This window comes from Aminobacterium sp. UBA4834 (assembly GCF_002400205.1).
In the GTDB taxonomy this organism is placed as follows: Bacteria; Synergistota; Synergistia; order Synergistales; family Aminobacteriaceae; genus Aminobacterium; species Aminobacterium mobile.
Window position 1 is genome coordinate 98,182 of sequence record NZ_DHFC01000003.1, and the last position, 57,671, is coordinate 155,852.

Below are 57,671 nucleotides of genomic sequence, written 5' to 3' on the forward strand. Positions count from 1 at the left end.
ATGGCTTGAAGCTATGAATCTCGGCGGAATTCCTCTCCTCGTCATGTATATATTGCTCTGTACATTCCTCAATCTCTTTATCATGAGCGGTTCTGCAAAGTGGCTTATATTAGCTCCCATATTTGTACCCATGTTCTCCATGGTAGGTTTTTCTCCAGCCCTCACTCAACTTGCCTACAGAATTGGAGACTCATCTTCAAATATTATTACCCCTCTTTCCTACTACCTCCCAGTAGTTATCGGTCTAATGGAGCAATATAAACCAGAGGGACACACAGAACCTGTAGGAATGGGCACCGTCATCTCTCTGGCCATGCCCTATACTATTGCTTACCTCATATTCTTCACTCTTCAGCTTATTGTGTGGTACATCTTTAACCTTCCAATGGGACCAGGAGCTGGGTTGTTTCTATAAAATAAGAACTACTCTATAGGGGGGAATACCAAAGAGGCTGCTATTAAGGCAGCCTCTTTGGTTATTGGTTATTGGTTATTGGTTATTCGTTACTCTTAACATCTTTTAACACTGGCAATAATGCTCCAACATAATGTTCCAAAGATCTAGTCTCTCCAAAACTGGTCGAGGTACTAACATGGAAATCTGTACAACCCCAGGAAGTCTGCCAATATCTACCTGGCCGGTAAGGGTACATCGATTTCTAATCTCTGGCAGCATCATTCCTGTTAGGGAAACCATACGCATAAGTCCATTATCAACAGCTTCGTTAAGATTTTTCCCCGTTCCTACTACTTGAAGGGGTAAAACCTCCTGTTCGAGATCAAAACCCCACGAAGCAGCAATATTTAAAGCTTTTTCCATTATTTCTGGGGAACGAAGTTTTACAATATCCGGGAGGTCATTATGAGTAGGGAGAATAATTGGTCCATCAAGAGTCAGCCCTTTAATGATATGAACTTCAATAATTACTTCTGCTGATACATCAGTTGTGTGGCCAGCGATCTCTCCATCTCCCATCATGGCATGGACATCTCCAACATAAATACCGCCGCCAAAAACCTTCACAGGAACAATGACGAGAGAACCTTCCACAACCTCATTCACGTCCATGTGGCCGTCGGTACGATCCTTCAATGCCTCTTCAGTTAAGGCATACTTATGAGAAGCGCCTACAAGGAAACTTCCAAAATCACCTGCATTATGAGATGCTGGCATAGCCGCTGCTGGGCAACTCCCCATATTCCCTACCATAGGACGCAACGGAGCAATAATACCCGACAGATCTCCACGAGCAATAATATTTGCCGAGTACTGTCTGGATTCTGGGGGAAGAGCACTAAAATGTGCCGCATCACAAGCTATCTCTGCTGCTACATCAGGAGGAACCGTTACCGCTACATTTCTATTGTCATCCATCACTATCGTATAAGTACTTTCAAGTTTAAAGGGATGTACAGGAACACCACACTGTTTACAACGTATGGCATCTTCTCCTATTCCTTCTATATATGTTTCAGGATTTATGACTCCACAGGCAGGACATCGTTTCGCTACAAAAGGATCCCCTTGAAAATGCCCTTCCTGGGGCTTATCGGTACCAGATGTAGTGGCTAATGAAAGGACATGTATTTTTCGTACTTTTAACGCAATGGCATCTCCAACTTCTGCCCCTTCTACAGCTATAGGCCGGGTCACCTCATGACCACTCGGGAAATCTGGAGTAATCATCGCTCCCCAGCACCCCGGACTTACACGAGCAACAATAACACCTCCATCTCTCACAGGACCATCAAAAGTTTCAGAAGGATCTAAGACCCACACCATATCTCTCGTATTTACAATACTCCGAGTCATGATATACCTCCTTCTTTAGTCAATAGAGATCAAATTCTTAATACCCTTTTATAAGGGTCACAGCTATCCAAAAATTCTCAAAGGAAGTCAGGGCTTCCAATAAAATTTTTCCAGAAAGAGGTTTCTCTACGAATCGAACCATATAATCAGCCGTTTCGAAAGGAATCATTTCACCAGGAGTGGAAATAAAAATAATGGGGAGATAAAAAAAGGCTGGCTCACTTCGTATTTCCGACAAAAGCTCCTCACAGCCATGATTAGGCAACGCACAATCTGTAATCACCACATCAGGCTCGGAACGATCCCAATATTTACCTACTTGGCGAATATAATCGAGAGCCTCATATTGATTACAAACAATGTGTAAAGAGTTAACGATCTTTTCTTCTCTCAACAGTTTTCGCATTTCTTGGGCATACTGTTGATCCCTTTCCACCAAAAGAACTTCCACTACTTTTACACGTTTACCTCCCATAAAAAATCTCCCCCTTTAAAAAACTGGGGGACGACGAAAGAATCAGGGTTTTTATATACTAGCATCCATTTTCGAATTTTGCGAATTTTAAAATAAAGAGAACCGCCAATGTCCCACCCTCCAAATGCTGGATAGAAAATCCAGCATTTGGAGGGTGCACGTCACAAAGGCGGCTCTTTTTATTTTTAATTAATTATACGCTAAACGTATCTCTTCATCGCCAATAACAGCGGAGATCAGGTCTTGCCACATTGGAGAGTTCCATGTGCCTAGAGCGGAGTGAACAGTGTAGTATTTCTCAGGAATGGGGTGAGTCCCCACTACAACGTCGAGGCCAAAAGCTTCTTTAATATATTTTTTAAAATAATCAATTCTCGGACATGGAGGATAGCCAACAACCATACCTGTAGCAAGATGCACAACATCCGCTCCATTTTTCTTCATCTCTGCCGGAGCATATTCCACATTTCCACCGGGACATCCATTACACGTCGTGTACCCCACAAGTTCTAATTCTCTGTCTTTGTAACGGGCGAATCCTCCCTCTCTGTTATGAAGGGCTCTGAGACATTTCCCTCCTGCGCAAGTTCCATATCTATTACAGATAATAATACCAACGCGTACGACGTCTTTCATTCCCAATTCCCCCTCCGTCTTTATATAGTATTGACTTCTATAGGTCATCATGACGGAAACAGCCTCGCCGACGGCCACAATACCGTCGCCTCCACCCTTTTCCTAAGAGAGTGCATGGAAGATCTTGTGTCTTTTTGCACTCTTTCACTTTAGATGCGCATTCACCACACATTCCAGCAATTTCAAGACTCTGAGGAATAGGCTGAAAACCTGCCTCTTCAAGCCATTTCTTAATAATTTTTTCTTTTTCTTCTTCATTCTTGAGATGAAGAACCTTTCCACAACAACGGCAATAAAGATGGAAATGAATAGACGAAGAAGGAAGTTCAAAGCGTTCAAAACCTTCATCAAGAGAAAAACGATAGAGCAACCCCATGTCAGAAAGAAGGCCTATTGTTCTATACACTGTAGCAATACCTATGGAGGGATCTTTTTCGTGGGCCTTTTCCCATATCAGTTGTATATTACCGTGTTCGGCCTCCCCTTCAATAAGCACATCTATAATTGTCTGGCGCTGGTTTGTTAAACGAAAACCAGCCTTTTTAAGGGCTTCAACATACTCCTCGCGTTTAACCTGATCGTTTTGATCCATAGAGTAAAAACTCCTTTTTCAACATATCTATTAATGGGTAGGAAGAAAAGCCCCTACCTCGTAACACTTTTTACCATATAGCTTGACAAATATCTTAACAGAGAATAGGATTTATATGCAAATGATAATCATTATCAATAAGGAGGAAAAATAACATGCCTGGTTTTGATAGAACAGGACCGCGTGGTATGGGACCAATGACAGGTGGTGGCAGAGGTTTATGTCACTTTGGATATGTGCGTAGACGATTCTCACGATGGGGTCGTTGCTTCTTCGGTTTAGGCCGTGGCATGGGGAGAGGTTGGGGTATTTATAATGCTCCAGTAGATTGGGATTATGCTCCTACGACTCCTACGATTGAAGAAGAACGAAATATGCTCAAGGAAGAATTATCTCTGCTTGAAAACGAGATGGAAAATATTCGTAAACGCATGGCAGAAATTGAAGAAAATAAATAAAAAGGAGCTTTCCCATGAAGATAGCAATTGCTAAAAACGGAGATAACGTATCAGAACACTTTGGACACGCAAAAGAATTTCTCGTTGTTGACGTAGAGAATCAAAAAGAAATAGCACGGGAAATTGCAACACCTCCGCAAGGAGAACATGTGCCAGGGGCTATGCCTCATTGGATCGCATCCCTAGGTGCCAATCTTGTCATCACTGGCGGTATTGGACAAAGGGCATCTCAAATGCTGAGAGATGGAGGAGTGAACGTAGCTTGCGTACCTCCTCTTTCCGTAGAAAAGACACTCAGAGCGTTTCTCGATAATTCTCTTGAGATTGTTGGCGACCAATGTAGTCACGATCATTCTTCTCTTTAGGAGGGGAATATGTTTCGATTAACCGTAGTTAGTGGCAAGGGAGGAACTGGTAAAACATGTGTTGCCTCCTCTCTTGCCTTTGCTATTCGAGGAGGAACAGTTATTGACCTTGATGTAGATGAACCTGATCTTGGTTTAGTTTTAAACATCCAAAATCCGGAAAGTGAATCTATTTACAAGGTTGTTCCCCAGATAGATGCCAAACGATGTGTAGGATGCGGCATATGTGCTGATAGTTGTGTTTTTGGCGCCCTCAATCAGTTTGGTACGAACGTGCCGACAGTCAATATGAAATTATGTCATGGATGTGGCGTATGCGAGTATGTATGCCCTCAAAAGACCATTAAAGACAGTCAAACACAAATAGGGGAATTGAATAGTAAGCGTACTGAGAATTGGTGGTTTCTTGAAGGCAGATTAGATATAGGAGAACCTAATCCAGTTCCTGTTATACATGCTGTTCTCGAAAAGGCAAATTCTTTGCCCTTTCCACAAATTGTAGACGGACCTCCTGGGACAGCGTGCCCTATGGTTGCCGCCATTGAACAATCACATTTCGTCGTGCTGGTTACAGAGCCAACACCCTTTGGACTTTCTGACCTTGTCTTGGCCGCGGAAACTGTTCACGAACTTCAGATTCCCGCAGCTGTGGTTATCAATCGGTCTGACCTCGGTAATAGTAAAGAAACAGAAGTCTTTTGCAATAAAATAAATGTACCCATACTCGCTCGCTTGCCATTTTCAAAAGAAGTTGCACATGCTTATGCAGAAGGGACAGCCCCCTTTTGTGTTGATCGAAAATGGCGAGAAGCAACATACACTATTCTTGACCATGTTAAAGAGGTGCTCTCATGAACCCAAAAGAAATTGTAATTGTCAGTGGAAAAGGAGGCACTGGTAAAACATCAATTGTGTCAGCTTTATGCGCTCTCTTCAGCAAGAAAGCCCTCTTTTGTGATGTAGATGTAGACGCGCCCAACCTCCAGATTTTGCTCCATCCTAACGATGAAGAGTCTTTTTCATTTAGTGGTAGGAAAATACCTCAAATAGACTCTGAACGTTGCAATCTTTGCGGGAAATGTGTGAGTTTCTGTCGCTTTGATGCCCTCAAAAAAGAAATGGATGGTATCTCCTCTCTATCGTGGAAATGTGAAGGATGTGGTGGCTGTGCTCTTATATGCCCTCAAAATGCCATTACTATGAATTCGTACGAACAGGGCCAATATTGGCGGGGACAAACGTCTTTGGGCCCCCTCTGGCATGCTCGTCTTCATGCAGGAGAAGAAAATTCAGGAATGCTTGTTGCCAAGCTTCGCAACAAAGCTCGAGAAGAGGCTTGTAAGAAAGGGTACCCCTTTGTGATTGTTGACGGCCCCCCAGGAATCTCCTGCCCGACAATTTCGGCTCTTACAGGATCGACATTGGCTATAGCTGTTACAGAGCCTTCTCTATCAGGTCTTCATGATCTTCTTCGTCTTGGCGATCTGTGTTCCTCTTTGGAAGTTCCTTTAGCTGTCATTCTCAATAAAGCAGATCTTTCAGAAACAAGAAATGCGGAAATACAAGATCGGGCTAAAAGCAAAAATTGGCAATTTTTGGGTTCTATTCCTTTTAGGCCTGATGTTGTAGAAGCGATATCAAATAAAGAAATTCCTTTAGACGCTTTACATCCAGAAATAGAAACTATTTATACAAACTTGCTTCAAATAATCAATAACATAAAAATGTGAGGTGTGCACATATGCGTATTGCTGCAGCTGTCAATGAACCAACTATAAAAAGCCTTATAGCTGAACGTTTTGCCCGGGCTCCTTATTTTATAATTGTTGATGAAAATGGGAATCTCCTTGAAGCCATTGAAAACACAAATGCAGAACAGGGACACGGAGCTGGGGGAGCTGCTGTTCGTCTGCTCTCAAAACATAATATAGATCTTGTAATTGTGCCCCGTTTAGGGCCAAATGCAGAAGAAGCTTTGGCACAAGCTGGAATTAAGCACTTTAAAGCAGAAGGTCTCACACTTGAAGAAGCCTTATACTCCCTTGAAGGGAAAGGGGCGTCCTTGTAAGGACGCCCCTTTTTATCATTTAAAATGTGAGTCGATCTACAATTTCGTCGATAGTTTGATATGAGATATTCAAAGCAGGAAGGAGCCGAATACTGCCACCAGCCACATTCAAGAGCACCTTTCGCTCTAACGCTTTTTGCTTCACGTCTTGAGCATTCATTGTAGAAACACCAATCATGAGACCAAGCTGGCGGATATCCATGGACCACGAAAGTTTTTCCAATTTCTTCGCAAAATAGGCTCCTTTTTCCTTCACTTCTTCTAGAAATTCTTCTGTGAGGGCCTGTAGAACTACTTTCCCAGCCGCAAGAGAAATAGGGTTAGGGGCAAAGGTAGAACCATGATCCCCCTCTTGAAAAGGAGACCACCCACAGAAAATAGTGGCTCCTAAAGGCAACCCTCCACCAATGCCTTTTCCACAGGTAATAATATCAGGCTCTAACCCCCAATGTTGAAAAGAGAAAAAGCACCCCGTCCGTCCTAACCCTGCCTGAATTTCATCAGCTACAATGTAATATTTTTTGTCTTCCTTAAGTTCCGCTACCGCTTCGACTAAAGAATGAGGCAATGGCAATACTCCAGAGTTTCCCTGCACACACTCTAAAAATACACCTGCAATATCATGAGAAGCAGCATATTCTCGAAAGACCCTAACGTCTTTAGGCAAAAAAACTACGTCGGGCAATAGCGGCTCAAAAGGTTCTCTTATACTGGGACTCCATGTAACAGAGAGGGCCCCGCATGTCCTTCCATGGAAGTTCCCAATAAATGAAACAAGCATCCCTTTTTTTCGATATTTTCGAATAGCCTTCAATGCAGCCTCTGTAGCTTCGGCTCCTGAATTGGCGAAATAAACATCCCCTTCTCTTCCCGCCATCTGGCAGAGAAGCCTCGCCACTTCGACTCCATCAGGGTCAGAGAAATAGTTTGAGATGTGAGCATAACGCTTCATTTTCTCTGTCACAGCTTCTACGACAGCCGGATAGCTGTGACCTAAAGGAAGAACACCAATCCCAGCGAAGGTATCAAGAAAAACGCCCCTATTCGTTGTGATCTCCGAGCCCGATGCCGAAAGGATAGTGAGGTCAAAGGGGTGATAGACTGGGCACAGCATTATTTCTGATGCTCCGTTAAACCAAATTCCTCTACCAAAGCTTTTACTGCGCGGTCAGCATTTTCTTTGGTAACAAGAGTGGAAATTTTTATTTCAGATGTACTCGTCCCGAGCATAGAGATTTTTTCTCGGCATAAAGCAGAAAAAAAGCGAGCCGCCACGCCCGGCGCCGACTCCATACCCACACCTACGGCAGAAATTTTTGCCACTCTATCATCTTCCGTTAATCTCCATCCAGAATAGGAGGAAAAGACTTCCTCTACAGTGGATCGCACAACTGCTCCCTTTCCTTCCACCACTGTAAATGTAAGATAAGAATGCCCGTTATCGTTTACTGTGGATATCATATCCACATTTACACTTTTTTCAGCCAATGCCGTGAATAAAACACTCATGGCCTCATTACCTCCGGGCATGGGGCTAATAGTAACCTTTCTCTGGTTCGGGTCGGCCGTCACTCCTGTAACGACCGGTTGCTCCAACCATTCAGGCAATGTACTCACTACAAGGGTCCCCCTTTCATCAGAAAAAGTAGAGGCACAGTAAAGTTCGACGTTATATTTTTTTGCTATTTCCACGGCCCTCGAGTGGAGAACTTTCGCCCCCATGGACGAAAGTTCTAACACCTCACTGTATGTGACATAATCAAGTTTTTTAGCGGAAGGACATATTTTCGGGTCGCACGTATAAATACCAGCTACATCACTGTAAATTTCACATCTGGCTTTTGCTTTAGCAGCAATAGCCACAGCTGAGGTATCAGAACCTCCTCGCCCTAAAGTCGTGACCTCTCCCTCAGGCGTAATCCCCTGAAAACCTGTTACGACCACTACATGCCGTCGTTCCAGCTCCCGTTCAAGTTTCGCCATATCAAGATCCACAATACGAGCATTGCAAAAAGCACCTGTAGTGACCATCCCCAGCTGAAAAGCATTATAAGAAACTGCGGGAACGCCAATATCGTTTAAAGACATGGCCAAAAGAGCAGCCGAAACCTGCTCGCCTGTAGCTAAAAGCATATCGAGTTCCCGAGGAAGAGGCTCTTTCGAGACCTGCCCTGCCAATTCAATAAGGTTGTTTGTGGTTTTACCCATAGCAGAAACGACAACCACTAACTTTTCTCCAGTTTCTACTCGCTTCTTTATTTTTTCTGCAATACTTCGGATCTTCTCTGGTGTCGCTACTGAAGAACCACCGTATTTCTGCACAATCACTTGTCCAGACCTCCTGGATCAGAGGTTTCTCAGGTCTTGTACGATCTGAGTTTTGTCAGCTGTTTTTTCATCCACCATTTTAATAACACGAGCAGGAGAACCTGCAACTACAGCGTTAGATGGAACATCCCTTGTTACAATGGCACCAGCAGCAACAACAGCCCCTTTCCCGATGTGCACCCCTTCGAGAATAACGGCATTAGCTCCCACCAAAACATTGTCTTCAATCATAACCGGGGTCGCGCTTGGCGGCTCAACAACTCCTGCAACTACAGCCCCTGCGCCAATATGGCAATTGGAACCAATCATAGCCCGTCCACCAACTACAACGTTCATATCGATCATTGTGCCAGGCCCAATAATAGCTCCGATATTGATAACGGCTCCCATCATAACAACCGCACCTTTACCGATGTCTACCATATCGCGGATAATGGCACCTGGTTCAATTCGAGCCTCATATTTGGTGAGATTGGCCAATGGAAGAGCAGAGTTACGGGCCTCAACCTCTATATGTACAGCATTGATTCGGCTGGCATTCGCCGACAGGGCGGACTCCACTTCTTTGTAATCTCCAATGAGAAGACCGAAATGGTCGCCCCCAATAAAAGTAAGGGCTCCCCATGCGCAACCTTCAAAATGACCAGAAATAAAGGCCTTTGTGGGGGTCCTTTTTTTAGATTCCTTAATCAACTTGATGATTTCTTCGGCGCGCATGCAATAACCTCCTCAAAAGCATAGAATCCTGGTTCAGCTGTCACAGCAAACTGAGCCGCCCGCAAGGCTCCAAGAGCAAAAACTGTCCTTGAAAGAGCCCGATGGGTCAGTTCCAGAACTTCTCCTTCATTGGAGAAAAAAACTGAGTGATCTCCAGGAACGCCTCCCATACGTAAGGAATGGGTAGGACAGTTCCGCCCTGTAGCTTCCTTCAAAAGGAGCGCCGTTCCGGAAGGGGCATCTTTTTTGCGATTATGATGAACCTCGACAATTTCAAGATCCCAGTCAGAGAGATAAGAAGAAAATTCTCTCAAGATCATTTTCAGAACATTCACTCCTACCGAAAAGTTAAAACTTTGAATAACAGGAACATCCTGTCCCAGAGAGCGAAGATGGTCTACGTCCTCTTTTGTAATGGCCGTAGTGCCAATGACCAAAGCTGCCCCATGCTCTCGACACAACTCTATGGTTCGAGGAAAAGCCGTACGACTGGAAAAATCCACAATTACTTGAGGCGTATCGTTGCACCACTCCCCATCAACATCCACTGAGAGGCAAAGTGTATGATCAGCAAAAACTTTCTGAATCTCCTGCCCCATTCGGCCCGAGGCCCCAATCAATCCGTACCGCATCACAGAATGCCACATTCCTTCATAGCGCTATCCACAACAGCCATAGCTCGTTCCGATGCTGAAACTAAGGGCAAGCGAAGTTCGTTAGCGCACAATCCCAAGCTACTGACTCCATATTTCACAGGAACTGGGTTCGTTTCGCAGAATAGCCCTTTCATTAAGGGGAAAAGACGAAGGTGAAGCTCACGGGCTTTTTCTACATTATTGGCGAGAGCATATCGAATCATGTCAGATGTCTCTCGTGGCGCTACATTGGAAAGCACCGAAATAACTCCATCGCCTCCGGCATTGACAAGGTGAAAGGCTTGGTCGTCATTTCCTGATAATACAAGGAAATCAGGACGCTGTTTTCGAACCTTTCGAATGAGAAAATCCACCTGAGCTTCATCACCTGAAGCTTCTTTAATTCCTGCAATATTGTCTATCTCAGCAAGACGAAGGACTGTTTCAGGAAGAATATTGATCCCCGTTCTCCCTGGAACATTGTAAATAATCAGAGGCGTATCTCCAATACCCGAAGCAACAGCCCTAAAGTGCTGATAAAGCCCTTCCTGAGGAGGTTTATTGTAATAAGGCGTCACCACTAACACCCCATCAGCACCTAAAGAAACTGCTTGCTTCGATAATTCCAAAGCCACTGCCGTAGAGTTAGAACCTGTTCCAATCACAACAGGTATCCGTCCAGATCCCATTTTGACGGCAAAGCGAATGATCTCTTCCCGCTCTTTCATCGTTACAGCTGGAGCTTCACCAGTCGTTCCCAGCACAACAAAAAAGTCCACGCCACCATCCATCTGAAAAGCAAGAAACCTCTCAAAACTCTCATAATCCACCTTGCCTTCTCTGAAAGGTGTAATCACTGCTGTTCCTGTTCCCCTAAAAATCATCTGGCACACCTCCTGCTATAGAGTACGGGCATTAAGTGCCCGATGTTTCTGTAGAATGCGAACGGCATTTGTCGCCGCTCCCACTCGAATATTATCAGCAACATTCCACATTAAAAATCTAAATTCATCGAAAGCACGAAGACGAGAAATATAAACGAAGTCTGTTCCTGCAGCTTCAATGGGAGAAATAATATCGTCAGTAAGCACCACATTCTCACTCTCCAACAATGCATCCCTCACTTGTTTCAAGGAAGCAGATCGACGAGTCTCGACAAGAACAGATTCAGAATGACCATAAAAGACAGGAACACGAACTGTGGTCGGCCATACAAGAATACTCTCGTCTCGAAAAATTTTTCGAGGTTCGTGAACCATTTTCATCTCTTCTTCGGAAAAACCATTCTCTAAAAGGGCGCCAATTTGAGGAATGACGTTAAGGTGAATTTGTCGAATAAACTTTTTAGGTTCAATATGACCTTCAATTTGATCTCGAAGCTCATCCATGCCTTTTTTACCAGCTCCAGAAACAGATTGATAGGTGCTGACAACTATTGATTTTATTCCAAAACGGCGATGAATTTCATAGAGCCCAAGAACCATTTGAATAGTTGAACAATTAGGGTTAGCTACAATACCCCGATATCCTTTTAATATATCTCCATTAATCTCAGGTACAACCAGGGGAACGTCTACATTCATGCGAAAAGCAGAAGAATTATCAATAACGACAGAACCTGCTTCAGCCGCCGTCGGAGCGAAAATTTTAGACACACCTGAACCTGCAGAGAAAAGTACGTAGTCATAGCCAGCCTTGAGTTTTTCATGGGTCAGCTCCTCCACTTTGTATTCCTGGCCATAAAACATAAGGGTGGAACCTGCCGACTTTGACGATGCAAAGAAATGACATTCGTCAGGGTGGATATGTTGTTCTTCAAGCACACGAACCATCATGCGCCCTACTTCGCCTGTAGCTCCTGCTATCGCAATCCTCATGGATCTATTCCTCCTTCTCATACCATTAACAATCTCCATCAACACTATATAAAAAAAGGCCCGTCCCCGAAGGGACGAGCCTTTGATATATCAATGCCCGCGGTACCACCCTGCTTAGACACTATAACGTGCCCCGCCTCGACTTCCGTCACGTGGAAGCAATTCGTGAATGTACTCCAGCCTTCTTTTCAAAAGCCTTTCCACCCCAGCTCCACAGGTTTTAGGCCTTTTTCGCCACCTTAAGGATGTCTCTCAGCCGGTGAACATCCATCTCTGGTAAGGATTCGACAAAACGAGGCGCCCTGCTTCTTCGCCTTTACTATTATTTATCATGGTAAAGTTCCAAATGGTACAGATTGGGTCGGATTATACGAAACAAATAGAAAGCTGTCAAGAGATATGATCACTTTTCGTGTATCGCTATATATCCACCACAACATTATCTATAAGCCGAGTTGAACCAAACCTCACTGCCAAAGCAATAAGGACCTTCCCTTGAAGAGGATCTACCGCTTCTAAATCCCAACAATCTACAATCTCGATATAGTCAATATTCGCTTTTTCCTTCTCATGAATCATTTTTTCTATAGTCTCATAAATCGTTGCGTGACTTCTCTCGCCCTTCTCAATCAACTGCACGGCTCTCTGTAACGAACGATAAAGAACTAGCGCTTGGTCTCGTTCTTCAGCAGTTAAATACACGTTACGAGAGCTCATGGCAAGACCGTCTTTTTCCCGTACAATAGGACATACACGAATTTGGATATCCTGATTCAAATCTTCAACCATACGCCGAACCACGATAGCCTGTTGGGCATCTTTCTGCCCAAAATATGCTCGGCCGGGCCTGACTATATTAAAAAGTTTTGTCACTACTGTTGTCACTCCACAGAAATGTCCTGGCCTAGAGCGTCCACATAATCCCCTCGTCAGTTTCTCTACATTAACACGCGTCTGGAAGCCATCTGGATACATTTCAGTAACAGAAGGGTGAAAAATAATGGTGGCACCGGCATCCTTAGCCACAGCTTCATCATGCAAAATATCCCGAGGATACGATGCATAATCTTCTTGAGGACCAAACTGGGTGGGATTTACAAAAATACTGACTACAACTATATCATTCTCTTGTGCCGCTTTTCGAATTAAAGAAATATGCCCATCATGGAGGAACCCCATAGTAGGGACTAAACCTATACTTTTACCTTCTTTACGATATTGACGTAACATACCTCTCAGCGCTGTAATACTCGTGATACTACTATCCATTACCCTTCCATCCTCCTAGCAGTTCATATGTTCTTCCAATGCTTAAAGCCATACCCTACCACTTCAGAGACATCTGAAAGCACAATAAAAGTCTGTGGGTCAATAGAAACCACAAATCTTTTTAATTCCATGGCCTGCCGCCGCGTTAAGATAACCATAATCATATTCTTGGGTTGACCCGAATAGGCTCCTCGCGCATCGATAAGAGTAGCACTTCGGTCAAGGTTCTCTATGATAAATCGTTTTATCTCTTCTGGTCGCTGCGTAATAATGAGAAGTTGTTTTCGTCGGTCAAAAGATTTTAATACACTATCGATAGTGAGGCTTTCAACATAAAGCAACACACCGCCCATGAGAAGCTGTTCTATATCCACAACAAACCAAGAGGCAATGAGTACGGCAATATTAATATAAAAAGAATACATACCTACATCAACACCGTACTTTTTTCTCGCTGCCATTACTATTACATCAGTACCTCCCGTTGAGCCTCCCCCACGAAAAACCAACCCCATCCCAAGCCCGCCTAAAACGCCTCCTAAAATAGCTGCAAGGAAAGTGTTGTGAAGGACTGGGTAGTGAAAAAGCTCAAAAAACATAATAGAAAGGGTATTAAGAACCGTAACATATAATGTCCAAAGTACAAAACGAGGGGACAGCACTCTCCAGCCCCACATAAGCAAGAGGGGGTTCCCAAGGGCAAGAACCCATGCAGGCGATATACCCCAGGCATAATGAGTGATTAACGCAATGCCTGTCAATCCGGTACTTGCAAATTTATAAGGGGCGGTCAGGGCTATAATGGCAAAACTCATAATAATCGTCCCAATCGTAGTATACGCTAGAGTCCCCCATTCCTGCCGAATCCAGTTCTTTAAAACATTTCTCTGTTCTTTCCAATTTTTAGAACTTTCTGTGCCCATTTATCATCGTCGCTCCCTATAAAGTGAGAAGTGTAAACCCCTTGCCTAGAAAATTACATATAGGTAGTTTTTTTACTTTATTAATCATTCCACGGGAAAAAAATTCTTCGATGATTCCAACGTGCAATCTCGTAAATTCCTCCCGTTTCTCGATCCCACGCATAAACCCCGTTTGCTGCGAGACGACCTACAGCGTCAAGAAAAAACATGTTACGAGAAAGAGCTTGTCCATAGCTAACAACACCTTCAAAACGCCTTACAAGAGGAAGATGTCCTCTTCCTTTTATATCAATCCAATAATCCGGTACTGGAATATGACTCTTTTGAAGGTACCGTAACGCTTCAATATACGCTTGAGGTGCTTCCTCTAAAAAAAGAAGTTTGCCTCTAGAAGATTGCCTTAAATTTTTCAAGAGAGAGAATGCCAACCAATGAGCTGATGTATCAGGCATATAGCTCAAAGACACAACTGCAGAGTAAAATCCATCCATCAAGGCTAAAGATCTAGGAATAATGTGTGGATACCAAAATCCTTCTACACTTTCCCATCTTTCGAGATGACCATCACAGAGCATCATCAATAACGAGAGACTATTCGCCGCTTTTTGGCGCAAGGAAAGAGGAGTAGAGAGGGATCTCCATAAAAGTTCGGGCTCCAAAACATGGGCTTCTCTTATAAGATCTTGCTTCAATTGTTCTGCTTCTCTAAACATGCTTTTTTCAAGAGAATAAGATTGAACAAGATCTTCCCATTCTGTAGCTCCAGCGATCTGAACCGTGCAAAACACGATAACCACACTCATAGCCCAGAGATACTTCCACTTTAACTTCCTCATCTTTGCCACCTCCAGCCCTCGTTACATTGAGGGCTTCCCACCAGAAAGTCTATTTTGGTTGTAGAACTCTCATAGCATCAAATAAAGTGCGCTTCCAATAATCAACGAAGCGCTTTGATCAAAAGAGGCCTTTATTTTTTGCCAAACCTTCGTGTCCATAAAGCCATAAGACGAGCAAGAGAAAGCGCCACATCGGGATCCCCAACCCGTTCCCTTACGCGGTCTAGATTTTTCGCTATATCATTGGGTGCCGGAGTAATAATACGCCTCTGTCTTTCAATACTCTTCTGAGTCGATTTAGAGGAAATATGCCCAACTACAACTCGAACTCCTGAAACAGGGAGATCCCATTCTTCTCTCACCTTTCGAGCAATGCAAGCTCCCATCATAGAAATACGTTGAGCTGCAGCAGGACTATCGGCACGAATACAAAGCATAGTCTCTTCAAGGGAGTAAGGTTGGCTTCGCTTTGCTATACCTTCTCCCACCACATCTCCCCAACGTTTGGCTAGATGCGCGAGCAAAATTCGTTCTTTCGCTACTCGAGAAAAAGTACCCTCCAAAAGAGATGCTATAGAATTAGCCTGATTATGCCGTCGTACTCCCACTTCCTTTTCGCCTCCTTCGCGTTTCCAAATATATCGAAAGAAGTTGAATATCTGCCGGCGTCACTCCGGAAATTCTACTCGCCTGCCCAAGAGTACGAGGTTGCACTTTTTTTAATTTCTGAAGACTTTCTGTTAATAGACCAGGAACATCTTCATAACAGAATTTTTCTGGTATATAAACCTTCTCAGACTTTTGAAGCTGCCGAACTTGCCGTTCCTGCCTCTCAATGTATCCCGCATACTTAATTTCAATCTCCACGCTTCTCCTCTCATCTTCAGTGAGAGGAGAACTCAAAGCAGGAAGGAATGTCTCAATTTCTTTATACGTAACTTCCGGCCGACATAACAAATCCCATGCCCGAAGAGCTTCTTGAACAGGAGAAGAACCTATTCGTCGTAACCATTGGTTTACTTCTTCAGAAGGGAGGACACGAAAGGAAGAAAGCCTTTCTTTCTCTTCATCCACATTTTTCCACTTTTTAAGGAGTCTTGTCCATTTTTCGTCATCAATAAGTCCTAAACGTCGTCCAATTGGGGCAAGGCGACGATCAGCATTATCAAAGCGGAGAAGAAGGCGATATTCACATCGGCTCGTTAACATTCTATAGGGTTCTTCAGTACCCTTAGTCACAAGGTCGTCAATTAAAACCCCTATATAAGCATCTGACCTCTCTAAAACCAACGGCTCTTCCTTCCTGAGAGAAAGAACCGCATTGATGCCTGCCATAAGTCCTTGAGCCCCTGCCTCTTCGTAACCTGAAGTTCCGTTAATTTGTCCAGCACAGAAAAGTCCTCTGATTTTTTTCGTTTCAAGCCACGGCATCAATTGGGTAGGTTCTACATAATCATATTCAATGGCATAACCAGCACGGGTAATTTGTGCCTTCTCGCACCCCGGTAAGGCATGAACAATCTCTACCTGAACATCATAAGGCAAACTTGTTGAAAAATTCTGAAGATACACTTCTTTATTCCGCCGAGAAACTGGTTCTAAAAACACGAGATGGCTATCTTTTTCAGGAAAACGAATAACCTTATCTTCTATTGAGGGACAATATCGCGGACCAAGCCCCTGCAAACGACCTGTCCACAAAGGGGATCGCTCAAGATTTTCACGAATGATATCGTGGAGGCGTCTATGGGTACGGGTAAGGTAACAGGAATAGCCGCTATAGATTTTCTTCTCTCCCCACAAATCAAAACAAAGAGGTTCCTCTGCACTGTTCTGTTCCAAAAGAGATGCGGTGTCAATTGTATCGAGATGAATACGGGGAGTCGTATCAGTTCTCATGCGGTACATTTCAAGGGCATGTTCTCTCATAGAACAACTAAGATCAGTAGCCGCCATCTGTCCCATAGGTCCAGATTCGTAATTTAAAAGCCCTATATGTACTCGCCCCTTAAGGTATGTCCCTGTTGTTAAGATGACAGCCCCTGCTTCGTATGTAAAACCATAACGAGTTTTTACACCGCGAATACGTCCTTCATCTACCCATAAATCTGTAACAATATCTTGGTGAACCTCAAGATTTTTCGTCACCTCAAGAGCCCATATGAAATGATCTCGATAATCGTGGAGGTCACACTGAGCTCGAAGAGCCTGAACAGCAGGTCCCTTTGATGTATTCAGCCATCGGATCAGCATCGTTGAAGCATCTGCAGCTCGCGCCTGCTCGCCTCCTAAGGCATTCCCTTCCCTTACGAGATGCCCCTTAGCTGGTCCTCCAATAGAAGGATTACACGGCATTAAAGCCGTATTATCAAGATAGAGATTTAACATGAGAGTGCGAGCACCCATACGAGCCGCAGCAAGAGCTGCCTCGCATCCTGCATGTCCACCTCCCACTACTATAACGTCAAAGGAAGTTTGTGACATATTTCATCTCACCTTTACTCATCTCTAAGATCCTATTTTGAAACTTTCCATATTTCGCCTCGATGCACTTTCCATATTGACCCAGGCCATTGATTCATAGAGCTTTCAGCTGTAGCAGCGAAAATTTGCCATGACGATGCCACGAGAGCATCTACAAGTGTTTTTCGTCCTTCTTCATCAAGTTCAGCAGCTATTTCATCAAGTATAAGTATGGGCTTACGACGCATTTTTCGCTCTACAGCCCATCCAGCTGCTAACATTAGAGCCACTGCAGTTCGGCGACGTTGACCTCGACTCATAACAACAGAAGCTAATCTTTCTTCTGACAATACAGCAATATCATCCCTTTGAGGCCCCACTTGTGGAATAGCCGTCATACGTTCTTTATCTCGCCATTTTCGCAGCGATTCCCAGTAATCGGCCATAGGATCCTCAAGACCTACTGTACCGCCTCTCAAAAAAAGAAGCTCTACTTTTGCAGGAAGGAGCACTTTAAATTCTGAAAGCCCTATATTTAATAAATCGATCGCAGCTGCACGTGTAGACCAGAGCCAAGCTACAAGGGGCGCAAGTACTTTTGAGGTCAGAGAAGGATCTCGCCTTTCTCGAAGAAGAATTGTACGATGCCGAAGCACTTTACGACAATCATTAAGTTTCCGCGCATAGAGAGGGAAAAGTAATGTACACAAACGGTCTAAAAACTGTCGCCTAACGGAAGGTGCTCCATCAACAATAGCCATATCTCCAGGCAAAAAAGCCAATGTAGGAAGATTGGACCGTATGGTGCTATAAGTCGTACGTTTTCCATCACATTGGATAATGTTCTTTTCTCCCACTGTAGCTACGACGTCAAAATCTTCTTCTCCAGAAAAAAAGCCTCGAAGAAAAGCTTGTTTATCTTCTCCATTCCAATTCACTAACACTGATTTCCGTAAAGGCCGAAACGGGCCCCAGCCAGTAAGTATATGAATAGCCTCTAGAGCATTTGTTTTTCCCGAACCATTGTCTCCTACAAGAAGATTAAGCCCCGTAGCCCATTCAAGGCGACGAGGCACTAAATTCCTGAAACTTCGCCAGGATGTTAAATGACAGTAAACCATCTATATTCAAAAAACATCTCTACGATGGATTCGTCTCACTGGCTATGTCACTCTCATTTAACTTTATAGGCATGAGCATATACAAGAAATCATTTACACCTGGTCGAAGCATGCTCATTTGCCCTTCTGGTCCATTAAAAGTCATATAAACCTGTTCTCCATACATAGCCTTCAAACCATCTAAAAGATATCCAACATTAAAAGCAATCAATAGTGGCTCGCCGTCTATTTGGGCATCCAATATTTCTTCTGCTTCGCCAATTTCAGGAGCGCGGCCAATCATCCGAAGGTCTCCATTAGGAGAAAGCTTAAGAATAACCATGCGACTATAATCTCGAACTACCACATCTACACGTTCGAGGGCATTAATGAAGTTATTACGATCTATTTTTAGTGTTGTAGTGCTTTGCGGGTTGAGTATCTTTTCGTAATTTGGGAAAGATGATTCAATTTTACGAACAGAAAACTCCATGTCCCCCATTTGAAAATAAGCTAAAGAATCATCGTAAAGAATATGTATCGGATGATCTTCTTCCAGAGAGGATAGTTGTCGGAGTAATTCTTTCAATCCAGCAAGTGGAAGAAGTATTTCCTTCCCATTGCTATCAGTTCCTTCTTTACCTGAAGAAATATTTTCTCCAACAATAGAGGATTTGGAAAGAGAGAGGCGTCGGCCGTCGGTAGAAACAACATGTAGGTCTTCAGCTTTTAGTTGAATAAGCGCAGCGCCTAAATACTTCGGAAACTCCTCTCCTAAAGTACTTGCGACTGTCCCTTCGCTTAGAATTTGGGAAAGCATTCCAGCTGTTACTGTGCAGAAGGGACGTCCGTTATCTGACGTTGGCAGGTGAGGAAATTCCTCTACTGCGAAAGTTGAAAAACGGTATGTATTTCGACCTGCAAAGATAATTCCCTTCCCGTCTTCTACAGAGACTGTAAATGTATCAGTAGGTGCTTTTTTAAAAAGTTCCCCTACGACTTTAACAGGAAGAATAGCCTCTCCTTCTTCTTCTATTTGGACTCCAGCGGCATTACATTTTATAGATGTTTTAAGATCTGTTGCCTCAAGAGTCAGAGAGGTAGTGTGAGCTCGACATAGAATTCCGGCGAGAGAACTAATAGTGCTTTTTGTGCTTGTAACTCGTTCAGTTGTTTGCCAGCTTTTCATAAAATCTGGCTTGCTCACCTGGAGTCTCATGACTTATTCCCTCCTATAGCTATTATCTCTATTATTTTAGTTTATATAGTAATGGTAGTAATAACCCCTGTGGATAATGTGGAAATCACAGCAAACCTTGATGAAGAGATGGTTTCTTAGGTGGATAAGTACTCACAACTTTTTACATACTTATGCACATTGTCCACATTAAAATTGTGAAAAACTTAGAAATAACTTTTATTCACAGTTTATCCAGAGCATTTTCACAGCTTAGACTCAATGTTATCCACAATTTCTTTCATTCGAGGTTGTTCTTCTATAAGCTTTGTTATTTTTCTTTGGGCGTGGAGAACTGTAGTATGATCTTTTTTTCTAAAGGCTAATCCAACTTGTTGTAGACTGGATTCTGTAAGTTTTCGACAGAGGTACATTGCCACTTGTCTTGCTAAAGCAATGTCCGAAGTTCGACGATTTCCAGTCAAGTCTTCCACAGTAAGGCTAAAATTTTCTGCGACAATTTGTTGAATGGTGTCAATACTTATAGGCCCTCTTGCGTCGTGACGAATAATATCTTTTAACCATAGTGCAGCATTGTCTTCCGTAATAGGTTCCTGGTTGAGTTCAGCACAGGCTACAACTCTATTTAAAGCTCCTTCAAGTTCACGAATATTACTGGGGACGTTTTGGGCCAAAAAGGAGAGAACATCTTCGGGAACCTCGTAATTTCGTATTTGGGCCTTCTTCTGAAGAATAGCGATGCGCGTTTCTAAATCGGGCATCTGAATATCAGTTACAAGTCCCCATTCAAAACGACTTACAAGACGATCTTCTATGTTTTGAATCTCTTTTGGAGGACGATCGGAACAGATGACGATCTGCTTTTTGCTGACATGAAGCTGATTAAACGTGTGAAAAAATTCCTCTTGGCTGCTACCTTTATTGCCGAGGAACTGAATGTCGTCGATAAGTAAAATATCTACATTTCTATATTTAGACTTAAATTCTTGAGTCCTGTTGTTTTTAATAGATTGAATAAATTCGTTAATAAATTTTTCTGAACTCACATATGTTACCTTCAGAGAACTATTTTTATTGAGCACGTAGTGCCCAATAGCGTGCATAAGGTGAGTTTTTCCAAGGCCAACTCCCCCCCATATAAAAAGAGGGTTATAAGCTTCACCAGGTGTTTCGGCGACAGCAAGACTAGCTGCATGAGCAAGGCGGTTTGATTTGCCCACAACAAATGTATTAAAAACATAATTCGGATTCAATCCACTGTGAGAAATTGCGCTTGTCTGCTGAGCAGCCCTTTCTGCTCTTTGTTGCTCATCCTTTCTTGTTTCTGACGCTACTTTGAGATCAAGGTTATGTGCGTACCCATTATCTGTAAGAACATCTTCAATAATATTTTGGAAACGTTTTGAAATTTGTTCTTTTACAAATACATTAGGAACATCCACAACAAGAACATCGTCAACGATAGAGAGAGGGACACATGTTTTAAGCCATAAGTCTGCTGTCCCTTCTGGTATAGTCTCTTCTATTTTGTTGATAACGTCATCCCAAATGTCACTTATCCCTTTATCCACCAATTTATTCACCTCGACCGATGGATTTACCTCATCTTACCACAGCTCATCCACAAAAGTTATCCACATATCCACTATATATCCACGATTTATTAACATTGCGCAAACCCGCGTGATATCTCTCATAGTGAAGTTTTTAGAAATTAAGTGTCAAAATGACTATTCCTTACCATTCCCAGTTAAGGGGGGATACGAGCTTATCCACAACTTATGCACTTCTTGTGGATAAGTGTGGATAAATTACTTTCTTTTTCAAGAGAAAGCAGAACATTTTATATGCAGGTGGAATCATATCATATTTTTTGCCACTTCTTGTGGATAATTTTTACACATCTTTGGAAAAGACGGGTTACAATAATATATTCTAGATAAGATTATTATGATGCGGAGGAGGGATAAAATGACCGCCAATATTTGTCATATCATTAGTCATACAGACCTTGATGGAATTACTGCTGCTGCTGTAGCGTGGCATCATTATAGAGATATAATGCCCATAAAAGTTTCTCTCACAGGATACGGCGGTGTGGATGGACTTGTTCTGGAAAGTCTTAAAGCAGAAGAAGAGGTGGTTGTTTTAGATCTTTTCTGCCAAAAAGAACGCACCATTGAAGAAATTGACCGCCATTTCCGCGAGGACTCGTCCCCTTTTCTTTTTGATCATCATGAAACGACAGCCCAACGATATGCCAACCGTCCATGGCTTGTTGTGGACACCTCTATGTGCGCCGCTCAAGTGTATTTTAACTGGATTATTCATAGATATCCCCAAACGCCAGCCTCTTCTTTAGCCGATCTGGTCGTTATAGCTAATGATAGAGATTTATGGTTGAACGAGAAGGAAGAGAGCCGTCTTTGGCAAGCTATGATTACTTTATGTGGCCCTGAAAGCATACTGATGCGCTTAACAGCGAACCCCTCCTCGAAGCTTCGGTCCTTTGAAGAAAAAGCGGCGCGTTATTTTATAGAGAGACAGGAGAATCGTTTTACTCGAGCTCTGAACATTATAGGTCATTCCAAGGATATAGCTTTTGTGGAGGATGGAATATTGGAGTTTGGAGATGTATCGGATTTTGGAGGCCTTGTGCTAGATCGTCTCGAAAATCCCCCTTTCCTCGTAGCTGTGGCGGCGCGAAGGGCTATAGGTGACTGGGTTCTTTCATTACGCAGTCGCAGTGGCATGGCTGGGAAAGTTGTAGGAATCTTGCGGGATGGTAAGAAAGTTCGAGGGGGAGGACATGATGATTCGGCTGCCCTTTATTTCCCTCCTTTTTACTCTCAAGATCAGATCAAAAATTCGCTCTATACTGCAGTGCAGACAATTCGGGAGCGGGAACGATCAGTGGGTACGAACTTGGGAGATTTGTTGAGGGCGGCAATGGGAGAGGATCATTCTTAAGAACGTAGTGCGGAGGTGAAAGCATGAGCTTTTCCTCGAAACGTCTAAAAATTCTTCATTTTTTGGGGCTTCGACGAAGTATGATTGGTCTTTTGTCGATGGTAATTTTTGTAGGGCTTGGAGAAAGATTGGCAGAGCGATTCCTTCCCATTTATCTCATCGCTTTAGGGGGGGGGTCTTTCTCTGTAGGAATCCTCAATGGACTTGATAATCTTCTTTCCGCTCTTTATTCCTACCCTGGTGGCTATTTAGCTGACCAACTTGGAACGAAACAAGCGTTGGCTCTTTTTAATCTCTTAGCCATGTCAGGTTTCTTGATTGTGGTTTTAGTTCCCCATTGGTGGGCTGTTATTGGAGCATCTTTTCTTTTCCTTTCATGGTCGGCTGTCTCTCTTCCTGCTACGATGAAACTCATTTCGGAGGTACTTCCTCAAAATAAACGAACGATGGGTGTCTCTCTCCATTCTCTTGTAAGACGAATTCCTATGGCTTTAGGCCCTGTTATAGGGGGTATTATGATAGGCCTTTGGGGAGAAACGACAGGGGTTCGTGTCGCTTTTGCCTTAGCCTTACTTTTTGCCGGAGTAGCCCTTGTTTTGCAGCAAAAACTTATTCAAGAGAATCAGAGTGCAATCGAGCGCCCTGAAAAGAACCCTCTTGTTGTTTTTCGTCTGATGAGTCCTGCACTGAAAAATTTGTTAATTTCTGATATACTCGTACGATTTTGTGAGCAGATTCCTTATGCTTTTGCCGTAGTCTGGGCTATGAAAGTGATTGAGCATCCAGTATCGGCTTTCCAGTTTGGTATTTTAACCACTATTGAAATGGCGGTTGCTATGTTGATCTATATTCCAGTGGCTTGGCTAGCCGATAGAGGTGGAAAGAAAATTTTTGTAGTTATTACTTTTTGCTTTTTTACAATCTTTCCTCTTGTCCTTTATCATGCTCGCTCTTTCTGGCCTCTCGCAGGCGCTTTTGTCATAAGAGGATTGAAAGAGTTTGGGGAGCCGACGCGCAAATCTCTTATTCTTGATCTCGCCCCTGGCGATAAAAAAGCGGCAATGTTTGGGCTTTACTACTTAATTCGGGATGTGATAGTGTCAATAGCGGCCTTTGGTGGCGCTTTTTTATGGATGGTCAGCCCAGCCTTGAACTTTTACGTCGCTTTTGCTTGTGGCGCGGCAGGAACTATATGGTTTGCCGTAAAAGGAAAGGATTTGAAAAGGAGTACCTTGTAGAAGACAGAAGAAGTTGGTAAAAATAAGGCCGATATAAGAATCTAAAAAGATTGGTGGGATCGAGGATGGCAGTGGTCAAAATAGTAGAGTATCAGGGGCCTGATCCCCATGAAACTTTTGCGTGGAAGTTTACTGACAGAACAGGCCGATCTGATGAGCTTTCTACATGGACTCAATTAATTGTACGGGAAGCTCAGGAGGCGATTCTTTTTAAAAATGGCCAGGCCTTCGATCTCTTTACAGCTGGGCGACACACTCTTAGCACTCATAATATTCCCCTCCTGGCTACGTTTATGAACCTCCCTTCAGGGGGAAAATCTCCCTTTAAGGCAGAAATATGGTTTGTAAATAAGCTTTACTCTCTCGATATAAAGTGGGGCACTCCAACTCCTATTCAAATTCAAGATCCTCGCTACGGAGCATGGCTCCCAGTTCGATCTCATGGTCAATTCGGTATCCGCATTGCTGATTCGAGGAAGTTCCTCATCAAACTTGTAGGAAGCGTAGCGGCTTTCAATAAGGAGAATCTCGTTCAATTCTTTAGGGGAATCCTTACGACTCGCATTAAAGATCTTATTTCGAGCTATATAGTGCTAGAAAAGAAGAGCATTTTGGAATTAAATGCCTTCCTCAACGAATTTTCCACTCACATGGAAGAAACTCTTCGTCCCATATTGCAAGATTTCGGCATTGAGATGGTGAATTTTTTTGTAAACTCTATTAACGTACCTGATGATGACCCTGCTGTAATCCAGCTCAAAAATGCTTTAGCCAAACGAGCTGAAATGGATATCTTAGGATATTCGTATCAACAGCAAAGAAGTTTCGATACATTGGAAACAGCTGCTAGTAACGAGGGGGGCGGGGCGTTAGCTATGCAGGCTGGTTTAGGGCTAGGAATGGGAGTTGGGCTAGGAAAAACATTTGGACAAGTCTCAGACCAGATGGGCAACCAAATGGCAGTTACAGACTTTGGGTCGTGCCCATCCTGCAGAGCAAAGCTTCCTAAGAACGCACGTTTTTGTCCCCAGTGTGGCTTCCAGATTAACAGATGTCCACTCTGCGGTAACCCCGTTCCTCAAGGGGTATCTGAGTGCCCTCATTGCGGAGCCCTTTTATCTGTAGAGTGTCCTCATTGTAAAAGGGAAATCAACCCAGGAATGAAATTCTGTCCTTTCTGCGGAGAGGCTTTATGTAAAGTTTGTTCTGTTTGTGGTGAAAAGATAGAACCACAGGCCCATTTTTGTCCCTCTTGCGGCAAAAAAATTGAAAGAGACTAGCTTTAGCTGGGAAAGGAGTCTCTCATGAAGACGAAAAACCGTATAAGTCTTGTGTTGCTTTTTGTCATGGTAGTTGTACTTACGGCTCTTGTGTCCATATCTTTCTTGACAACTGATACAGCCAGCAGGACCGGGTATTTCTGGATGACCTTCGCTTTTCTTGTTCTGGGAATAGTTCTTTCTGGTGTTTTTGGTTTTTTGCAGATTCGGATTCATTTGGACCATGGTCTCCCAACTCCTGCATTTTTCAGTATTGGAACCCTTATTGTCCTCTATGACCTTTTTCTAGTGATAAACCCTGTCGTATCATGGAAAGGTTTTGAGTTTTCCCTTATCGCCTATAGTGTTACTCATATCGTTGGTTTGGCTATGTTTTTATCTCTATCAGGAATGGCTCTTATGTCGGCCATGTCCATTACAGAGCGCGAAGGACGCGAAACAAAGGGGAGATATACAATTCGCTTGTGGGATGACCAGATCAACCGCATGATTCGGCAAGGGAAAGCTAATCAACTCGATGAAGATCTTATAGAGATGCTCCAAAAGGCATTAGGAAAGGTACGTTATACAGACCCATTAGGTTCTGACGAATCAGCCGATTTAGAAGAAGATATAGTAGAGGATATACAGTGGCTGGCTCGACAGATAGATGAAATATCGGTAGATTTTGAGGATGAGAAGAAAAGCTCTATTGTTCAAGAAATGAAACAACGAGTACAAATATTAATGAGGCGACTCGAAGATAGAGAAGCTCTTCTCGCTCGTATAAAGTAATTTTTTCAAGGAGGAACGTACATGTTGTCGGAGAACGTGGAAAAGAGGCAGGTGTGCCCTTCCTGTGGAGCCAGAAATGAAGGAAAAACAGCATATTGTGCTTATTGCGGAACTATGCTTCCAAAAGTACAGAGCGTTGAAGGGGCAACAGAGGGTGTTATTGCTATAAAACTACCTGGGGAACGAATAGCGTTTAAAAGAATTAGTGTGGGACTTGTATTATTTCTCTCCATCATTACGTTAGGAGTGTATCCGGCTTTTTGGGTTTTTTTAAGGCGAAATTCTTTTAATCAGTTGAAAGTAAGCGAAAAAATTCAAGACTGGCTCGCTCTCCTCCCCCTCATATTATGGGGTGTCTCTTTTGTTTTGGGAGCAAACGAAGGAGAAGGGGAACAAATTTTAGCCCTTCTGTCTTTTGTGACGTGGGTTTTCTTGTCCTTTAAAATGCGAAAAATGCTTCGTGAATATGTAGCTGGTTTTGCTGATGAGGAAGCATTGAAAAGTGTAGCGAGATCTGGCATTATGACCTTTTTCTTCTTGATTTTCTATATTCAGTACCATATAAATAGGCTTATTGACATCGGCGTCTTTAAAAGGGCAAATTAATACAATTGAAGTAAAGTGTAAAGGGTCCTCTTTAAAGGGGGGGCTTTTTTTATGTTTGGTGATAATATATATCTATAAATCTTATAACGGATGGTGAAACAGTATGTCCATCTATTTAAATAATGCAGCAACATCATGGCCGAAACCTCAAGTGGTTCCACAGGCTATGTATGATTTTATGGTGAATTCAGGAGCCAATTTAGCCAGGGGTACAGCGGCGAAGCGAGATCTTGGCACTATGGATCTTGTGCTGGAATGTCGCGAAATCTTGGCAGAGTTTTTTCATGGATTTGAAGATGGAGATCCTCGTTATGTTACCTTTACTGCCAATGTAACTGAATCTCTTAATGTAGTGCTTAAAGGTTATCTCAAACCAGGAATGAGAGTGCTTACAAGCAGTATGGAGCACAACGCTTCTATGCGCCCTCTCAGACGTCTGGAACAACGGGGCGTAATTCTTTCTGTTCTTCCTTGCACCCAAGAGGGAGATCTTCCTCTTCACGTTTTAACAGAGGCTTTAGAAAGTCCTTGTGATTTGGTTATGATCAATCATGCAAGTAACGTATGCGGCACAATTCAAGATCTTGAGGGGATAGCAAAACTATGTAAAAGTCATAACGTTCCTCTTGTTGTGGATGCAGCTCAGACAGCAGGTATTATCCCTATAGATGTAGCAGGTCTTGATATTGCTTCTCTTTGTTTTACAGGGCATAAAGGCCTTATGGGCCCCCAAGGTATTGGCGGCATTATATGGCGTCCCGACTTTGCAGAACAAGTTGATTGTTTTATTGAAGGGGGGACAGGGAGCTTTTCTCACCTTGAGTATCAGCCAGATCTTCTTCCTGATAAGTTTGAGGCTGGAACCCCTAATTTGCCTGGCATTGCTGGCCTTCGGGCAGCAATGAAATGGCTTATAGCGGAGGGAATTCATAATATTCGCGCCAAAGAAAAAGCTCTTGGATCCCGTTTCCTGAAGGGAATACAGCAAATTCCTGGAGTTCTTCTGGCGGGGAAAAAAACGATGGATAGGCGGCTCCCAGTCTTTCCTCTTAATTTTCGAGGTCTGGACCATGCTCTTGTGGCAGCCGATTTAGTAGAAAAAGCAGGCATCGAAACGAGGCCAGGCCTGCATTGCGCACCGACAGCCCACAAGACTCTTGGTACGGACAGCATGGGAGGAGCGCTGCGCATATCCATGGGCTACTTCAATACGGAGAAAGATATAGATTGTTGTCTTCAGGCCCTTCAAGCTCTTTTAACAGCACCTATGAAGCTCTAAAGGGTTAAGCGAAAAAATCCTGCTCCATGGTCCTGTTTACTGGGGCAGGGTTTTCTTCTTTCCCTTCCTCGAAAATAACGGTTTGTTTTCCCCCCCTCCTCTTAGCCCTATAGAGAGCCTTATCCCCGTCTTGGAAGAGGGTATTTATAGAATGATATTGAAAAGAGTGGGCAACAATACCTATGCTGCACGATAGGTGAATCGTTGTTTTCCCTGCTTTAAAAGGTGGTTCCATACTATTTTTTACCGCGTTACCGAAAGCAATGCCTTCCTCCCAGCTTCTTCCAGGAAGAAGTAAGGCAAATTCATCACCTCCCAATCGGGCTAGAATGTCTTGGCTTCGTAGAAGTTTTGAAACTCTTTTTCCCACTTCCCGCAGAACCCTGTCACCATTTAAGTGCCCAAAAGTGTCGTTAACTGATTTAAAGTTATCTACATCCAACATAACGAAAAGAAAAGGGATTTTTTCCCCTCGTTTATTGCCTTCAATCATGCGATAAAGTTTTTCCATAAAACTGGCCCGATTGGGAAGCCCTGTTAAGGAATCTCGGTACGCCATATGGTACAGCTTGTTCTGTAGATTTTTTCTCTTCGAAATATCTCTTGCAATGGCGAGGATTAAGTGGTTATTGCCAAGTGTAAGTTTTTGAACATACATCTCTACTGGCAGTTTCCCTCCATTTCTTTTCGTTAAAATTGTCTCTCTCGGAGCGAGGAGAGGGAAATGAGCTATTCTCATGAATGAGGATAGAGGTTGATTTACGAGCATATTGCTTTCATAGCCAAGGGTATGATGAGCCAGTTCATTAGCGAGAACGATATTCCCTTCATAGTTGCAAAGAAAAAATAGGTCAGGAGCTTTATCTATAAGTTTATGAATGTTTTCGAGCATCGAGTTGATGTTTTGAGAGAAAAAACCAATCTCGTCTTCCCCTTGATCATCCAATCGAAGGTGGAGGTCAGCAGTTTCAGATATGTTCTGGATCTGTTTTGCCATAGATTGCAACCGAAATAAAATTGTAGTGTGAAAAAGTAACAGGAGAAGCATAGCGATAGCTCCTTGCGCTATAGTGAACCAGAGAAGAATAATGCGTACGGTCATTTTCCCAGATTGAAAGAGAAGTCTAGGTTTTGAGGCCGTTAAACAGAAAAGAGGGGCTCCCGTAATGTCAGGAATTAATATTTTACCCTCAACACGGGCGTTTGTTTTTCCTAAAAGCACTGTTTCCCAATTTCTATGAGAAGAAGACATCTTTTTATCAATAGGTTCGATGCGGAGGAAAAGACCAAGCAGCGATCCGATGTTTTGAAGCTGTTCTTCTCCAAAAAATTCACCTATAACAAGTGTCCCCATGGGGGGACCGGAATAATCACTTTTAAGCACGGGTGCTACGGCTAAGATCATGTGTTCTTCTATACTGAGGAACCCTGTTGCTTTCCACTCTTTTCCTACGTCAAGAGTAGAAAGCATATGTTGAATCTCTTGAACGTGGTCATCGCGAAGAGGTGTTTCCTGAACTTTTTTTAGGTCAAAAAGAGTACCATAAGCAAGCTTTCCCTCTCTATCGAATAACAAAAAAATGTTGAGGTGGAGGTTTTCGAAAGTTTCATTCATAAGATTATTTTTTATAAAAGAAGTGTTATTTCCCTGAAGAAAATTATACGTAGCATCCCACGGAGCCCAGTCTCCTGCAATACTTTCTAGTCTCGTGCGAAGAGCATTAAGGGACTGTAAGATTTTTTTGTTATCTTCTTCAAATGAAGCTTCTTCCAATCCAATAAATTTCTGTAATACCACATGGTCAGCTATAAAGAAGGCGACGAGAGTGCTGGCGATGAAAGCCAACAATATTATTAAGCAGGTTTTGACGCGTATGGACATAAGGGGCACCTACTCTTTCTCTTGGCAAGCAAGATGGCTCCAACATTTTCGCAAGTCAAAGAACGATATCGTTTAAAAGTTTAATCTCGAAATTGATAGCTGTCAAAGAGGCCTTGACAAGATAAAGAATTTAAGTACTATAATTCTTGAATTGATTATTGGGGGTTATTTTATGAATACTATTATTGCCATTTCAGAAGCTGCTTCTTTGGCTTTCCACGGTATGGGGCTTTTGGCGATTTCAGGGGAACGTATGAGTGCAAGAGAAATAGCGGAAAGAATAGGCGTTTCAGAAACACATCTTGCCAAGGTTTTTCAACGTCTTGTCAGAGCAGGGCTTGTTGTGTCATCTCGTGGTCCGGGAGGTGGATTCCAACTTGCTCGTTCAGCTGATAGTATTTCGCTTTTTCAGATTTATGTGGAGATCGAAGGGGAACCTTCTGGAGAATACTGCCTTTTAAAAGCGGAGGAATGTCCTTTTGCTTCCTGCCTTTTTGGAGGGGAGTTACAAAAGATGACACGAGCGTTCATAGAGTATTTGAAAGAAAAAAATTTAGCTGATTTTATGAGAAGTGGAAGAAGAGAGGAGAGAGGGTATGAAACGGAAAATTATCAAAATTGATGAAGAAAAGTGTAATGGGTGTGGAATATGTGCCCATGCTTGTCACGAAGGAGCCATTCAAATAGTGAATGGAAAGGCCCGTTTGGTAAGTGAATCGTATTGCGATGGTCTTGGAGACTGTATTGGAGAGTGTCCACAAGGAGCCATTACTTTTGAAGAAAGGGAAGCGGCTCCTTATGATGAGGAAGCGGTGAAACTTCATTTGGCATCTAGAGTAAAAGATAATACGTCTCTTCTTTCTTGTGGCTGCCCAGGATCTATGGCAAGAGATTTGAGAAACGTTTCTTCTTCAAGTAAAATAAGAAACACAATAGAAAAAGAACCCATATCGTCTCGCCTCGGAAACTGGCCAGTTCAAATTCGTCTTATACCTGCTCATGCTTCATATCTTCAAAATGCGAATCTTGTAGTAGCAGCAGATTGTACAGCCTATGCCTTTGCTGACTTCCACAGACATTTTCTTGAAAAAGAGGACACGGTGTGTCTTATAGGATGCCCTAAGCTCGATGATGCTCAAGAGTATGCCGAGAAAATGAGCCAAATTATTACTGAGAATACCCCCCCTACCATTACGGTTGTACATATGGAAGTTCCGTGTTGCAGTGGCCTGATTCATCTTATGGGAAACGCTATTGAGAAAGCAAAAGTAAATCTTACTTTGAACGTAGTAAAGATAGGCATACGCGGAGATATTTTAAATCGCGAGTCTATAAAATATATATTTTCTTAATAGAGTCGATGAGAGAAGAAAAGGAGGGGAACGAAGAAATGTACTGTTATCAATGTGAACAGACTGCGAAAGGGACGGGTTGTACTGCTTTTGGAGTATGTGGCAAATCGCCGGAAGTTGCCGATCTTCAGGATTTGTTGATCCATATTACAAAGGGAATTTCAATGTATGCTCACAGATCGAGGCTTCTCGGCTCTAGTGACCATGAATTGGACGTTTTTGTTGTAGAAGCTCTTTTTACAACAATTACGAATGTAAACTTCGATGAAGAACGGATGGAGAGCATGCTTCGTCGGGCTGCGGCAATGAAAGACAGAGCCCGTCATCTCTATGAGGTTGCCTGTTCTACTGCGGGGAAGATCCCAGAAATACTTGTTGGGCCAGCACGTTATGTACTGCCTCAAAACAGAGACGATATGATCAGAGATGGCGCTACTGTTACCCCTGAAGCGTGGAGCGCAAAATATGGGGAGGTTATACAGGGCCTTCGGGACTTAATATTATTCGGTCTGAAGGGAAGTGCAGCCTATACTGATCATGCTCATGTTCTTGGAATGGAAGATCCGGCAATTTACGGTTTTTTCCATGAATTTTTGAGCTATCTCAGTGGTGAAACTTTTACCGTAGATGAATTGGTAGGGAAAGCTCTTGAGGCAGGGAAATGGAATATTTCCGTTATGGAACTTCTCGACAAGGCAAATACGTCTACCTACGGCCATCCAGAGCCTACCGCTGTTCGAGTAACCCCGCTTAAAGGCAAATCTATAGTAGTATCAGGTCATGATTTGCGAGACTTAGACCTTCTTCTTCAGCAGACGGAAGGGAAGGATATCAATATCTATACGCACGGCGAAATGTTACCATGTCTTGCCTATCCAAAGCTGAAAAAATATAAACACCTCGTGGGGAATTATGGTGGGGCCTGGCAAGATCAACGGGAAGAATTTGATCGTTTCCCCGGTGCTATTCTTATGACCACAAATTGTATACAGAAGCCCAAGGACTCGTACAAAAATAGGATTTTTACTACAGGGCTTGTTGCTTGGCCTGGGGTAAAACATATTGGTCCTGAAAAAGATTTTACCCCTGTCATTGAAGCAGCCCTTGATGCCCCTGGATTTCTTGAGGATTCACCAGAACATCGAATTTCCATAGGATTTGCTAGAAATACAGTTCTTTCTGTTGCTAATAAAGTTATAGACCTTGTGAAAGCAGGTAAAATACGCCATTTCTTCCTTATTGGTGGATGCGATGGGGCGAAGCCTGGACGGAGTTACTATACTGATTTTGCTACGATGACACCTAAAGATACGATAATTCTAACTCTTGCTTGTGGCAAATATCGTTTCAACAAGCTGGATTTCGGTGAAATCGAAGGGATCCCTCGTCTTCTCGATATGGGGCAATGCAACGATGCCTATTCGGCAGTACGAGTGGCGATGGCTCTCGCTGATGCCTTTAAGACAGACGTAAATAGCCTTCCCCTTTCCATGATACTTTCGTGGTATGAACAGAAAGCTGTTTGTATTCTCCTTTCCCTGCTCTATCTCGGTATTCGAGATATGCGACTTGGTCCAAGTCTACCAGCTTTTGTGAAAAAGCCTGCCTTCGATATCCTTCATGAAAAGTTGAATCTCATGCCCATTACGACGCCGGAAGAAGATTTAAAAGCCATTCTGGGGTAACGAATACTTTTAGAATTACCGAGCGTAAACATTTTTACAAGAAAGCCAGGAGAAATAAGGACTCCTGGCTTTTATTCTAAAAAGAAAGAATTGTGAATTTTTTTCGTCCTTCCTGGGAAAAGTGATTGCCAGAAGTGTGCTTTTAGGTATACACTAAATTAAAATATTACGATTATACCAGGAGGTGGCTCTTAATGCATAATGGCGTCGTAAAACTCGACGGTTGCTCTCTTACTATTGAAGATGTCGTACGAGTTGCAAGGTATAATGCCAAAGTGGAATTAGACGAAGGGGCTCTTGAGGCGGTTGAAAAAGCTTCTGCTCTTGTTGCTGAATGGGCTTCAGGAAACGACGTTATCTATGGGATCAATACCGGTTTTGGCGACTTGGCCACTGTTCCTATTTCGAGAAAAGATCGTCGTCAACTTCAAGAAAACCTTCTGAAAAGTCACGCTTGTGGCATAGGAGAACCCTTTGACGAAGAGACAGTTCGGGCCATTATGCTTCTTCGGATTAACACGTTGATTCGTGGGCACTCTGGCATTCGAGTGAGCACTTTACAACGCCTTACTGATTATCTAAATAGTGGAATTCATCCTGTTATACCTTCTCAAGGATCTGTTGGATCCAGCGGTGATTTGTGCCCTCTTTCACATCTCGCTATAACCCTCTTAGGCTTGGGGGAAGTTTTTCATCAGGGGCGCCGTCAGCCTGTTCGACGAGTTCTTCGTAAACTTGGCATGACACCTCTCTCCCTAGAAGCGAAGGAAGGACTTGCTCTTAATAATGGAACAACTGTCATGACAGCTATTGCTGCTCTTGCTGTATATGATGGGTACAATACGGCTAAAATAGCGGATATTGCGGCATGTGTCTCTCTTGAGGCCCTTCATGGCGTTCCTTATGCTTTTGATGAAAGGACCCACGCTCTTCGTCCATACCATGGTCAGCTGACTGTCGCTTCAAATGTACGCCGAATAGTTTCAGGAAGCCAAATTATAGAGAAATTTAAGAAGAACAGGGTCCAAGATGCCTACTCTCTCAGATGTGTTCCTCAAGTTCATGGAGCAAGTAGAGATGCTCTCGACTATGTTCGAGATAAGGTTGCTGTAGAAATCAACGCTGTAACAGATAACCCTCTTATATTTGTAGACGACAGAGAAGCAATTAGTGGGGGGAACTTTCATGGGCAACCAATAGCATTAGCTATGGATTTCTTCGGCATCGCCATGGCCGAATTGGCTAATATTTCAGAACGTCGAGTTGCCCGTCTTGTAGATGGGTCTCTTTCAGGGCTACCTCCCTTCCTTATCAATGAAAGTGGCCTTAACAGTGGTTTTATGATTCCCCAATACGCAGCAGCATCTGTAGTCTCTGAAAACAAGGTCCTTGCGCATCCTTCCTCTGTGGATTCCATACCTACCTCTGCCAATCAGGAGGACCATGTTTCTATGGGAACGTATGGGGCAAGAAAAGGTCGAATGATCTTGAATAATACCCGCAAGGTCTTAGCTATAGAACTTCTTACTGCTGCTCAAGCTTTGGACTTCAGCATTTTGTTGGAACCGGGGAAAGGAACGAGAGCCGCTTATGATTCTATTCGGAGCGCAGTCCCCTTCTTGAAGCATGACGACTATATTCACCCCCTTATTCGGAGAGTTATCGAGCTTATGGATCGCAGCGAAGTGCTTCATGCAGTTGAAGAAGCTGTGGGGGTATTGGACTGACGTTTCGGAGAAAATTATGGTGTAAGATGGTAAAAGGAGGTGAAGAAGTATGAGGCTTCAACATATGACGGTAGCAAGTTTTGTGGATCAGCTCTCTGCTGGTACCCCATCACCGGGAGGAGGCAGTGTTGCTGCTCTGTGTGGTGCTCTGGCATCAGCGCTGGGAGGTTTGGTGGCCCGCCTTACTCGCTCGAAAGAGGGGTATAACCATGTGTGGCCTGATATGGAACATATTCGAGACAAAACAACGGTCTTTGCCGAACGATTCCTTTACCTTATGGAAGAGGACGTTCAAGCCTATGCTTCTTTTCTCGAGACAGGCCATCTTCCCACAGAAACTCCGGAAGAGGAGGATATTCGAGATCATTTTCGAGAGCAGACCATGAAAAAAGCGGTAGTGGTGCCTCTGGAGGTCTTGCGATGTTGTCGTGAAGTTGTCCCTTTGCTACGAGATGTGGCAGCTTTGGGATGTAGAGTTGCGGTGAACGACGCCATAACAGGCCTTGCTTTAATTAGAGGGACTGTGGTGTCATCGTGTCTTACGGCCATAACAAATCTTGCTTTACTTTCGGATGAAGAGTTTTGCGCATCTGTTCGAAATGAAGCCTTGTCTCTTATGTATGATCTCAACATGGAAATAGACAGAACTCTGGAGAATTACCTTAAAGCTCTTGTCGGGCACTCTCAAGAGACGTTACCATAGCGCTTGGAATGGACAGACTATTCTGAAAAGTCTCGTGATCCTTGCGTTCTGTGAAAAAAAACGCATAATAGGAGCAAATTAATTTAGGGGGCTGTGGAATGATAAATAATGCCCGCATGCTTCGTACTTTTTTGGAGCTTGTGCAAATAAAAGCAGAATCAGGTAGGGAAGAAGCTGTTGCTCAACATTTGTCTCCCCGTCTTCATAGGCTTGGGCTTTCGGTAAAAAAGAACGGAGAAGACAGTAGTGGTAATGTTATTGCGACTCTTTCTCCTACCCCTGGACGGAGTGGGTGGATTGCTATAGCTGCTCATATGGACACGGTCCCTTTAGAGAACCCTGTAAAACCTGTATTGCGAGACGGGGCGATTTATTCTTCCGGGAATACTATTCTTGGAGCTGATGATCGAGTGGGGATTGCTTCCATTCTCGAGGCCCTCGAAACGGTTATAGAAAAGAGATTGCCCCACCCTGGTATCGAAGTGATTTTTACCGTGTCAGAGGAAGAAGGGCTTGTCGGGGCCAAGCGTCTAACAAGCGAAGATTTACAAGCTTCTATGGCTTTTATTGTAGATAGCTCTTCCGATCCAGGCCATATCGTAGTACAGGCGCCTTCTCATGTGAACCTCTCGTGGATTGTTGCCGGAAAAGCGGCTCATGCAGGAATTGCCCCTGAAAAAGGTGTGAATGCTATTGTAGCAGCAGCTGAAGGGATTGCTGCCATGAATATTGGCAGAATAGATCATGAGACAACCTCGAATGTGGGTATTATTCGTGGGGGTACAGCCACAAATATTGTTTGCGATAGCGTTTATGTAGAAGGAGAAGCCCGTTCTTTCTGTGAAAAAAAGCTGGAAGACCTTGTAAAGAGCATGGTAGATGCTATGGAGGCAAGGGTAGCAAAACGTGGGGCTTCCGTCCAGACGAAAGTTCAAAAATCCTATACAGGTTTTTCTCTAAAAGAGACCTCCCCAGTGGTACAGTGGGCGACCTCTGCCGTTAGGAGAAGTGGGTTGCTTCCAGTGCTTATCTCCACTGGAGGGGGAAGCGACGCTAATATCTTTAACGAAAAGGGTTTGCCGGCAGTGAACCTCGGAACTGGAGCTCAGAATGTCCACACCACAAAAGAATATATTTCCGAGCGAGATCTTTATACAATCGGGGATATTATTGTAGCTATTATGACAGGTGCATAGCGAGTTCTCTTAGTTGCAATAGGAGCATCACCGTAGCAGGAATATGTAGCAGATCGAGAGGGCGTGGCTATTTTTTCTTATTAAAATATCCGCCCCATATGCTTCGAATATCGACCATAAAGACAAAGCCTCCGGCCTGACTCCCTATTTGCATTACCTTTTGACGATCATTCCTGTCGCAGATGACCTTAAGAATCAGCCGGGGGCCGTCTTTCCCTTCTCCTTCAACAATAGTGGTTCCAAAGCCTTCATCTCTAAGCCTTTCCGCAAGATGACGACTTTCTTCGGTATCGTTTAGAATAATTTCTACGATAGTATGTCCTTTTAAAAGCTTTTCTTCCAATAAAGAGCCTAGGAAATTTCCCGTAGAGAAACCAAGAGCATAGGCGATAAAGCTTAAAGGACTGTTTAAACCCGCGTCGAGAACATATTTTAAACTCATGAGGTAGAGAGATATTTCGACGAAACCAATGGCCGATGCCTTGAAGCGCTGGCCTTTGACAAGAAGAAGCATACGCATTGTAGCCAGAGAAACATCAGTACATCGGGCAAAAAATATTAATATAGTGGCAAGATTGAGTTCAAGGGACATATTTCTCCCTCCTCCGTTTGCCTATGACGAAATGTTCACTCCAGTCGGTGAATAGAAAAGCTCCCCATTCTCCTTCTCAGTTGTTGCGTTTTATGGCAAGCTCCGTGCGAGACATATATACTGGATGAGCTACACAGAGAGTTTCTACCTCTTCTCTGAATTCCTGGATCTTTTGGGGCTGGGAGTTTTCTAGAATTTTTATTATGAGCTGTGCCACAGCTTCTGTTTCTTCTTCCCGGAACCCGCGGCTCGTTACTCCGGCCAATCCAATTCGAATGCCACTTGTTACGGTGGCTTTTTCTGGGTCGAAGGGAATGAGGTTCATGTTTACTGTAATGCCAGCTTTTTCCAGTTTCTTTTCAGCCTCCCGACCTGTTATACGTTTATTGCGCAGATCCACAAGCATGAGATGATTGTTCGTTCCCCCTGAGACGATGGTATAACCGTGAAGCTGAAGTATTTCGGCCATCTTTTGGGCATTTTTTAAAATTTGGCGGGAATATAATTTGAACTCCTCTGTCATGGCGAGCTTAAAAGTAAGAGCTTTTGCCGCCATTATTTGAGGAATGGGGCCACCCTGGATCCCAGGGAAGATAGCTTTATCGATACGGTCAGCATATTCCTTTCGGCAAAGGATGTTTCCTCCCCGTGCTCCTCGAAGAGTTTTAGTAGTGGTAAAAGTTACAAAATCAGCGTGTGGAACAGGGCTAGGATGGACGCCTGCAGCAACCAGCCCTGCAATGTGGGCCATGTCCACCATAAAATAAGCGCCAACTTCGTGAGCTATACGAGCGAACCGTTCAAAATCGATATATCTCGAGTAGGCGCTGCCGCCGGCAATAATGAGCTTAGGATGAAGGGTGTGGGCCATTTCTTCCACGTGCTCATAATCTATAAGGCCAGTTTCTTTTTTTACTCCATAAGAATGAGCTTTAAAAAATTTCCCCGAAATATTGACGGGTGTTCCATGAGAAAGGTGTCCTCCATGGCGGAGGTCCATCCCAAGGATAGCGTCTCCAGGCTCTAAAATAGCCATAAAAACCGCGAGGTTAGCATTAACGCCAGAATGGGGCTGAACATTGGCATGATCAGCGCCAAAAAGTTTTTTAGCCCTTTCGATGGCAAGATTTTCGACAATGTCAATAAACTCGCAACCACCATGGTATCGCCTCCCAGGGTATCCTTCAGCGTATTTGTTCGTGAGGAGAGATCCCTGGGCTTCAAGAATAACTTCTGGAACAAAGTTTTCTGATGCGATGAGTTCAATGGTCAAATTTTGGCGCTGTTTTTCCCCTTCAATAGCAGCTCCCAACTCAGGGTCAATAAAGTGGATCAGGTTCATTTATATACCTCCCTCTTTAGTGAGTAAAAAAGTGGCGCCGTGAAAAACAGCTTGAAGAGTGAGACCATATAAAGAAGGGTGGAAGGAAGGAAAAAAGAACAAAAGAACAAAAGAACAAAAGAACAAAAGAACAACAAAATAAATCTCACCCCTTTAATTGCCCTTATTCTACGCCAAAAGGACGAAAATTTGCAATTGTATATGGCATAAACTCATTTCCTATCTGGTATTCCCCCAATTGCAGTAGCGGGTTCTCCATAAAGTTGAGATTTGTACTCAATATGGTATTCATTTTAAGAATTTTTCATGACAAAAACTTTACAGAGAAGGGTATTTAGACTATAAAAGATACTAGTTTGAGAACTATATCATTGTGAATGCAAAATAAAGAGAGGAGGAGAGTGATTTTCATGAAGAAATATGTACTGAACATTCCAGATATGGCTTGTGGACATTGTGTAAAAAGAATTACAAAAGCTCTTGAAGAAAAGGGTTTTAGAAACTTTGAGGTGATATTGGAAAATAAATCTGTCGTTATCGAGACCGATAACGTTGCTTTTGTTTTGGAAACTCTTGAAGAGGCAGGATACTCTGCTTCTGTGGCATAAAAGAGAAATAGAAAGTATAGAAAGGGAGCTTCGTTTTTATATGGTACATAATCGTTCTTTTTTTTATTGCGTTGCAGCTTTTGTTTTTCTATGGGGACCCGTTCTTTACAAATGGTATGGAGGACCTGGTCGAGATATAGTCCTTCTTGTATGGGCTCTGCTTTTAGCTTGTGTTTGTCTTTTGAAGGACCGTTATGTTTTTGCTGTTCCTGCAGCAAAGATTCTTGCGTGGTTTCATTCTGTTAATTCGGGGGAAACAGTGGATTTGCGAAATTCCGCGCCAGATTCTATTACGAAGAAATCTTCTTTGATGGGGCAGTTGGGACGTATGCTTACAGATTTCATAACGACATTCCGAAAGATTTTTTTAGAAATAATACAAAAATTACATTCTTTCACTTTTGTTTTTTTTCGGCTTGAAAGAAAGCTAGGTTCTTTTTCTCGTGCTTTTGAAGAGATGGCTCGAGAAGTAAACGAGGGAGTGCAAGCTGGGAATCAAGTTACAGATGCTATGCAGGCCCAATACGCTAGTTCAGAAGAGATTTCAACAACGGCTCAATCCCTTGCCCATCTAGCGGAGAATCTGAATGAGGTGGTAACCCGTGTTTCTGATCGGGCTGGCGATGGGCAAAAGAAGCTCGGCGATGCAGAAAGTTCTATTCGAGAGCTTGGCAAAGATGTCTTAGGAGTGGCTCAACGATCGGCCTCTCTCTCTGAAAAAGTGGCTTTAATCCAATCTGTGGTTCAAGTTTTGACAGGTATTTCAGATCAGACAAACCTTTTGGCCTTAAATGCTTCCATAGAAGCGGCTAGAGCTGGAGAGGCAGGACGAGGTTTTGCCGTAGTGGCTGAAGAAGTTCGTAAGCTGGCAGAGGAAAGTCGCAAGGCGGCTCGAGATATAGGGGATAATCTGGAAGAGCTAGTTTCCGAAGTTCAGGGAGCTTCTAACGACGCTTCTGCTATTGTAGAGCGAGTAGAACAAACTGTAGTTCATGTTTCTGATGCTCTACAAGGAGTGGGAGATATTTTGAGCGATATTACAAGTGTCACTGAATCCACTCATCAGGTAGCATCAAGCGCGCAGGAGCTTTCTGCTTCATCGCAAGAGTTGGCGACTTCTGCAGAGACTGTTACCAAACTCACTGGTTGCATGAAGAATGAATTTCAGCTTTTAGGGAGGAATGTAGATTCTTTCACGGAATCGGTGGCAGAACTCCTTGCTTTTACTCAGGAAGGCTCAAGTCAAGCCTATACCCTTTTAAAAAATATGGCTCGTGTCCAAGTAATAGAACGATGTGATTTTGCCGAAATTGCCGATGGGGCTATTCAAGCACACAAAGGATGGATCTCTCACCTTAAGGAGTATATAGACGGAGGGAAATGGGATGTGGAAACAGATCCTACTCGATGTCAATTTGGGATATTCCTTTCCTTTATGGAGAAACCAGAAGTTATTGATGAACACCAGTGGAACGATCTTATGAAATGCCATGAAGAGCTGCATCGTCTCGGTCACAGCGTTTTTGACGCTATGGAAGCAGGAAAAAGCCAAGATGCTAAGAATGTATGCGCTCAGGCGTTAAAGATAAGCCAGACATTGGTAAAAAGCTTGGAACATATGAGCGCTCTTTGTCGACAGGGAGAAGAGTGTCGAGACTATCGGATAGGTCTTGTTCCTGTTGGAAAATAAGAGGACGAGTGTAGATTGGTAGATATATAATAAAGTACCTTGGCAAGGGCCGATTTCTTTCTGAGACAGAGAGAGGTCGGCTCTTTTTACATACATATATAGGGTATTATGATATGATATTTATAAATCCTATCTTTTTGATAGTCTTTTTATAGAGAGAAAAAGGAGTGAAGGAAATAATGGGAAATGGGGAAAGCGCTAAAAAAGTTTCTTTTTCTGTAACAGGTATGACATGCGCAACCTGTGCCAGAATGGTTGAACGATCTCTAAAAAAAGTGGATGGTGTCATTTTTGCCGGAGTGAATCTTGCCACAGAGACGGCATTTGTTGTTCTTGAGAAGGACGTTCCCATGGAAATTTTAGAAGAAGCCGTTCGTAGCGCTGGATATAATGTCTCCTACGAAGCACCGGAAGATCTGGATCGTCGTCGTTACCAAATCGCGCGTAAAAATTTAACCCTCAGCTGGATTATTACTGCCCCTCTAATGGCCTTCATGTTTGCTCATATGGCAGGTTTTCATATGTCGTGGTTCCCATTTATAGAAATTCTGGGCGGTGCTATTGTCCTTTTTGGGGCGGGGCGCTCTTCTATGAAAGGGGCTTGGATTGCTCTTACACATTTCCATGCGAATATGGATGTTCTTGTTTCTTTAGGTGCTCTCGCAGCATGGGCTACTTCTTTTCTCTCTTTGAGCGGTGTGCATGTAACCTCTTTTGGGTCTATTGGAGCAATGATTATTGCTTTACATGTAACTGGCCGTTTTATTGAGTCTCACTTAAGAGACCGGGCTTCCAAGGAGATAAAGGCCTTATTGGAAATTCAAGCTCGAGAAGCACGAGTTCTTGACGAAAACGGCAAGGAAATAGCTATTCCTATTGAAGCAGTAAAAGAAGGCTTTACCCTCGTTGTTCGCCCAGGAGAAAGAATTCCTGCAGATGGGCGTATTACAGATGGAATCACATCAGTAGATGAATCTATGATTACTGGGGAATCCTTACCTGTGCAGAAAAAACAAGGTGACGGAGTAACGGGAGGTTCTCTGAACCTTACAGGTCCCTTAAAAGTTCAGGCGACACACGTTGGAGAGGATAGCTTTCTTTCACAGATGATCTCTCTTATTCAGGAAGCCCAAGGGGCGAAAATTCCCATACAGGCCTTTGCCGATCGTGTAACGAATTATTTTGTTCCTGCCGTAGCAACTCTTGCCCTTATAAGTGCTTTTTTCTGGTATTTTGGAGTGGATCGGTTCGGCTTTTTTCTTGATACCGCTGCTCGCTACCTCCCATGGGTTACAACTGTCAGAGATCCCCTCTCTCTTGCCATTTTTGGTTTCATATCCACCATTGTCATTGCTTGTCCCTGCGCCTTGGGGCTTGCCACTCCTATGGCTCTTATTACGGGGACTGGCGCGGCTTCAAGGAAGGGACTTATTATTCGAAATGCCGAAGCTATCCAAACGGCAAAAGAAGTTGGGATTGTGCTCATGGATAAAACAGGGACTCTCACCCAAGGGCATCCTTCTGTTGTAGATATCCAGGTCTCAGAAGAGGATTTAGAAGCTGTTGCGGCACTAGAACGACATTCTCTCCATCCCTTGGCAAAAGCTGTAGCAGCAGTGAAAAAAACAGATATAGACGCTGATTCCGTGGAAGAAATTATGGGAGAAGGAGTTAAAGGAACCATACGAGGAGAGGAATACTTTATTGGGAAACCTCAGGATCCTTCAAGGTACAATGAACAGCTTCTGTTGGGGCGTACAGTAGTAGAGGTTCAAAAGGGTGGCGTAGTTGTGGGGTTTCTTGCGATAGAAGATTCTCTTCGGGAGGATGGGGTTCGGGCAGTATCTCATCTGAAGGAGCTTGGCATTGTTCCTGTAATGGTGACAGGAGATAATGAAAGGACTGCGCAGGCGGTTGCCAAGCAAGTAGGAATTAATGAAGTTTATGCCGGAGTTCGGCCGGGAGAAAAATTGGATATATTGAGAAGATATCAAACTATGGGACGAAAAGTTCTTATGGTTGGAGATGGGATGAATGATGCGGCAGCATTAAAAGGCGCAGACATTGGTGTAGCTATTGGCTCTGGCACTGATCTTGCCATTGATAGCGCAGATATGGTAGTAGTGAAAGGTGGAGTTTCTGCTATTGTTGATGCCATTCATATCTCAAGGCAAACTTTTACGGTTATTCGTCAAAATCTTTTTTGGGCTTTTGCCTATAATATCATTGCTATTCCGTTAGCCATGGGGGCCCTGCTCCACCCTGCAATTGCTGAAACAGCCATGGCGTTTAGTTCCATCTCTGTTATTTTGAATTCCATGCGGATTCGTTCCTAAAAGATCCCGATACAAGAGTCAAAAGAACACATGGACAAAGCCCCCTTCTAAAAGGGCTCTGCCCACTTAAAAGTTAGAAGAGACCGCCTTTTTAGGCGGTCTCTGTATTTTCTACACTAGCAATGACCGTGACAGCCTGAACAGCCTCCACCGCATCCACTGCACCCGCCGTTACGGAGAGCGTCGATAGCAGGTACGAACACATCTAGAATGTCTTCCAGGTCGTTCACCCCTTCATCAGCATCGGTGAGACCAAAAGTTTCTTTTACTGCAGGAACTGTATCAGCACCATCTACTATAGCCTGCACTATGTCACGGAGCGTAATGTCCTTCGACTTAATGACCACAGTTTCTCCAGGAACCATACCCCAGTCCATCTTCTTTACCTCCTTATAGGAAACATGGTGGTATTGTAAAGGAAAAGAAGGGAAAAATAAATAGAATATTTTTTAGGCTCTCCTTTTCTGCCTGACTCCTTTATTTACATGAATGTGAAGAGTATTGAGGTCTCATTGTTTTTATCTTTTTTATCTCAAAAATATTATTAATAAGGAATAATTTTTTATGAAAAAAGAGAAAATGCTTTTAAAAAATAAATTGTATTGACTTTTTTGTCGAATAGAGTGTAAAGTAATAAATACAATAAAACTTCAGCAGGTGTACGGGAAGTCCGGTGAAAAGCCGGCGCGGACCCGCCACTGTGTGCTTGACGATGGGACCACATGCCACTGGAAAGAGTTCTTTTCTGGGAAGGGGGCCCAAAGAGTGAGAGCAAGCCAGGAGACCGGCCTGATGAAGAGATGCAAGTTCCCGCGAGGATTCGGGAAGGCTTGTGGAAAAGCCTCTCTTGAAATAAAGGGGCAATTTCGCTTTTAAGCTCTTAGCCTTTGATGGCCGTCCTCGGGGGACGGCCATTTTCTATTATAGGAGGATGAGAGTTATGAAGCGAGAGCACGTGGATTTGTTCCAGAACTCCGTAAATCCAAGTGGGTTTACTTTGCTTGAGCAGACGGTAAATGCGCTGGAAGCAAATGACGCGTCCCTTCCAGAAGAAGATACACGCAGCACCATCCTTTCTTCCATAGATCGATACATTTCCTATGTGAACGGATCTTTGAACAGGGACGGAAATATTGTAATTTCCGCAGATTTTCTTGAGAATACGCGCTTACTCATTAACACATTGCGGAAAGATATTGAGGCTATTTCTGTTCCTCACGAAGAAGACATCCAACTCAAGGGCAGAGAAAAGGCTCTCTTTGTTGAAGCTCACCTCAATCTTATCAATGCTGCTCGAGATTGGATGAGCGCTGTTGCTTCAGAGTCTTCAAGCGAGACAATAAAGATCTATCTTTTATATTGCCGAGCCTGCCTCCGTTCTTTGAGGCTTTTAGAACCTTTATGGTGTAGTAGTGAAAAGGAGGCCATCGCATAATGAATTGTCAGAACCATCCCCTTTCTCCTCTTTTTGCTCCACGTAGCATTGCTATTGTGGGTGCGTCTGCCAATCTTGATAGCCTTACTGGACGTACGGTTAAAGCGTTACAACATTTTGGATATGATGGGACTATCTACCCTGTTAACCCCAAGTACAATATAGTGGGAGGCCTCCCCTGCTATAAAGATTTAGCTCATATCCCTACTTCAGCTGATGTGGCTCTTATTAGTGTTAAGGCCCATCTTGTCCCATCTATTTTGCGAACATGCATTGAAAAAGATATTCATCATGTGATTATTTATTCTTCTGGTTTCGCTGAAGCTGGCGACGGATCGCTCCAAAAAGAAATGATGGATGTCGCTCGTAAAGGAAGTATCCGCATTCTTGGGCCTAACTGTCAAGGGCTTCTGAACCTCTCTGAAGGAATTCCCCTCACTTTTTCAGGAGCTCTTTACAATGCAGAACCCCCAGCGCCTGGACACGTGGCCTTTGTTTCTCAAAGCGGAGCTTTTGGTTTCTCTTCCTTTGGAGTGGGGCTTGATCATGGCGTTCGATATCGATACGTAGTGACGACAGGGAATCAAGCTGATATTGACGCTGTAGAGTGTGCCGGATATGTTATTACCGATCCGGAAGTTCGCCTTCTCATGATGTATCTCGAAGGCATTGAAAACGGGGAACGCTTTTTGGAACTGGTTCGAGAAGCGAGAGAACGAGATATTGCCATAGCCGTCTTAAAGGCGGGGCGTTCCCCCTCTGCTCAGGAAGCTGCACGAAGCCATACGGCCGCTCTTACGGGAGATGATGCTGTCTGGAACGCAATTTTTGCCCAATATGGCGTTATTCCTTTAAAAGACATGGACGATATTATTGGTATTGGACAGCTTTTTGGCGCTTCTCCCCGCACTGCTGGTGATAGGGCTGCTATTCTCACGACTTCCGGTGGTGCTGGTATTGTCATGGCTGATTGTCTTAGCGATTTAAAAATGAAGGTTCCAGAGTTTTCAAGTCAAGCTCGCCAAGAGATTGAGAAGGCGATTCCCTCATTTGGCGCTTCGAGAAACCCAGTGGACATGACCGTTCAAATTTCAGAAAAGCCGGAGAATTTCCGTCACGTTCTTAATGCGGCTCTTCATGATCCTAATATAGACATGGTGATCACCGCTCTCTCCATGATTGTTGGCGATGCGGGGGCCCTTATGGCAGATGAGTTGGTTAAGAGCTACCAGAATACCAATAAGCCTCAAGCAGCAGTATGGATGATTGATAACGATCATGGAGGAGCCTTTGTTGAGCGCCTTAAAACATCCGGTTTCCCTATATTTCAAAGTTTCAGACAGTGTGCACGGGCTTTGAAGGCTTTAAGAAATTGGGAGAATCGACTCCCCTTCCCTATCACGAAAGTAGCGTATCGAGATCCTATATTGCGCTCTTTCCCTCCTAAATTGACAGAGTACGATGCAAAGCGATTACTGGATAGATATCGTATTCCTATAACAAAGGAACGGCTTTGTCGCGATATGGAGGAGGCTTTTGATGCGGCAGAAGAATTTGGTTTTCCCGTGGCACTCAAAGGTATGTCTGCAGAAATTCTTCATAAAACGGAAGCTGATATTGTCACATTAGATATTCGCTCTTTTGATGAAATGCGCCATGCTTTGAAAAGGACGAGAGAAAATTTAAAAAAACATGTTTCAGATCACGAAATACAAGGGTTTCTCGTTCAGGAAATGGTAAAAGGCGGCATGGAGTGTATTGTGGGAGTAAAGCGGGATCCAGTTTTTGGCCCTATTGTAGCGGTAGGTTTAGGCGGTATTTATGTAGAGGTGCTCAGCGACGTATCTCTTCGTCATGCCCCGGTAGATGAAAAAGAAGCCCTCTGCATGATTAAGAAGTTGAAAGGCTACGGTTTCCTCTCAGGAGCGAGGGGACAGCGCCATAGAGATGTGGAGGCGTTGGCGAAAATTGTGAGTAAGGTCTCTCAGTTGGCATGCATAGAAGAAGATTTACTAGAGCTCGATATCAACCCTGTTTTCGTTATGCCTGAAGGAGAAGGGGCAATAGCTGCAGATGCTCTCGTAATTCGGCGAAATGGATATTGAAAAGAAGCAACTTTTTCCTCAAGGCACGTAGACGATATGGTGCAGCTTGTAAGACCATGTAGATGCCGTCATTACCCATTTGTTCAGCACCCCAAATGTTAGATTTCAAATCTAACATTTGGGGTGTACTTTTCTGAAGGTCTAGCCCTTTTTTGGTTTATCCAGGATTTAACGGTATAATATATTAATGTCAAACTATATAAACAAATATAAATATACGAAGGAGGAATGATCAGTGGCCTGTGCTCCCGTTTACGAAACAAGGCCGGTACGTATTCAGCGCGATATAAAACACATTGCTTCATTGGGGAAAGACAAGGCCGGACGAACCTGTTTTACCTATAGTCAACAGGACAAAGACGTTCGTGATTTTTTGATTGAAACGCTTCAAGGTCTGAATCTCTCTATTGCAGTGGATGGGGTAGGTAATATTCGTGCTCGATATGAAGGAAAGAACCCTGATGCTCCTATAGTGATGAGTGGTTCTCACATTGATTCTGTGCGACAGGGCGGAAAATTTGACGGCGTGGCCGGTGTTGTCGCGGCTCTTGAAGTGGTGCGAACAATGGTAGATGAAGGGATTGTTCCGATACATCCGGTGGAAGTTGTTATTTTCTCTGAAGAAGAAGGGTCGAATTTTGGGCCTTGCTGTGCTGGCAGCAAAACTATGATTGGCCGATATACAGTGAAAGACTTGAAAAAACTGAAAAACCCAGCGGGTATGTCTATGTACACTATGGCTCAAGAGTGTGGCTATAATCCGGATTCCATGCCTAACAGTGTTTTACGTCCTGGAGATGTGAAAGCTTTTTTAGAGCTTCATATAGAACAGGGGCCATCTCTTGACGCAGCAGGTGTTCCAATAGGAATTGTAGAAGCTATTAACGGTCTTCGGCAGATGAGGGTAGATGTTCAGGGTGTGGCGAATCATGCCGGCGGAACTCCCATGGCCTTGCGGCAAGATAGTCTTCTTGCTGCTTCCCGTATGATTTTAGCGGTAGAAGAAATTGTGCGGAAGGAAGGGGCTGATACTACAGTGGGAACTGTAGGACACATAGAGTGCAGCCCAAATGTATGGAATATTATACCGGGGAGAGCAACTTTTTCTATTGATATTCGCGATGTTTGTGAGAAGACGATGGATAGGATTGTAGAGAAAGTGAAAGAGCGCATCCAAGATATTGCAACAGCATGTCATGTAGAAAGCAGGATCTCTTCCCTTGCTTCTTTGGAAGCGGTACGTCTCTCCCCTCAAGTTATCGAAGTTTTAGAGAAAAAAGCTAAAGAGCTAGGTACCCCTTACAAAAAAATAAATAGTGGAGCTGTTCATGATGCGGTACTGCTTCGGTCTATAACTGATGTGGGCATGATCTTTGTCCCGAGCATTGGGGGGCGAAGTCATTGTCCAGAGGAAGAGACAGACGTTGAAGATATTAAGAAGGGTGCAGATATTCTTCTTGCTTCTATTCTGGAATTAGCAGGTTTTGTAAAAGAATAGCGCATTCGTTATGCCAATTCTCTATTCCACAGCGCTAGACCTAGAAGGGATGCCCCTTCTAGGTCTGGATAGGACGTTTTTACAGAAAAAGTTAAGCGAGCCGTTTTTTCTCCTGCCCATGAATGAGAGCATCTTTTGCTGCCATAATTAAAAGTTGTAAACGGTTGTCGTTATTTGTTCGACTTGTACCGGGATCGAGGTCGAGGCAGAGCAAATCCAGCTCAGGGTAGAGCCGACGCAATACACCTTCCACTCCTTTACCTGTAATATGGTTGGCAAGACATCCAAAAGGCTGAAGGCATACGATATGATTGATGCCCTTCTCTAACATATCAATCATTTCTGCGGGGAGTAACCACCCTTCTCCAGCCTGGTTAGCTAGACTGGTGACGCGAGTTACTTTCTTAGAGAGGGCTTTAAGAGTTTGACGAGGCAGTGCGAAACGGAAATTCTTTAAAACGGCCTCTAATTTACTTTCAAAATAACCTGTTAACGTTTCCATAAAGAGATTTCCTAGAACATCGAGTAATCCTGGTTCACACAGATACGCCTTCCAGTTATAGACATCGCTTCGGAACTTCATAAAGAAAAAGGATGAGAGAGGAGGCAGCACTGGTTCAACCCCATGGGCGATAAGTTTATCTACAAGAAAATCTTGGGCGAACTCGTTATAATTTACAAATATCTCTCCCACAATTCCTATTCGCGGAATATCCTCTTCTTTCATGGGAAGCCCATTAAATGTAGCGACTGCTTCTTCCATAAGGTCTATAAGTTCTGAAAAAGTTCCTCTATTTTTAAGGAAATCTCCAAGATGGCGAAGGTATTTCAGGTAAATGGTCTTTGCACTTCCACCTGAAAACTCTCTTGGGGCCGTAGAGAGAAAGAGAGAGGCTAAAAGATCAGCTCCGAGTAAGCCGTAGAGTAGGCCCTGTGCGGCATCTTTTTTAGAGACATAAAATCCCGCCGTTTCAAAATTTTCTACACCGAAAGTAGGGACTTCCACATCGGGGAAACCGGCGCTTGCTAAAGCTTTTCGGGCGAGTGGCACATAATTGGTTGCTCGACACTGTCCCCCAGTTTGAGTGAGAAGAACAGCGGCGTTTTTAGCTGTATATTGCTTTTCCATAAAGGCTTTGAGAATGTCACCAATAACTACAATAGCTGGATAACACATATCGTTATGAACATATTCCAACCCTATGTCTACGGATTGTTGCGTTTGCGGAGAAAGAATTTCTGCTTCTAGGCCTAATCCTTGTAGAAGAGAAGGTAACAAAGGTGAATAGAGAGCAGAAAACCAAGGCATAACGATTTTCTTTCGTGAAATCTTTTGTTCCTCATGGAAGAAAATTTCATGTTTTTGTGAAGGTGAAGGTCGATTGAATTCAAGAATGGAGCGGAGTCGAATTCTTGCTGCTCCAAGATTAGCGATATCATCTATTTTTATGAGAGAGTAACTGCATCCTGCTTCTCGTACGATAGCTTCCAGCTCATCTCCTGTTACAGCGTCAACCCCACATCCAAATGAGGATATGTGAACTAAATCGAGGCCTTCCTTGGCGGTAGCCTTGGCACCAGCATAGAGACGGTTAGTATAGGCCCATTGAGTGACGACCTTGCAGTTACTGAGACTATGCCCTGGGAAATGTGCTGTTAGGAGGTCAGCCGGTATGGCGTCAGCCCCGAGATCAGCGATAAGGTCAAATATCCCATGATTAATGAGAGGGTCCATATGGTAAGGGCGACAGGCTATGGCCAATATATGTCGTTTCGCAGCTCTGCTTTCATCGAGAGCTTTTTGGGCTTCCTCTCGTACCGTTTTTTCGTAATGTTGTTGAGCATGGAGAGCCATTTTAAAAGCAACTGCCACACGATGCCTGTTTATTCCCAAAAACTTCCCATACTCGTGGACTTGTTTATTGAAAAGGACGGGTTTTCTTAAGGAAAAAACAGGGCTATCCAAGGGGATGTGATATTGCCCTTCGGGGTCGAGAGCGCTTCTGATTACATCGGCGTAGCTACAGACGACAGGGCAATTATAGCTGTTATTTGCTGTTCTAATTTCATTCCGCTCATGAACAATAATAGGCATAAAGATACGGTCTACTCCCATTTCCGTAAGGGCTACAATATGACCGTGAGCAAGTTTTGCCGGGAAGCAGATGTTTTCAGCCATAACGGACGATACGCCTCGTTCATGGATGTTTTCATCGGAAGGGGGAGAAAGTACCACTTTATAACCACACTCTCTGAAGAACGTGCACCAGAAAGGATAAAGCTCATACATGCTTAATGCCCTGGGAATCCCAATGGTCCCCGCGGGGGAGCCTGTCGGCTCTGTGGGACAGTTGAAGAGAGTGTCGTAGCGAGTCTTGAAGAAATTATCCCCTCGAGTAACTCTTTGTCCATTATTGAAAATCTTTCTGCATCTGTTCCCAGTATAAAATTTTTGCCCACTTGAAAAAGTAAGGCTTGTTACGGCACAACTGTTGGTGCATCCATGACAGCGGAAATTTTGGGCGGAAGGTTCTTCCCATGTCTCCAGAATATGGAAAATATCCTTATGTTTCCCTTCCACCGCTTCCTCCTGCCACTGCTTTGCTACATAAATAGCTGCTCCCCATGCCCCCATAAGACCAGCTTCTACTGGCCTTACTACGCGGCGCTTGGTAATGACTTCGAGTGCTCTTAGGATTGCAGGATTTTGGAATGTCCCTCCTTGAACAACAATAACAGGTCCAAGTTCGCTATAGTCACGTATTTTAAGGACTTTATGGAGAGAATTTCGTATTACAGAGTATGCCAAGCCTGCGGCAATGTCTCGAATATCTCTTCCTTCATTAAGAGCCTGCTTCACGCTTGAGTTCATAAAAACCGTACATCGAGTTCCAAGATCGCAAGGGTGTCCAGCTTCGCAAGCATATTGAGCAAAAGATTCCATAGAAAGCCCCAGAGACTCGGCAAATGTTTGGATAAAGCTTCCACACCCAGAAGAACAAGCTTCATTGAGTTTTATAGTTTCTAGGTGGTTGTCTTTGATGCTCATGGCCTTCATGTCTTGTCCGCCGATATCGAGAATAAAAGAGACGTTGGGGCATAGGGTGCGAGCCGCGATAAAATGCGCCATAGTTTCTACAAGGCTATGGTGAAGGTCCAAAGCTTTCCTGATTAAATCTTCCCCGTAACCAGTACTGGCTCCTGCCACAATAGAGAGGTCTTCTCGATGGTTTTCCATGAGAGTTTTCTTAAAACTGGTCATGGCACGATGGGTAATTCCCAGAACATCCCCTTTATTTGTTTCATAGTGGGAAAGAACCATCTTGTGATTTTTGTCTATGAGGACGAGTTTTGTAGTAGTGGAACCAGAATCTACACCAAGAAAGAGAGGCCCCTCTGCTTTTTGGACTGAAACGGAAGGAAGGGCGTATTGTCTGTGACGTTCTTCCCAAAGGAATCTCTCTTTTTTGCTCTCGAATAGAGGAGGTAAATCCGTCCTAATGATATGGATATGCCCCGATTTTTTTGATAAACGAGATATAAGTTTGCCCAAAGATACGCTATTTTTCTCGTTGCTTTCATGAAAAAGGGCAGTGCCGAGGGCTGGCAATAATCTGGGATGGTCATATGCAGCAATGTCGTGATTTTGATCAAGGCCCAGATAAGAGACGAAAGACTGGCGCAAGCCGGGGAAGAAGGAAAAGGGGCCGCCGGCAAAGAGTACTTGACCGCGAATGGCTCTCCCACGAGAGAGTGAGGAGAGAACATGAAGGGCAATAGACTTAAAGACAGAGGCGACAATATCCTCCGGTTTAGCTCGTTGTGCCAGAAGAGACTGAATATCTGTTTTGGCAAAAACTCCACATCGAGAGGCAATAGTGTAAATAGCTTTCCCTTTGGAAGAAAGAGTGTTGAGAGAATCGAGACCAACACCTAACAACGATGCAATTTGATCGATAAAAGCTCCTGTCCCACCGGCGCAAGCTCCATTCATGTTCATATCGGGGTTGAGGTTATCGTCGAAGAAGATCATTTTAGAATCTTCTCCGCCAAGTTCTATCATGGTTCGCACTTTCGGCATCCTGCGACGAATATAGCGAGCTGCTGCCACTACTTCCTGCACAAAGGGGAGGGAAAACTGTGAGGCCATATTCATTCCTGCCGAACCGGTGATAGCGACGTCAAGAGCCATATCTCCTAATTTTTCAGCGCATAAGTGAAGAATGGAAAGAAGAGTTCCAGAAGGATCTGTGTTGTGTCGTTCATAAGCAGAAAAAAGCAACTGCCCCTCGGGATGACATACCACAACCTTCACTGTAGTTGAACCAAGATCAATGCCCATAGGAAAAACTGTTTCCATGAATATCACCTGCTTGGCACAGCTACGATGAAAACAATGCTATGCTTATAGTTCTTTAATTGTACCTTCCAAAAGGGTAAATGCACAAGGAATTACAGATAATAGCATGAGGAAGAACGCGGTTAATCTCTTGTGAGAGGCATTTCGCTGCCTTTATTGAAAGAAATCTCTACTTTTTCCCCGTCACTCCTCTGGCGATCTTTCCGGCTTAAAATATCTACTTCAATGGTTTGCCCACTTACGTCCACAAAATAGGTTGTTATGGCACCTTTAAACTGGCGCCCGCTAATATATCCTGAAAGGATGCCTTTCTCATAAGAGAAAGAAAGATCTTCTGGGTGAATGGCTACTTTCTCTCCCCCCTTGAGGGTTATGATGTTGCTTCGTCCAATAAAATCGGCGACGAAGGAGTTTTCTGCGCGCCTATAGATGTCTTGAGGGGGCCCAATTTGTATGATTTGTCCTTTTTCCATAACGACAATCCTATGGGAGAGAGCTAGGGCCTCTTCCTGATCGTGGGTAACGTAAAGGGTTGTAATTCCTAAACTACTTTGAATCTGGCAAATTTCGCGCCTCATACGTACCCGAAGCTTCGCGTCAAGATTGCTGAGAGGTTCGTCAAGAAGAAGAACTTTAGGTCTTGTTACAAGAGCTCTGGCAAGAGCGACTCGTTGCTGCTCTCCTCCGCTTAATTGACCGATTGTTTTTGAGCCGGAGAGAGGGAGTCCTACTTTCTCGAGCATCTCCATTCCCATAGTACAGGCTTTTTCCCGGGGAATTTTTCGAAACTTAAGTCCGTATATTACATTTTCAAGTACTGTCATATGAGGGAAAAGAGCATAGCTTTGAAAAACAGTAGCTGTTGGTCGTTTTTCCGGAGGAAGAGCTGTAATATCGTCCCCTTCGAGAATAATGTGTCCATTGTCTGGCTTAAGAAACCCTCCCACCATGCGGAGCGTTGTGGTTTTCCCACAGCCACTTGGACCAAGAAGAGCTACAAGTTCCCCTTCTTCTATATCAATAGAAAAATTGTGCACAGCATAAAGGTGCCCAAATTTTTTATCGAGTCGCTTCAATTGAAGGTACATGGCTTCTCCTCACTTTTTTAGACGAATTCTTTCCCTTGTGAAGCAAAACATAAGAGAAAGCAGCGTTAATGATCATTACCACAATAATAATAACGGAGGCCATAACAGACCCTACTCCTATATCCCCTTGTTGTATGGCATCGAACATTTCGACGGTGGCAACTTTTGTATAAGGGGTAATTAAGAAAATAATGCCACCAATAGTAGTCATAGTAAAAGTAAAGGTGTTAATGAAACTTACCAAAAAAGTAGATTTTAAGAGAGGCAGAATAACATCTTTTAACACGTAAATATCGTTTCCACCCTGGTCTTTCACGGCATCTTCAAGCTCTGTGTTGATTTGATTGAGCACAGAAATTCCACTTTTTATGCCCAGAGTCAACTGGCGGTAAATACAGTTCGTGATAACAAGGAAGCCAGTTCCTAGAAAAAACTCTGGTAACCAGTTAAAGGCGAGAAGGTAGGCAATCCCGAAAAATGGACCCGGTAAAATAAAAGGGAGGTCGGCGATGAAATCAATGACCCTTGCCATAGGCCTATTCTTTCTTCCTAAAAACCAGGCGAGAAGGGCTCCCATAATGCCTGCTGTCAGCGCTGCTATTACAGAGTATTGGATGCTGCGAATAAGGCTGCTGAGTTTGGCGAGCTTCAAGATTTTTATATGCTGAAGGGTGAAAGAAAAGTTCACTCCCCAGGTTTTTGTAAAAGCACCACAGAAAATAGTTCCATACTTCATAAGTTCAAAGAAAACAAATCCCCATGTACCAATAAAGACTATACAGTTGACCCATAAAGGCAATCCAAGTAAGTCTTCATCTACGCTTGCTGTTTTTGGAGAAAACATGGGAACTTTTCCCAGGATTTTTCTGTACAGAAGGAAGACGATGAAAGCAGGAATTAAAAGAAGCGTGGAAATAGCAGAGGCTTTCGGGAAATCGTAGCTCCCGATGGCAGTCATATATGCTTGCGTAGCTAAAACATTATAATTCCCACCAATGAACATAGGAGTTCCAAAGTCAGAAAGGGAACGAATAAAAACAATAAGAGCTGCCGTGATAATTCCGGGCTTTGCTAAAGGAAGGGTAATGTGCCAAAGAGTATGCCAACGGCTGGCCCCCAAGTCAAGAGAAGCCTGTTCCAGACTTCGATTAACTCCCCGAAGAACAGCAATAATTAGGAAGGCAGCAATGGTGGCAAAACTAATAGATTCAATGAGAATAACGCCATGGGGGCCATAAGGACTCCAATGAAAGCCCAGCAGTTTCCATGTAACGAGCCCACGTCGGCCAAAAAGCATGATATATGCCAATGACGATACGAAAGGGGGAGAAATAAGAGAAAGAAGCAGAACCGCAAGCACTACCTTTTTACCCTTATTTTTTGAATGGGTAACATAAAGAGCACAGCAAAGGCCGATAAAGAGGGCGAAAAAAGTAGTCCATAGTCCTACAAAAAGGCTGTTACGCACAAGAAACTGATTGATAGTAAAAAGATCTCTGTAGTGTTCAAGGCTGAAAACACCATGAACAAAAACGCTCTCTTTCAATACAGCTAAAGTGGGCCAGAGAATGAAGATAAAAACATTAACGGCCAAAAAAAGATAAAGACAAAAGGGGGCATCAAAAGATGCCCCGCAAAGTTTACTGTTCCGCTTTACTGCCAAATTGCTTCTGCCACCTTTCAATGATGTTCTTTCTCATTTCACCGGACTTTACAGCATCGACAACAACAATCTTGGCCTCTTTAAGCCCCCGCAAATATTCTGGGACATCTGCGTCAGGTCTTGTTCCGACTTTGGCAGTGTGAGCCATTTGGACTTCTTGTCCTCGCTTTGAAAGACACCAGTCGACGAAAGCTTTAGCTGCTTCCATATTTTTTGCGCCCTTCATGATAGCAATGGGTGAAATAAAGCCAGGTGTTCCTTCTGCTGGAAAAACTGATACTACAGGGTACCCTTGTTCAATAAGCTTTACGCCACAGTCATAGGGATCGATGCCAATGGCGACTTCTCCAAGAGAAGCTTTATTAGGAGGGGCAGCTCCTCTTTTAGTATAAAAGGGGATGTTAGAGTCGAGTTTATTGATATACTCCCAACCTCGTTCTTCTCCAAAAATTTGAATAAGGTGAAAAAGGACAGAGTAATTTGTACCGGAGATAGCAGGATTGCTCATAAGAATCTCCCCTTTATACTCTGGTTTTCCAAGGTCTGCCCATCTCTTTGGCATAGAGAGTCCTTTTTCTTTCATAACGTCTTTATTGATAAGAAAATCCACTGCGCATACAGATAAACCAGTCCAATATCCGTCGGGATCCTTATATTCCGCAGGGATTTTTTCTGATTCTGGGGATATATAAGGTTCAAGGAACTCCTCTCGTGCTGCCTCCACGTAGCTATCGACTCCACCACTAAACCAGGCATCAGCAAGAACTTTACCTTTAGCGGCTCTCAGACGAGTGAGCACTTCGCCAGAAGACATGTTCAAGTAGTTTACTTTAATGCCAGTATCTTTAGTAAACTCTGCCATAATTTCATCAATACCAGTAGCTGCAATAAAAATACTGATAGTCTGTCCAGCTAAGGGTTTATCGGCACTGGCAAAAGCCATGGGGCCAGAAAACATAACAAGACAGGCGAGTAAAAGGGCTGCAAGTACTTTTTTCACGGTGTGTCCTCCTTAGTTTATTTGTTTAAGTAATATGTATTATTCCGAGAAATCATATTAAGTGAAAGGGAGGTAGTAGTCAATATTGCCATGAGTATTATTCCTATATTTATTATGTGAGTTTTTGGCAGCAACTTTAAATTGCTTCTCTTCCTTTTTTGGGGAGGAGTTTATGTGTCGTAATTTGGAATTTCTTATCATATAGAATGGAATTATAAATATAGAACAAGAGCTGTCTTGCAAGACAGCTCTTGTTCTAGCGTGTATTGGGAGGTGTGGTGCTTTTGTGTTTCCCTATTGCAATTCTTTTGATGCGATAGCTTTGAACTCTTCGTCTGTAAGAAGGCGACGGTTCTTTATGCCAAAATCCTTAACTTCAGCAAGAATATTCCGCATCTGGTCTTCTGTTGCCTTTATACCGAGTTTCTCAAGATTGACTTCAACAGATTTGACGCCGCTCTTCTTCCCAAGTACTATCTGAGGCTCATTTCCCACAAATTCCGGATTCAGAGAGAACATGGCAAGAGGTTTTTCTCTCAACATCTCAATGCCGATGCCAGATTCTCTGGTGAAGATCCGATCGCCAATAATAGGTTCATTCCCTGCAAGAGGGACGTTGCACATAGCAGATATTTCATCGGCAATTTTTTTGAAGGCTCCAAAGTCTGTGCCATAGTCCATATTAAACATAACTTTTAGTGCCATGAGCACCTGGAAAAGGGATGTGTTTCCAGTACGTTCGCCTAAACTATTCAAGCATGTGTGGATAACGTCTGCTCCTCCTTCCACAGCAGCGAGGCTGTTGGCTAGTGCCATACCAAAATCGTTATGTGTGTGGACTTCAACAGAAAGTCCGGTAAGGTTTTTGACCCTGCGTACAAGTTGGAACATGGCTCCCGGAAGGATACATCCTGTAGTGTCAACAACTCCCACACTGTCGGGAGCACAATAGTCGCAAACGGAGCCTAGAAGGTTCTTAAGATCTTCCCAATCAGCTCGGGTTGTATCGTAAGGGAAAAGCACCGTATATAAGCCAGCATCTTTCGATGCTTCGACTGCTTCTTTCGTTTTTTTTGCCACGTCTTCCCATGTCCAGCCAAATTGATAGAGGAGCTTGGGCTTCCCTATAGGAACCTCAATGACGACTCCATGAGCCCCACATTCCGTAGCCATCTCTATATCTTTGACCATAGCTCGGGCAAATGTGAATATTTTTGCTGGAAGATTGTCTTTTACAATAGATTTAATGGCTTCCTTATCTGCCTCGGATACGGCAGGCATACCGGCTTCAATACGCTCAACACCCATATTGGCAAGAATACGAGCGATTTTCAGCTTGTCTTCAGGAGTGAAGACAACTCCTGGAGTTTGCTCCCCATCTCGAAGGGTTGCGTCATGAATTTGAACATGCTCAGGTAGAGCCAATGTTTGACGATATTCTTCGTTGAACGGGCTTGTCCACCAGTTCTCTGTTTGGTAGTGTGTCATTTTATTTCTTCCCCTCCTTTA

Annotated in this window: 52 protein-coding genes and 1 riboswitch (1 of these 53 running past the window's edge); of the genes, 24 read left to right on the forward strand and 28 right to left on the reverse strand. The window is 43.6% G+C overall.

All coding sequences use genetic code 11. The features are described from left to right. On the forward strand, positions 1-415 hold a 415-nt coding region (locus B3L97_RS01100; protein WP_286933205.1), incomplete at its 5' end, for an AbgT family transporter. A 105-nt stretch (positions 416-520) separates the two neighbouring features. Here the strand turns inward: B3L97_RS01100 and B3L97_RS01105 are convergent. From B3L97_RS01105 to B3L97_RS01120, 4 genes are all read right to left on the reverse strand, one after another. Further along, complete coding sequence (locus tag B3L97_RS01105) at positions 521-1,813, reverse strand: acetamidase/formamidase family protein (protein WP_286847747.1); 1,293 nt, start codon at positions 1,811-1,813, stop codon at positions 521-523. Between the two features lie 37 nt (positions 1,814-1,850). Further along, positions 1,851-2,288: a response regulator gene (locus B3L97_RS01110; RefSeq protein WP_024821254.1), complete on the reverse strand. Its 438-nt coding sequence runs from the start codon at positions 2,286-2,288 to the stop codon at positions 1,851-1,853. Between the two features lie 189 nt (positions 2,289-2,477). Beyond that, on the reverse strand, positions 2,478-2,924 hold the full coding sequence (locus B3L97_RS01115) for a CGGC domain-containing protein (RefSeq protein ID WP_286847746.1): 447 nt from the start codon (positions 2,922-2,924) through the stop codon (positions 2,478-2,480). Between the two features lie 37 nt (positions 2,925-2,961). Beyond that, positions 2,962-3,516 carry a Fur family transcriptional regulator gene (locus B3L97_RS01120; RefSeq protein ID WP_286847745.1) on the reverse strand — a complete coding sequence of 185 codons (555 nt, stop codon included), beginning with the start codon at positions 3,514-3,516 and terminating at the stop codon, positions 2,962-2,964. Positions 3,517-3,671: 155 nt separating this feature from the next. Here B3L97_RS01120 and B3L97_RS01125 point away from each other — a divergent pair, with 155 nt between their 5' ends. Genes B3L97_RS01125 through B3L97_RS01145 form a run of 5 tightly spaced genes read left to right on the forward strand, consistent with a single transcriptional unit; the run spans position 3,672 to position 6,407 of the window. Beyond that, positions 3,672-3,974, forward strand: coding sequence for a DUF5320 domain-containing protein (locus tag B3L97_RS01125; RefSeq protein WP_286847744.1), 303 nt, complete (start codon positions 3,672-3,674; stop codon positions 3,972-3,974). Between the two features lie 14 nt (positions 3,975-3,988). Next, positions 3,989-4,339 carry a NifB/NifX family molybdenum-iron cluster-binding protein gene (locus B3L97_RS01130; RefSeq protein WP_024821258.1) on the forward strand — a complete coding sequence of 117 codons (351 nt, stop codon included), beginning with the start codon at positions 3,989-3,991 and terminating at the stop codon, positions 4,337-4,339. 9 nt (positions 4,340-4,348) lie between these two features. After that, positions 4,349-5,194, forward strand: coding sequence for an ATP-binding protein (locus B3L97_RS01135; RefSeq protein ID WP_286847743.1), 846 nt, complete (start codon positions 4,349-4,351; stop codon positions 5,192-5,194). Then, the gene (locus B3L97_RS01140; RefSeq protein ID WP_286847742.1) at positions 5,191-6,069 is read left to right on the forward strand and encodes an ATP-binding protein; all 879 of its coding nucleotides are present in this window, start codon (positions 5,191-5,193) and stop codon (positions 6,067-6,069) included. The genes B3L97_RS01135 and B3L97_RS01140 overlap by 4 nt, the downstream gene beginning before the upstream one ends. 11 nt (positions 6,070-6,080) lie before the next feature. Further along, complete coding sequence (locus B3L97_RS01145; protein ID WP_286847741.1) at positions 6,081-6,407, forward strand: NifB/NifX family molybdenum-iron cluster-binding protein; 327 nt, start codon at positions 6,081-6,083, stop codon at positions 6,405-6,407. Between the two features lie 19 nt (positions 6,408-6,426). On the opposite strand, the gene B3L97_RS01150 is transcribed toward B3L97_RS01145, so the two are convergent. From B3L97_RS01150 to dnaA, 14 genes are all read right to left on the reverse strand, one after another. Continuing rightward, entirely contained in the window at positions 6,427-7,521 is a 1,095-nt protein-coding gene (locus B3L97_RS01150; protein WP_286847740.1) for an aspartate aminotransferase family protein, read from the reverse strand. Beyond that, positions 7,521-8,735 (reverse strand): aspartate kinase, encoded by a 1,215-nt coding sequence (locus B3L97_RS01155; RefSeq protein WP_024821264.1) that lies wholly within the window; start codon positions 8,733-8,735, stop codon positions 7,521-7,523. The genes B3L97_RS01150 and B3L97_RS01155 overlap by 1 nt, the downstream gene beginning before the upstream one ends. A gap of 18 nt (positions 8,736-8,753) precedes the next feature. After that, on the reverse strand, positions 8,754-9,452 hold the full coding sequence (gene dapD / locus B3L97_RS01160) for a 2,3,4,5-tetrahydropyridine-2,6-dicarboxylate N-acetyltransferase (RefSeq protein WP_024821265.1): 699 nt from the start codon (positions 9,450-9,452) through the stop codon (positions 8,754-8,756). Then, positions 9,425-10,084 (reverse strand): 4-hydroxy-tetrahydrodipicolinate reductase, encoded by a 660-nt coding sequence (locus tag B3L97_RS01165; RefSeq protein ID WP_024821266.1) that lies wholly within the window; start codon positions 10,082-10,084, stop codon positions 9,425-9,427. The genes dapD and B3L97_RS01165 overlap by 28 nt, the downstream gene beginning before the upstream one ends. Next, positions 10,084-10,971, reverse strand: coding sequence for a 4-hydroxy-tetrahydrodipicolinate synthase (dapA, locus tag B3L97_RS01170; protein ID WP_245587069.1), 888 nt, complete (start codon positions 10,969-10,971; stop codon positions 10,084-10,086). The genes B3L97_RS01165 and dapA overlap by 1 nt, the downstream gene beginning before the upstream one ends. 15 nt (positions 10,972-10,986) lie before the next feature. Then, the gene (locus tag B3L97_RS01175; RefSeq protein ID WP_024821268.1) at positions 10,987-11,964 is read right to left on the reverse strand and encodes an aspartate-semialdehyde dehydrogenase; all 978 of its coding nucleotides are present in this window, start codon (positions 11,962-11,964) and stop codon (positions 10,987-10,989) included. A 420-nt stretch (positions 11,965-12,384) separates the two neighbouring features. Beyond that, positions 12,385-13,233, reverse strand: coding sequence for a pantoate--beta-alanine ligase (gene panC / locus B3L97_RS01180; RefSeq protein ID WP_286847739.1), 849 nt, complete (start codon positions 13,231-13,233; stop codon positions 12,385-12,387). A 23-nt stretch (positions 13,234-13,256) separates the two neighbouring features. Continuing rightward, entirely contained in the window at positions 13,257-14,156 is a 900-nt protein-coding gene (locus B3L97_RS01185) for a YitT family protein (RefSeq protein WP_024821270.1), read from the reverse strand. Positions 14,157-14,236: 80 nt separating this feature from the next. Then, positions 14,237-14,992, reverse strand: coding sequence for a hypothetical protein (locus B3L97_RS01190; RefSeq protein ID WP_024821271.1), 756 nt, complete (start codon positions 14,990-14,992; stop codon positions 14,237-14,239). 131 nt (positions 14,993-15,123) lie between these two features. After that, positions 15,124-15,600 (reverse strand): DciA family protein, encoded by a 477-nt coding sequence (locus tag B3L97_RS01195; RefSeq protein ID WP_024821272.1) that lies wholly within the window; start codon positions 15,598-15,600, stop codon positions 15,124-15,126. Continuing rightward, complete coding sequence (gene mnmG, locus B3L97_RS01200) at positions 15,581-17,476, reverse strand: tRNA uridine-5-carboxymethylaminomethyl(34) synthesis enzyme MnmG (protein WP_024821273.1); 1,896 nt, start codon at positions 17,474-17,476, stop codon at positions 15,581-15,583. Before mnmG ends, B3L97_RS01195 begins: the two co-directional genes overlap by 20 nt. A 32-nt stretch (positions 17,477-17,508) precedes the next feature. Continuing rightward, positions 17,509-18,576 (reverse strand): DNA replication/repair protein RecF, encoded by a 1,068-nt coding sequence (recF, locus tag B3L97_RS01205; RefSeq protein WP_286847738.1) that lies wholly within the window; start codon positions 18,574-18,576, stop codon positions 17,509-17,511. A 19-nt stretch (positions 18,577-18,595) separates the two neighbouring features. Further along, positions 18,596-19,774 carry a DNA polymerase III subunit beta gene (dnaN, locus tag B3L97_RS01210; RefSeq protein ID WP_286847737.1) on the reverse strand — a complete coding sequence of 393 codons (1,179 nt, stop codon included), beginning with the start codon at positions 19,772-19,774 and terminating at the stop codon, positions 18,596-18,598. Between the two features lie 224 nt (positions 19,775-19,998). Next, the gene (gene dnaA, locus B3L97_RS01215; RefSeq protein WP_024821276.1) at positions 19,999-21,324 is read right to left on the reverse strand and encodes a chromosomal replication initiator protein DnaA; all 1,326 of its coding nucleotides are present in this window, start codon (positions 21,322-21,324) and stop codon (positions 19,999-20,001) included. Between the two features lie 400 nt (positions 21,325-21,724). Between dnaA and B3L97_RS01220 the strand changes: the two genes are divergently transcribed. The 6 genes from B3L97_RS01220 (at position 21,725) to B3L97_RS01245 (ending at position 27,900) form a co-directional block, all read left to right on the forward strand. Then, on the forward strand, positions 21,725-22,723 hold the full coding sequence (locus B3L97_RS01220) for a DHH family phosphoesterase (RefSeq protein ID WP_024821277.1): 999 nt from the start codon (positions 21,725-21,727) through the stop codon (positions 22,721-22,723). Between the two features lie 23 nt (positions 22,724-22,746). After that, positions 22,747-23,961 carry an MFS transporter gene (locus B3L97_RS01225; protein ID WP_286847736.1) on the forward strand — a complete coding sequence of 405 codons (1,215 nt, stop codon included), beginning with the start codon at positions 22,747-22,749 and terminating at the stop codon, positions 23,959-23,961. A 65-nt stretch (positions 23,962-24,026) separates the two neighbouring features. Beyond that, entirely contained in the window at positions 24,027-25,241 is a 1,215-nt protein-coding gene (locus tag B3L97_RS01230; RefSeq protein WP_286847735.1) for an SPFH domain-containing protein, read from the forward strand. A gap of 24 nt (positions 25,242-25,265) precedes the next feature. Then, a complete protein-coding gene (locus B3L97_RS01235) occupies positions 25,266-26,015 on the forward strand; it encodes a hypothetical protein (RefSeq protein ID WP_286847734.1) in 750 nt (249 codons plus the stop codon). Positions 26,016-26,036: 21 nt separating this feature from the next. Further along, complete coding sequence (locus tag B3L97_RS01240; protein ID WP_286933207.1) at positions 26,037-26,621, forward strand: DUF4234 domain-containing protein; 585 nt, start codon at positions 26,037-26,039, stop codon at positions 26,619-26,621. Positions 26,622-26,724: 103 nt separating this feature from the next. Next, positions 26,725-27,900, forward strand: a complete 1,176-nt coding sequence (locus B3L97_RS01245; RefSeq protein ID WP_286933209.1) for an aminotransferase class V-fold PLP-dependent enzyme — start codon at positions 26,725-26,727, stop codon at positions 27,898-27,900. Positions 27,901-27,904: 4 nt separating this feature from the next. On the opposite strand, the gene B3L97_RS01250 is transcribed toward B3L97_RS01245, so the two are convergent. Further along, positions 27,905-29,782 carry a sensor domain-containing diguanylate cyclase gene (locus B3L97_RS01250; protein WP_286847731.1) on the reverse strand — a complete coding sequence of 626 codons (1,878 nt, stop codon included), beginning with the start codon at positions 29,780-29,782 and terminating at the stop codon, positions 27,905-27,907. 172 nt (positions 29,783-29,954) lie between these two features. Here B3L97_RS01250 and B3L97_RS01255 point away from each other — a divergent pair, with 172 nt between their 5' ends. The 6 genes from B3L97_RS01255 (at position 29,955) to B3L97_RS01280 (ending at position 36,445) form a co-directional block, all read left to right on the forward strand. Next, positions 29,955-30,404 (forward strand): RrF2 family transcriptional regulator, encoded by a 450-nt coding sequence (locus B3L97_RS01255; protein ID WP_286847730.1) that lies wholly within the window; start codon positions 29,955-29,957, stop codon positions 30,402-30,404. After that, on the forward strand, positions 30,379-31,134 hold the full coding sequence (locus B3L97_RS01260; RefSeq protein WP_286847729.1) for an ATP-binding protein: 756 nt from the start codon (positions 30,379-30,381) through the stop codon (positions 31,132-31,134). Before B3L97_RS01255 ends, B3L97_RS01260 begins: the two co-directional genes overlap by 26 nt. Before the next feature lie 38 nt (positions 31,135-31,172). After that, positions 31,173-32,819: a hydroxylamine reductase gene (hcp, locus tag B3L97_RS01265; protein ID WP_286847728.1), complete on the forward strand. Its 1,647-nt coding sequence runs from the start codon at positions 31,173-31,175 to the stop codon at positions 32,817-32,819. A gap of 194 nt (positions 32,820-33,013) precedes the next feature. After that, entirely contained in the window at positions 33,014-34,546 is a 1,533-nt protein-coding gene (gene hutH / locus B3L97_RS01270) for a histidine ammonia-lyase (RefSeq protein WP_286847727.1), read from the forward strand. Positions 34,547-34,595: 49 nt separating this feature from the next. Beyond that, a complete protein-coding gene (locus tag B3L97_RS01275; RefSeq protein WP_286847726.1) occupies positions 34,596-35,249 on the forward strand; it encodes a cyclodeaminase/cyclohydrolase family protein in 654 nt (217 codons plus the stop codon). A gap of 98 nt (positions 35,250-35,347) precedes the next feature. Further along, positions 35,348-36,445, forward strand: a complete 1,098-nt coding sequence (locus B3L97_RS01280; RefSeq protein WP_286847725.1) for a M20/M25/M40 family metallo-hydrolase — start codon at positions 35,348-35,350, stop codon at positions 36,443-36,445. Between the two features lie 67 nt (positions 36,446-36,512). Here B3L97_RS01280 and B3L97_RS01285 read toward each other — a convergent pair whose 3' ends face one another. Next, on the reverse strand, positions 36,513-37,037 hold the full coding sequence (locus tag B3L97_RS01285) for a DUF2179 domain-containing protein (RefSeq protein WP_286847724.1): 525 nt from the start codon (positions 37,035-37,037) through the stop codon (positions 36,513-36,515). A 76-nt stretch (positions 37,038-37,113) separates the two neighbouring features. Further along, the gene (glyA, locus tag B3L97_RS01290) at positions 37,114-38,379 is read right to left on the reverse strand and encodes a serine hydroxymethyltransferase (RefSeq protein ID WP_286847723.1); all 1,266 of its coding nucleotides are present in this window, start codon (positions 38,377-38,379) and stop codon (positions 37,114-37,116) included. Between the two features lie 410 nt (positions 38,380-38,789). On the opposite strand from glyA, the gene B3L97_RS01295 reads away from it, so the two are divergent. The 3 genes from B3L97_RS01295 to B3L97_RS01305 all read left to right on the forward strand — a co-directional run bounded on the left by B3L97_RS01295 (position 38,790) and on the right by B3L97_RS01305 (position 43,013). Further along, positions 38,790-38,987: a heavy-metal-associated domain-containing protein gene (locus B3L97_RS01295; protein WP_286847722.1), complete on the forward strand. Its 198-nt coding sequence runs from the start codon at positions 38,790-38,792 to the stop codon at positions 38,985-38,987. 40 nt (positions 38,988-39,027) lie between these two features. Beyond that, positions 39,028-40,677, forward strand: a complete 1,650-nt coding sequence (locus B3L97_RS01300; protein WP_286847721.1) for a methyl-accepting chemotaxis protein — start codon at positions 39,028-39,030, stop codon at positions 40,675-40,677. 179 nt (positions 40,678-40,856) lie between these two features. Further along, the gene (locus tag B3L97_RS01305; protein WP_286933212.1) at positions 40,857-43,013 is read left to right on the forward strand and encodes a heavy metal translocating P-type ATPase; all 2,157 of its coding nucleotides are present in this window, start codon (positions 40,857-40,859) and stop codon (positions 43,011-43,013) included. A 116-nt stretch (positions 43,014-43,129) separates the two neighbouring features. Here B3L97_RS01305 and B3L97_RS01310 read toward each other — a convergent pair whose 3' ends face one another. Beyond that, the gene (locus tag B3L97_RS01310) at positions 43,130-43,390 is read right to left on the reverse strand and encodes a hypothetical protein (RefSeq protein WP_286847719.1); all 261 of its coding nucleotides are present in this window, start codon (positions 43,388-43,390) and stop codon (positions 43,130-43,132) included. A gap of 261 nt (positions 43,391-43,651) precedes the next feature. Further along, positions 43,652-43,820: riboswitch (cobalamin riboswitch) on the forward strand. Positions 43,821-43,953: 133 nt separating this feature from the next. On the opposite strand from B3L97_RS01310, the gene B3L97_RS01315 reads away from it, so the two are divergent. The 3 genes from B3L97_RS01315 (at position 43,954) to B3L97_RS01325 (ending at position 48,051) form a co-directional block, all read left to right on the forward strand. Then, positions 43,954-44,448 (forward strand): hypothetical protein, encoded by a 495-nt coding sequence (locus B3L97_RS01315; protein ID WP_286847718.1) that lies wholly within the window; start codon positions 43,954-43,956, stop codon positions 44,446-44,448. Continuing rightward, positions 44,448-46,553, forward strand: coding sequence for an acetate--CoA ligase family protein (locus B3L97_RS01320; RefSeq protein ID WP_286933215.1), 2,106 nt, complete (start codon positions 44,448-44,450; stop codon positions 46,551-46,553). The genes B3L97_RS01315 and B3L97_RS01320 overlap by 1 nt, the downstream gene beginning before the upstream one ends. A 235-nt stretch (positions 46,554-46,788) precedes the next feature. Beyond that, positions 46,789-48,051, forward strand: coding sequence for a M20 family metallo-hydrolase (locus tag B3L97_RS01325; protein ID WP_286933218.1), 1,263 nt, complete (start codon positions 46,789-46,791; stop codon positions 48,049-48,051). A 91-nt stretch (positions 48,052-48,142) separates the two neighbouring features. On the opposite strand, the gene B3L97_RS01330 is transcribed toward B3L97_RS01325, so the two are convergent. From B3L97_RS01330 to B3L97_RS01355, 6 genes are all read right to left on the reverse strand, one after another. Beyond that, on the reverse strand, positions 48,143-52,411 hold the full coding sequence (locus B3L97_RS01330) for an acyl-CoA dehydratase activase-related protein (protein WP_286933221.1): 4,269 nt from the start codon (positions 52,409-52,411) through the stop codon (positions 48,143-48,145). Positions 52,412-52,533: 122 nt separating this feature from the next. Beyond that, positions 52,534-53,499 carry an ABC transporter ATP-binding protein gene (locus B3L97_RS01335; RefSeq protein WP_286847714.1) on the reverse strand — a complete coding sequence of 322 codons (966 nt, stop codon included), beginning with the start codon at positions 53,497-53,499 and terminating at the stop codon, positions 52,534-52,536. Further along, complete coding sequence (locus B3L97_RS01340) at positions 53,471-55,162, reverse strand: ABC transporter permease (protein WP_286933223.1); 1,692 nt, start codon at positions 55,160-55,162, stop codon at positions 53,471-53,473. The genes B3L97_RS01335 and B3L97_RS01340 overlap by 29 nt, the downstream gene beginning before the upstream one ends. Continuing rightward, entirely contained in the window at positions 55,140-56,162 is a 1,023-nt protein-coding gene (locus tag B3L97_RS01345; RefSeq protein WP_286933224.1) for an ABC transporter substrate-binding protein, read from the reverse strand. Before B3L97_RS01345 ends, B3L97_RS01340 begins: the two co-directional genes overlap by 23 nt. A gap of 294 nt (positions 56,163-56,456) precedes the next feature. Next, the gene (locus B3L97_RS01350; protein ID WP_286933227.1) at positions 56,457-57,650 is read right to left on the reverse strand and encodes a homocitrate synthase/isopropylmalate synthase family protein; all 1,194 of its coding nucleotides are present in this window, start codon (positions 57,648-57,650) and stop codon (positions 56,457-56,459) included. A gap of 1 nt (position 57,651) precedes the next feature. Further along, a protein-coding gene (locus B3L97_RS01355; protein WP_286933230.1) for a hydroxyacid dehydrogenase crosses the window boundary here: on the reverse strand, positions 57,652-57,671 show its final stretch. 931 nt of this gene lie beyond the right edge of the window; 20 of the gene's 951 nt are visible here — the last part of the coding sequence; its start codon lies off the right edge, out of view — the gene reads right to left on this strand; its stop codon occupies positions 57,652-57,654.

Coding starts and splice junctions, on each gene's coding strand:
- B3L97_RS01255 (WP_286847730.1), top strand. CDS start 29,955: ATGAATACTATTATTGCCATTTCAGAAGCTGCTTCTTTGGCTTTCCAC.
- panC (WP_286847739.1), bottom strand. CDS start 13,233: ATGGATAGTAGTATCACGAGTATTACAGCGCTGAGAGGTATGTTACGT.
- B3L97_RS01145 (WP_286847741.1), top strand. CDS start 6,081: ATGCGTATTGCTGCAGCTGTCAATGAACCAACTATAAAAAGCCTTATA.
- hutH (WP_286847727.1), top strand. CDS start 33,014: ATGCATAATGGCGTCGTAAAACTCGACGGTTGCTCTCTTACTATTGAA.
- hcp (WP_286847728.1), top strand. CDS start 31,173: ATGTACTGTTATCAATGTGAACAGACTGCGAAAGGGACGGGTTGTACT.
- B3L97_RS01235 (WP_286847734.1), top strand. CDS start 25,266: ATGAAGACGAAAAACCGTATAAGTCTTGTGTTGCTTTTTGTCATGGTA.
- B3L97_RS01105 (WP_286847747.1), bottom strand. CDS start 1,813: ATGACTCGGAGTATTGTAAATACGAGAGATATGGTGTGGGTCTTAGAT.
- B3L97_RS01230 (WP_286847735.1), top strand. CDS start 24,027: ATGGCAGTGGTCAAAATAGTAGAGTATCAGGGGCCTGATCCCCATGAA.
- B3L97_RS01260 (WP_286847729.1), top strand. CDS start 30,379: ATGAAACGGAAAATTATCAAAATTGATGAAGAAAAGTGTAATGGGTGT.
- mnmG (WP_024821273.1), bottom strand. CDS start 17,476: ATGTCACAAACTTCCTTTGACGTTATAGTAGTGGGAGGTGGACATGCA.
- B3L97_RS01130 (WP_024821258.1), top strand. CDS start 3,989: ATGAAGATAGCAATTGCTAAAAACGGAGATAACGTATCAGAACACTTT.
- B3L97_RS01245 (WP_286933209.1), top strand. CDS start 26,725: ATGTCCATCTATTTAAATAATGCAGCAACATCATGGCCGAAACCTCAA.
- dapD (WP_024821265.1), bottom strand. CDS start 9,452: ATGCGCGCCGAAGAAATCATCAAGTTGATTAAGGAATCTAAAAAAAGG.
- B3L97_RS01185 (WP_024821270.1), bottom strand. CDS start 14,156: ATGGGCACAGAAAGTTCTAAAAATTGGAAAGAACAGAGAAATGTTTTA.
- B3L97_RS01225 (WP_286847736.1), top strand. CDS start 22,747: ATGAGCTTTTCCTCGAAACGTCTAAAAATTCTTCATTTTTTGGGGCTT.
- B3L97_RS01295 (WP_286847722.1), top strand. CDS start 38,790: ATGAAGAAATATGTACTGAACATTCCAGATATGGCTTGTGGACATTGT.
- B3L97_RS01125 (WP_286847744.1), top strand. CDS start 3,672: ATGCCTGGTTTTGATAGAACAGGACCGCGTGGTATGGGACCAATGACA.
- B3L97_RS01120 (WP_286847745.1), bottom strand. CDS start 3,516: ATGGATCAAAACGATCAGGTTAAACGCGAGGAGTATGTTGAAGCCCTT.
- recF (WP_286847738.1), bottom strand. CDS start 18,576: ATGGTTTACTGTCATTTAACATCCTGGCGAAGTTTCAGGAATTTAGTG.
- B3L97_RS01110 (WP_024821254.1), bottom strand. CDS start 2,288: ATGGGAGGTAAACGTGTAAAAGTAGTGGAAGTTCTTTTGGTGGAAAGG.
- B3L97_RS01220 (WP_024821277.1), top strand. CDS start 21,725: ATGACCGCCAATATTTGTCATATCATTAGTCATACAGACCTTGATGGA.
- B3L97_RS01305 (WP_286933212.1), top strand. CDS start 40,857: ATGGGAAATGGGGAAAGCGCTAAAAAAGTTTCTTTTTCTGTAACAGGT.
- B3L97_RS01140 (WP_286847742.1), top strand. CDS start 5,191: ATGAACCCAAAAGAAATTGTAATTGTCAGTGGAAAAGGAGGCACTGGT.
- B3L97_RS01275 (WP_286847726.1), top strand. CDS start 34,596: ATGAGGCTTCAACATATGACGGTAGCAAGTTTTGTGGATCAGCTCTCT.
- B3L97_RS01335 (WP_286847714.1), bottom strand. CDS start 53,499: ATGTACCTTCAATTGAAGCGACTCGATAAAAAATTTGGGCACCTTTAT.
- B3L97_RS01190 (WP_024821271.1), bottom strand. CDS start 14,992: ATGAGGAAGTTAAAGTGGAAGTATCTCTGGGCTATGAGTGTGGTTATC.
- B3L97_RS01150 (WP_286847740.1), bottom strand. CDS start 7,521: ATGCTGTGCCCAGTCTATCACCCCTTTGACCTCACTATCCTTTCGGCA.
- dapA (WP_245587069.1), bottom strand. CDS start 10,971: ATGATTTTTAGGGGAACAGGAACAGCAGTGATTACACCTTTCAGAGAA.
- B3L97_RS01285 (WP_286847724.1), bottom strand. CDS start 37,037: ATGTCCCTTGAACTCAATCTTGCCACTATATTAATATTTTTTGCCCGA.
- B3L97_RS01135 (WP_286847743.1), top strand. CDS start 4,349: ATGTTTCGATTAACCGTAGTTAGTGGCAAGGGAGGAACTGGTAAAACA.
- B3L97_RS01250 (WP_286847731.1), bottom strand. CDS start 29,782: ATGTCCATACGCGTCAAAACCTGCTTAATAATATTGTTGGCTTTCATC.
- B3L97_RS01300 (WP_286847721.1), top strand. CDS start 39,028: ATGGTACATAATCGTTCTTTTTTTTATTGCGTTGCAGCTTTTGTTTTT.
- B3L97_RS01350 (WP_286933227.1), bottom strand. CDS start 57,650: ATGACACACTACCAAACAGAGAACTGGTGGACAAGCCCGTTCAACGAA.
- B3L97_RS01175 (WP_024821268.1), bottom strand. CDS start 11,964: ATGAGGATTGCGATAGCAGGAGCTACAGGCGAAGTAGGGCGCATGATG.
- dnaN (WP_286847737.1), bottom strand. CDS start 19,774: ATGAGACTCCAGGTGAGCAAGCCAGATTTTATGAAAAGCTGGCAAACA.
- B3L97_RS01330 (WP_286933221.1), bottom strand. CDS start 52,411: ATGGAAACAGTTTTTCCTATGGGCATTGATCTTGGTTCAACTACAGTG.
- B3L97_RS01315 (WP_286847718.1), top strand. CDS start 43,954: ATGAAGCGAGAGCACGTGGATTTGTTCCAGAACTCCGTAAATCCAAGT.
- B3L97_RS01240 (WP_286933207.1), top strand. CDS start 26,037: ATGTTGTCGGAGAACGTGGAAAAGAGGCAGGTGTGCCCTTCCTGTGGA.
- B3L97_RS01280 (WP_286847725.1), top strand. CDS start 35,348: ATGATAAATAATGCCCGCATGCTTCGTACTTTTTTGGAGCTTGTGCAA.
- B3L97_RS01115 (WP_286847746.1), bottom strand. CDS start 2,924: ATGAAAGACGTCGTACGCGTTGGTATTATTATCTGTAATAGATATGGA.
- B3L97_RS01165 (WP_024821266.1), bottom strand. CDS start 10,084: ATGCGGTACGGATTGATTGGGGCCTCGGGCCGAATGGGGCAGGAGATT.
- B3L97_RS01310 (WP_286847719.1), bottom strand. CDS start 43,390: ATGGACTGGGGTATGGTTCCTGGAGAAACTGTGGTCATTAAGTCGAAG.
- glyA (WP_286847723.1), bottom strand. CDS start 38,379: ATGAACCTGATCCACTTTATTGACCCTGAGTTGGGAGCTGCTATTGAA.
- B3L97_RS01320 (WP_286933215.1), top strand. CDS start 44,448: ATGAATTGTCAGAACCATCCCCTTTCTCCTCTTTTTGCTCCACGTAGC.